Genomic DNA, 47,897 nt, shown 5'->3' with positions numbered 1-47,897 from the left:
TTGTCTGGCTAGAGCGACGGAGCTGACCAGGTAGGGTGCGCCGTGCGCACCACGGGTTGAGCGAGGCGCCGGGGCTGATCTTGCGATCGGTGCGCATGGCGCACCCTACGGTGGGGCAAGTGCGGGCAAAAAACTCCACCGTCACTCGTATGAGTTGATGATTTACAAGGCTTGAACGCGCACCGGCATCGGTGATTGCTTGGCGCTCGATGCAGAGCTGCATCCACCGCTGGGCGACTACATACGACTCAAGTTGTCTGGCTAGAGCGACGGAGCTGACCAGGTAGGGTGCGCCGCGCGCACCACGGGTTGAGCGAGGCGCAGGGGCTGATCTTGCGATCGGTGCGCATGGCGCACCCTACGGTGGGGCAAGTGCGGGCAAAAACTCCACCGTCACTCGTATGAGTTGATGATTTACAAGGCTTGAACGCTCAAAAGTATCGGTGATTGCTTGGCGCTCGATGCAGAGCTGCATCCACCGCTGGCCGACTACATACGACTCAAGTTGTCTGGCTAGAGCGACAGAGCTGACCAGGTAGGGTGCGCCGCGCGCACCACGGGATGAGCGAGGCGCAGCGGCTGATCCCGCGAGCGGTGCGCATGGCGCACCCTACGGTGGGGCAAGTGCGGGCAAAACTCCACCATCACTCGTATGAGCTGATGATTTACAAGGTGAACGAGCCCCTTGAAGCACAGGACACCGTTTCCCCCTTACCATAAGGGATAGGCAAACGACTGTGTTTATGACTACCAGCAAAGACAAAACCATCGAAGTGCTCGGCCAGGAGCGGCGCCGCCGCTGGAGCGTCGAGGAGAAACTGGCCATGGTGCGCGAGAGTCTCGAGCCCGGGCAAAGCGTCTCGGTGGTGGCCCGGCGCAACGGCATCAACCCCAACCAACTGTTCCACTGGCGCAAGCTCTATCAGGACGGCAGTCTCTCGGCGGTCAGTGCCGGTGAAGCGGTGGTGCCCGCCTCCGAGTTGGCCGATGCCCTCAAGCAGATCCGCGAACTGCAACGGATGCTGGGCAAGAAGACCATGGAGGCCGAGATCCTCAAGGAAGCGGTGGAGATCGCCCGCTCGCGAAAATGGATTGCGCACTCACCCTTGTTGCCGGGGGACGACCAGTGAAGGCGGTCAGTGAGAGTCTCGGTGTGGCGCGCTCGCAATTGACGGCTCGACTCAAACAACCCGCTCCAGGGCTGCGGCCTCGTCGGCGCCGGGCGTTCAACGATGTGGCCCTGGTCGAGCAGATCCAGCAGGCAGTCGGCGCGTTGCCCAGCTATGGCTATCGTCGGGTCTGGGGTCTGCTGCGTCGACAGCATGAGCAACAGGCCCTGCCACCGGTCAACGTGAAGCGGGTTTACCGTGTCATGCGTGACCACGATCTGTTGCTGGAGCGGCGGCGCAAGCGGCCGGGTGTGGCGCGGCGTCACGAAGGTCGTGTCGCCGTGGATACAAGCAACACCCGCTGGTGTTCGGATGGCTTCGAGTTCCGCTGCGAGGATGGCGACAAACTGCGCGTGACCTTCGCCCTGGACTGCTGCGACCGCGAGGCCATCAGCTGGGTGGCCAGCCCACACGGCTACAGTGGCGACGATGTCCGCGACGTGATGCTGGAGGCCGTCGAGCAACGCTTCGGTCACGAGCTGCCGGCGGCGCCGGTGCAGTGGCTGAGCGATAACGGCTCGGCCTATACCGCCGAACAGACCCGGGCCTTTGCCCGGCAGATCGGCCTGCTGCCGCTGACCACTCCGGTGTGCAGCCCACAGAGCAACGGCATGGCGGAGAGCTTCGTGAAGACCATGAAGCGCGACTATATCCGCCACATGCCCAAGCCGGATCGAGTGACGGCCCTGCGCAACCTGGCCATCGCCTTCGAACATTACAACGAGGAACATCCGCACAGCGCACTGAGCTACCGCTCACCTCGGGAGTTCAGGCGCCTGGCAACCACGTCAACTTAACGGGGTGCCGGTGTCCGGTCTGATAGGGGCAAGTCCACAAGGCTTGAACACGCAAAAGTATCGGTGATTGCTTGGCGCTCGATGCAGAGATGCATCCACCGCTGGGCGACTACATACGACTCAAGTTGTCTGGCTATAGCGACGGCGCTGACCAGGTAGGGTGCGCCGCGCGCACCACGGGTTGAGCGAGGCGCAGGGGCTGATCCCGCGAGCGGTGCCCATGGCGCACCCACGGTGGGGCAAGTGCGGGCAAAACTCCACCATCACTCGTATGAGCTGATGATTTACAAGGCTTGAACACGCAAAAGTATCGGTGATTGCTTGGCGCTCGATGCAGAGATGCATCCACCGCTGGGCGACTACAATTGCTCGTGCGCAGTGCGCTACGGCTTTCCTGAGTGGCGTCCAGCGCTCAACCTCGCTCAGGAGATCAGTTGATGTCTGCCCTCATTGCCCAGCTCGATACGCTTTGGTCCCCGCGCCTGCTCAGTGTGCTACGGATCATCACGGCCTTCCTGTTCCTCCAGCATGGCACCGCCAAGTTGTTCGGATTCCCGCATGTCGCGTTTTTCGATGAGTTGAGCCTGTTTTCCCTGATCGGCTTCGCCGGTCTGCTGGAAGTGGTCGGCGGACTGCTGTTGGTGCTCGGTCTGTTCACGCGCCCGGTGGCCTTTATCCTGTCCGGCGAAATGGCGTTTGCCTATTTCATCGGACATGCCCCCAAGGGGCTGATCCCGCTGCTGAATGGCGGTGAGCCGGCGATCCTGTTCTGCTTCATTTTTCTGTACCTGGCTGCCGCCGGTGGTGGCGCCTGGAGCCTTGACCGTCGGCAGTGACGAGGCCAACCAGGCAGCGATTGGGCTTAGGCAAGTCCTGCCAAACGTCGGAGAGCTGGGGGCTTTTCCTGCTGGAGCCCCCTCGAAGTGCTTTCCATCACAAGCCGGCCAGGAGTCTGCCGCGAGTGCCTGCCCCATCCACAAAAAAGGGGGACAGATTTGAATCTGTCCCCCTTTCCGTCGGAAAGGCCGCTGGTTTCAGCGGCCTCAGAAATCAGGCGTAGAAGGCTTTTCCAAGGCAAGGCGGGGTGGCACTCAGAACCGCCAGGCCTTTCTCCGTCAGGGTCACGCCGTCAAAGCAGGTGTAGTACTCCTGGTTGATCCGGATGTACCCCTCGGCAGCCAGCCAGCGCACGCTGGAGGCGAACAGGAACTCCTCGTTGCTCGGCTTGTGCTCCGCGTTTTCAGATAAGCCACTGCATTCGACGGGTTCGTTCGCGGCGACCTCGTAGCCCGCCACTGCGGCATCGAGACGCACAGGAACCGGGAAGCTCTCCAGCAGACGGCCAAAGACCGCGTGGACAATAACTTCGAACTCTTTGGATTGCTTGATGACCATGCCTGCGCCCTCCAAGTGGTGATTACCGGGTATCGGATGCATCCGATCATACCCCGCCATGAGTGACCACGTGCAACGCCCCTACAGCGCCCCCGTCGGCAAAGTCGGCGGAGCGATTCATCTTTGGCAAAAGGGCCGTCGAAGAGCTGGCCATCTGGATCGAGCAGCGCGGCTCGACGGAAACCAGCGAAGCGGTCCACCGCCACCTCGATACCCGCCAGGCCAACGCCGACTTCATCGGCGAGGGCATTGTGGCGCTCATGTCTGATACCTGGGCTATCCTGAGCTTGCTCATAAGTGCGTTTCCCCTAGCTGCTGCAGTTCGATGAAGGGCTGCAGCAGCGTTTTTAGGAGGATGCCGATGATGCCCCTGCTATCGGAAAATGACCGTCGATTCCTCGTTGCCGCTCAAGCGCTGATGGATGAATACCAAGTCAGCCGCACACAGCTGCTCCAGATTCTGGACCGGGATCTCCCGCACCGCGGCGTAACCGGCCCGACGCCCCAGCCACTGCGTACATACCGCAACCCGAATACCGGCCGCGCCATCCGGGTGCGGGCCGGCAGAAGCCCGACCTATCGGGCCTGGGTCGCACAATACGGGCAGGCGACCGTGGCCACGTGGAGGAGCGAGCCGGAATGAGGAGCTGAACTGTAGCCATCCCTAACTGCTTGCCTTTCTTCTCCGGCCGAGAAACCCGCCATAGAGCGGGCTTTTTTGTGGGCGCTCAGAACGGTGCTGGCTCTTCGGCCGGCTCTTATACTGCCAGCTCGGCCCCCTCCCCCACGCACCAGAGACCCTTGGTCAGCTTTATCGATAAATTCAAGCAATTGCGGACAGGAGGGTAGATAGTGAATATCTACCCACAAACACCTTCAGGCCGAGGCCACCATGAAACGAGACTTCCCCGAGCACGTTGCATGGAGTGAGGCTTGCATGAACGGTGATCACGCCCTGGCATTCGTTGCAGTCAAATCGCGCGCAGCTGACTCGGAACTGCTTTTCCATCTGGTCTACGACGGAATCAGTTTCGCTCGCCTCTCAGAGGCGATTGCGGCCGCTGAGCGGGCGCTCAGCAAAATACTGAGGTTCGACGCCCACGACACGCCGTTATTCAGCTCGACAGAATGTTGATTTACCGGCGCCCGCCGATGCATTACTCAGCGCAAGCATAGTCACGAGGTCACCATGACCAAAGACGTTCTTCCCGTCCTTATCCAGCGCATCTACATGAACCAGATCATGCTCGGTGCCGCCCTCGCGGAGCTGGCAATCTGGGTCGATCACTGCGGCTCTCCTGACGCGTCAGCGCTGATCTGCAAACGACTGGAATCCTTGGAAGCCAACGCCAGTTTCATCAACGAAGCCATTGTGGACCTTATGGCTGACTCTTAGCTGCCGAGGCCACGTTGCCACAGCCCGCCAATGAGCGGGCTTTTTTGCTTCTGGCCCTTCGTCAGTTCCTGAACCGACTTTGGTTGGCTGGGCCATATTGGATATTGTCCAACTGACACGCACCTGCCAGAGGCCGCCATGCACCGACGAGACTTCCCAGGGCATTCCGCCTGGACCGAAACCCGCATCAATGGAGACCACGTGCTGGCCTTCGTCGCCATCCAGCCGCGCGATAGCGAGGCCGAGCCGCACCTCCATCAGGTCTACGACCGTTCCTACTTCATACGCCGCTCGGACGCCATTGAGGCGGCCGAGGATGCGCTGAGCAAGCTGAGGCAGATCGACGAACGCGGCCGGCCGTGGTTCAGTTCGGCAGAGTGCTGAGCGCGGCATAAGGACTCAAGCTTCCAACCAAACTTAGGTCCGGGAGGAGTCCTAGATGAGCACCAACACTGAGAATCGCGATATCGAGCAGCTGTTCGAAGAGGGAATGCCCGGCTACCGATGCATCGTCACGCGGCAGCCTGAGGGGGCGATCAACCTGCAGTTCATAAACCTGTCCACTCAACAAGCTATTACGCTGCCAGCGCCTGCCCCTGAATTGTGGGACACCCCGGAAAAATTGAAGAGGATGTGCGAGCAGATCACGGAGGAGTTCCTGCTGCTCAGCGACGAGTCACCGGTCCCGCCCGAGAGCGCCGTGGCGCGGATAACCAGGGATATCGCCGAGAAGCTGTCTGCGACCCTCCAGGCCCTGGGCAACCGGAAAGAGAACCGCTAATCAGCACCTGCACACGGCCCTATTCCCGATCGGGCGGGGTCTTGTCCAGCTCAGGGGTAGCTACGGCCATGACTTCAAACATGAGTTGGTCGACCAGCGCATCGAGTGCGCCAGGGCCGAGTAGCGACCCCAGCTTCACACCAGTAATCCACATTGCTTCGTGGGTTGCGTGATTGTTTATGAAGATATCGATCACATGTGTAGAAGAAAACTCGCACCTGACGACAAACCCCGGAAGTGTCCTTGATACCTGGTGCTGGAGTCGCTGCTGAAGTCTTTTCCTCATACGTCCTCCAGGCCGCGGGTCAGAGGCTATCTCTTGTCGGTCGCGATCCTCACTCTGCTTGGTGAAAGCTCTAGGTTCTACGTTGCCGTTGTAAGTCGGACCTTGCTGGCGCCCCTTCGTCCGCTGTTCCCGACGAAGGGCATCGAACGATTCCGCCGTAGCAGTGATCGAAATAGGTGAGAGGCAGCGATCAGCGAAGTTCCACTGCTGGAATCATCAGACTAAGTCTGGGGCCCCTGCAACAGCTCACTGACCACTGTCTCTCCGGACCGCGGCGCATCTCAACGATCGTCGCGGTTCGTCGTTTTACCCCATCCGCGCCAGCTCTCGCATCGATCTGCTCGTGCGCCCCCAAGGAAGCAGAGAAACCTGGCGGCCGACGAAAGGTCCTGAACAATTTTGCAGCTGTGCCCCTCGGAATAGGTGTGAGGCGGCTTATCGCGAAGCCCGGTGCAGGTACCACGGTACGGGGTTCCCTGTAACAGCCCGCAGGCCGCCTCCACGAACCGCGGCGCGTCCCCGTACCCGCCGCGGTTCTCTTTCAGCCCATCCGCGCCAGCTCGCGCTTCACCAGGCTCTGGTACTCCGGAGGATGCAGCGCGTCGATTTGCTAGTACGCCCAGTCTTTCCACTTTGCCTTGCGCTTGTCCTTCCCGGCCCAGATGCGGCCTGTGTCGACCTTCGCATTCTCCAGGTGCTGCTCCCAGTACTCGAACAGCCCTGCCTTCTCGTCCTCCTGGACCTGGCGTTCATCCTGGGGCAGCTTGGCGAGAAGGATTCCGGTTCTATTCCAGCCTCGGCAAGGAGGCGCGCTGGCTGCATCCGAACATCTGGAAGCAGAAGCACCCCGACTGGATCGACGTGACCGACCTCTCCGATGACGAGATGGTGGAGTTCTTCACGCAGCCCTGGCCCCTCCCCCACGGCCAGGCCGAATCCGCCAAGGCCCAGCTCGACATCTTCAATGACTCCAAGGAATCAGCAGCAAGATCAAAGCGATCGACTGTTCACCGCCGACGAGTGCCTGGCTGCCATTTCCTTCCCAAGGGACACCCTGCGGCCGGACAACCACCGGCTCACGGTGCACATGGCCGGCAATGCCATGCCGCCGGTAGCTGGGCAGAAGATGATCGAGGCGTTGCTGGAAGCCGCTTAGTCGTCGGCGTCCAACCCGCCACCGCTGGCACCGGTCAACGAATGCTCGTAGTGCTCCTTGAATGTCTCGGCAGCCACGATCGCAGCGCTCTGGAGCTCCCAATAGTCGACCCTTACATCGTCATCGCTCAAGTCGGGGCCAGAACTGAGGAAATCCTCAACTGCGTTGAACGCTTTGGCTGCCTCGTGCGCGAGCCGCTCGGCTTTCTGCCAGTAAGTTTCCGCCATGCTCTGATCCTCCAGGAATAGGGACAAGAGAGTTAGGCACAGCATCCTGTAGTGCGCCACCCGCGGACAATCCTTAGTCCGCCAAGACGAAGCCTGGGGCACCTCCGACCTTCTAAGTTGGTGCTTTCAGCCAACGGACAAGGAGGCATGCATGAACAACAGCGCAACGGAGATCGCCAACCTGCTGTATCGGTACGCAGAGCTACTGGATGGCGGGGACCTGGAAGGTGTCGCCGAGCTCTTCCGGCATGCTCAGTTCAAATTGCAGGACGGCAATGCGGCGGTCGGGGGCATCGAGCTCCTGCGAATCTTTCGTGAACAGGTAAAGATCTATTCCTGCGGAACACCGCGCACAAAGCACCTTGTCACCAACCCGATCATCGAAGTCAATGAGAAATCAGGCCGCGCCACAGCAAGGTCGTACTACACAGTCCTGCAGGGCACTGACGGCCTCCAACTCCAGCCTATCGCTACAGGTCGGTATCACGACGCATTCGAGCGCATCGACGGCGTTTGGCGCTTCTCATTTCGGGACTACTCGATGCTGGATATGGTGGGCGACCTGAGCTGCCACTTGAATGGAGCCGCCTCTCGCTGATAAGCACCTTGCGCAAAAGCGCCACCCTCGCCCTGGTGATCACCGGAACGGAGATCATCGACGGGGTGGCCCATGCGCAGTCGTGGCATTGCAGGGTGGTGTGATTCACTCCCAGATGAAGGCCTTTCCGCCCTTCTCAATCTTCACACGCTTCGATACGTGGCGGCCTTCTTCCTTGATGAAACCACGAACCTTCCAGGCTCTATCGGTAGAAACCTCAATCTTCGCGCCAGCATTTGCGTGGGCGCAGGGGGCGACGAGGCGAATGACGACCTCGAAACCCTGGTCTCGGCCGAGCTGATGAGCAGCCGGCCGGCGCCGGAATTCTGCGACCCGTCCGACGTGGCGTACTACGTCACCGACAAGGGGCGCGGGTTCGCGCTCGCAAAGCTGCCGGAACCGCCGAAGAAGACCCGGTACGACGAGTTTCTGGCCTACGACCTGAAATTCTCCGAGTTACTGCTCGGCGCCAAGGTACCGATGTACGAACAGCGCGGCGGCTACTGCGATCGCGAATACCGGATGTACCGCTGCACCGATTTCTTCGGCGTCTATCGCGAGGTAGAGGGCGAATGGCGGCCTACCATGAAAGAGGCCAAGGCCGGGCGCACCCGGTGAGCAGCAGCATGACTACCCGGCCACCATCCTTGCGCAGTGGAATGGCCGGGAGGTTACGGGAGAGAAGGATCAGGCTGATACGGACCAAGTACCTTGTCGAGGTTCGGCCAAACCATATAGGCGGTCCAATTCTTATTGTCGTTGGAGCAGTGGACGAGAAACTCGCGGCTACTATTTCGGCTCGCGCGATACCGGTAAATGCCACACCCAGAGACGTCAGCAGCGGCCAGTGCTCGAGTGATCTGATTATTGAACTCGTACCTCCATGGTCCAGGGTACTGCCGGTCGACCAACTGACCAGCGCTCGATAAACCTGGCGCAACTGCCGCGAACAACAAAGCGAGCAGACGTTTCATTCCTTCTCCTTGACTCGGCTCAATGCCGAGCCGCCCACAAGTCCCCCACTTCATTCCAGTGCGCCATCAGGCAACTAGCCAACGCACTAGGCCGACGGCGCCCAAATCACGTTCTCGCTATTGATCACAGGGAGCCGCCCAGGATTGATATCGCGCCAGTTATGGAGAAATACCCTGGTTTTCTCGACGTCAAAAGGTCGGTCAAGCCTTTGCCTCAGAACGCTCGCCGAGACACCAAAATGACCGCAATGGGGGCAGTTGATCTCAACGCCATCGAGTTCGGAAGGAATCTGCTGCGCCTCGCACAAGCAGTTCACGCATTTCATATCGCCACTCCTCTGCACCCAATGCCTAACTGTAGCCACTTCATAGGGCAAAGGACTCCACATGCCCACAGAAAACCAGACCCTGAAGGCCTACCAGGTAGGCGAATGCGACATCGTGGCCGCTTACTCACCGGAAGGCGCTTTCAAGGTTTTCTGCGAGTACTGCAGCTATCAGGACGACGAATTTGACCTGGAAGACGTCGACCTCGTGAGCGACCAGATATTCGACAACCTGCAGGCCTACCGCGGGCCGGACAGGGAAGCCATTGCCGCGAACGTCGAGGCCGCCCGGCGCCTGGCGCTCTACGCCTGCACCCTGGGCTGGTTCCCGCTCTGCCCGCACATGAACTCCGCCCACATGGACGCCGACCTGCCCGACCTGGGCGATGCCTTCTGGCTGCGCGGAACCATGGAGCTGATGGAGCGCTGCAATGCCGTGGTGCTTAGGGCAGGGACCGCTCAGCCCGCACCCTGGCCGAGATAGCCCGGGCCGACGAGATGCGCCTCCCGGTCTTCCGCTCGAGCGACCTGCTGCCCAGCGCCGCCGAGTTCATCGACTACCTGTTCGCCAAGGAAGGAGAACCAGCATGGGCCGCGACGTATCCCCCCGCCCAGCAGCGCATCGAAGCCGAACTGGCCGCCAACCGCATCGCCACCCTCGAATCCCTTCTTCGTGACGCCCACAAGTACATGGGCCGCTGCGCCAGCCCTGGCGTCATGGTTTGCAGCGGAAAGATCGTCAGGTACTTCGCCGACTTCCGGCCATTGGAGCAACAGCCATGAGCGACCTGATTTGCAAGAAGACCATGATGCGGTGGATTGGAGTCATGGTCCCGAGTGGGCCACGCGGACCAGATACTGCTCTAGGTTGTGCTCACCATTAAAAAGAAGATCGAAATGCACGCCGCTCTCAATAAATAAGCTCAGGCTAAAGCCCTTCTCTACGGGCACGCGAATATGCAAGAAACCTCCACCGAGACATGGAGCCGGCGGTGGGGATTTCTGACGCTGGAAGTTTCTTAGGCATTCCTCCTGTGAGGCCACCGAGTACCTGAGGCCTTGCTTCTCCAGGAACGCCCTCACCTCCGTGATCGGAGTTCCAGGCACTAGCGCTGGCTGTAGCTGCGCTTCGGCCTCCGCTATGTACTCTTCATTTGATCCGGCCATGAGAGGACTGGCCACCAGAAGTAAGTGCACTGCCGCACTTCGGATTCTCATGGCTGCTGCTCCGCACAACCGGCCCTTGTTGCAATCGCTTGGACACTAGTAGCACGCCATCACCCTGTCCAATGATCACACGCTGGCTGATTGAGCCCTCAGACGCTCACACTCCTTCCCCACCTACCCCACCAGCTCGGAGTGAGGTTTCGCATGTCTGACGAAACCCAGCCTAACCACATCATCGGCGTGGCCGTTCGTCAGGGCGACCTGGTGATCTGCCTGCCCAAGCCTAACCGGCATCACGACTGCATCCAGTACGCGGTGGAAGTCCTCGGACTGAAGCCGCCCATCGGCGCGCCAGCCCGCGACCAGGGCATCTACCCGGCCGACGGGACCTGCGAATCCACGACCTGAAGCACACGTTTGGCAGACGGCTCAGGGCAGCGGATGTAACTGGAGAGGATCGGAAGGCCTTATTGGGCCACAAGAACGGCAGCATCACCAGCCACTACTCGGCGGCTGAGTTGGACTAACTGATTGATGCGGCCAACAGAGTTTCAGTAACTGACAGTCGCGCTCCGACGCTGACAATGCTGAAAAGGAGGCAGGGATAGTTGAAACAAGGGCGTAGTCACTTGAAAAGTCACTGACCCAGAAATAACAAAGCCACCCGAAGGTGGCTATGTCATTGAAGAATATGGTCGGGACGGAGTGATTCGAACACTCGACCCCTTGCACCCATGCCAGTGGTCGACCTCGTAACTCACTGATTTTACTAGCATCATCTAGGGCGCTCGCTGCAACCGATGTCCTACGCAACCTGACGGTTTTCAGCGATTTCCCGCAAAAGTCCCTGACTAGATTGACGCCGTCTGCCTACGAGGTCGCTTATAGCACTTATAAATCGTGGCCGATGAAGTCGCAGACTCACGGCTTACTTGCTGGGTAGACATCCCAATCAGGTCTGGTGTGTTGATATCACCTATGTCCGGGCGCAAGGTCACTGGCATTACCTAGCATCGGTGCTGGATCGTCATACGCGACGAACGATCGGCTGGGCGTGCTCGGCCAAGCCGGATGCCGAGCTGGTGATTGAAGCCCTCGACATGGCCTACGAAAAGCTCCGCCAACCAAAGCAGATGCTCCCGCCGAGGCCTCATCGGGGCTGTCAATGAAACGCTTATGCAGCTCGCCCAGCAGATCACTGGTCCAGCGCAGGCCGACAGCGAAGAGCGCCTGGCCGTCGAGCAGACAGCTCTGCTTCCACTGCTCAACGGCTGCAAAAATGGGGGCCGCATTGTGATGAGGGTTGAAATCGACAGAGCGCTCCTTGCGATTAAGGCCGGGCTAGAGATAAGAAATTCAACCTCTGAAAAACAAGTTATCGGCTATAGAACCCTGTTAGCACCGGCCTCCCAGGCACATCCCCCGCAGTGACGCGCGCCTTGCCATGCAGTGCGATCAGGCTCTTGCGAGCGCCGCCCAGGGACACAGCGATGCGTGGGAAGTCATCCTCCAGCTCCGGATATTCCTCCCTAAGCCATAGCGGGAAATCAGGAGCATGGATGCGGCGTACTGACTGACCACTGACCTCAATATGTCCGCTCGCCAGTGCCTTCACCATTGGCAGTTTTGCTCCACCACCAGTCAGCACCACTGCCAAACCGCCGCTCCTTTGGGCTACCTGAATCCAGCTAGCGTCAACATTGGCCAGCACTTCCCGGAGACATTGCTCTAGATCCTCTGCAAACTTTAGGACTGTCTTCAGCTCCATGAACTCCTGCAGCGTCACCTCAACAAGCTCACCGTCGAGCAAGCGGACAGTCAGGAAGCCATCATTAAACAGCGCTTCCTTGTAATCGCGCATACGCAGAGAAAGATCACGCTGGATATTCGCGTTCCTAGGGTGATCACTGCCAATACCCGCCTTATTCAGCAACAGGTGAATCAGTGCCTGATCGAGGTAGTTGCCCGCTCTGGTGATACCCCGAGCCGAGCCGTTTACCTCCACAGCCTGACGAACCGGCGTATTCGGATTGGACTGCAACCGGTACAAGCTCATGTCACTGGTTCCTGCCCCCACGTCCACTACCAAGGTCAGGCTGTTGGTGCTACCTGCACTACTCAACAGAGCATTGGCGACACCCAGTGGCTCAGTGAGGTTTTCCGTGACGAACGCATAGTTTCGCCGTTCGGCCTTCAGCAATTGCACTGCAGCAACGAACTCCTCCAGAGGCAAGCCGCGCTGCAGACGCTCGCCAAAGGTGTCAGCCAGCACCTGAGCCTCACCAAGCAGCACGCGAAGCCGAGCAGCCACCGCACGGCTCTTCTCCTGCTCGAAGCAGGGCATGGCAAAACGGCGTTTGAGATTGCGCGGCATATCGTGGCTGGCCAGGCACTCACTGACCACCCAGGTCATGAACGTGAGATATGCCAAAAGCAGATCGCCGAACGCAATGACAATGCCGGTGGGGTTGTAGGCCACAGGCACGGAGCTATGCAACGCATCCTCGGAAAGATAGCGCTTGACGTTGTCGACCCGCATGCGCTCGCCTTCGCCGCCTTCCTCTAGAGAAAAGTCCACGGCGCTCTTACCAAACCTCAATTTTCCATTGTTATCGATATAAACGGAGGAGATCAGCATGGTTTCACTGACCTCCGGCTGATCGCCCGGAATACCGAGATCGAGGACATGAATCTCCTCGTAATCACCTGCATCGATCACCAGCGTTGCCTTGGACATGGCCGTACCGAAGTCCAGGCACAGCCGAGCATCATCTGGAGCTTCGGGCAATGCGAACACGCTCAGATCGAGCTCGATGCTCCTACCGGCTGCCTCCTCCTCGGCGCCCACCGCCAAACCGCCCAGTTCGGCTTCGGCTTCGGCTTCGGCTTCGGCTTCGGCTTCGGCTTCGGCTTCGGCTTCGGCTTCGGGGATGATGACCGAGGTCGCGTGAGCATCACGCATATTGCCGGCTAGCACACCGGGCTGATCCAAAGCTACCTGCGAAGAGTCTTCAAGTAACGCATAGGCATACTTCAGCGCGTCAAGCTCGCCTTCCGTCAGAACCCCTGGCAACTCGAACTGCTGAGACTCCAACGGTTTGATACGCCGAAGCAGGTTTTTCAACAGAATTCGAGCTTCAATACGTTCCATCATGACCCTCCTTGTTCTATGTAATCAGTTGTGCGGCTCCACCCGCGGCTTAATCAGCGTCTTGATGCTGCCGCCAAAGTCCTTCTGAATACCATCGCGAACCACCTTGACCAAGCGAACACCCTGTCGAACGTCGCTCAGTAACTCATGCTGCAAAGGGTTGAACTCGACGACTTCGCCCTTGAGTGTGGTTTTGCTCAAACGACGCATACGCGCCAGCATCAGGGCATTGCGGGCGATATCGGCATAACCGGCAGCGGCCCCCGTTACCTTCTCCGCCGAAATCGGGTCACTGATCTCAAGCAATGGCGCCACCGCATCCCTCAAGGCTTCCATAAATGGCTGGGTGTTGAGCACCTCGATCAGCAGCTCCCCGATCATTTGGTCCTCGGAAATACCTACTTTGTGCACCACCGTACGTGAGCTGCCAGCGACCACACCGGCATTGACCCACCACTGGCGCACTTCCGGATCGAGCTCCTGTGCTTCAGCAAAGTGACGAGCCAGATCCTTCATCAGCTGCGCCTTCGACTGATACAGCGACTGCATCACATCCATCAGCGCCTTGTCGGTCTTGCTCTGGCGGGCCAGTACCAACGCGGCCTCACGTAGGCACAAATTGACCGCCTCGCGGCTACGCGAGTGACCGATAAATTCGATCCAGCGGGCACGGCCAAGCAGGCTGCGAGTCCGCGCTATTACCTGATAAGTGTCCGAAAGCATGGCATGAGAAAAGCGCAGCTCGATCAACCGCAGCAGGAGGTCGAAAGCATCGTCCACGATGCTGAACAACAGGCTCTCATCGACATCCTTATTGTCCCCCTGCAGCAGCGCCGCTACCCACTCGCTCAGCGCCATTCCAGATTGTCCGCCCGGCTCGAACGAACCACCTCGCAGCACATCCAACCAGGCCCTGCTGATGCGGCGCGCGCGGCGCAGACGCGACTCGGGATTGCTGATTCCCCCCAACAACTCCAGCACCTCGGCATGTGCAGACCAAGCCTCGGCAATGCTAGCAAAGCGCTTCAACAGTAATTCGATCAGCAACTTTCTGGGCTTCTCGGCGGTATCCAGCACCACAGACTCGCGTAGCGCATATTCATTCAACCAAGGCGTATCCAGCTGTAGCAGGCATTGCGCGGCATAGGCCTTGTCGTCACTGCCCAGAATTTCAAGGCTAGGCAAATCATCCTCAGGGGCCAGAGCCACAACAGTTTGGTTTACCGTACCCTCTCGCCCCCTAGCAACAGCGGCAAGCCGCCCCAGCACAGCCAACATCTGCAAGCTGGCTACATCATCGTCCTCAAGCTGCGCCAGCTCTTCGACTCGCGCGAGGACCTGGCCCAACCCATCCTCTTTAAGAAGAGCCTGAATCTGCAGTTGGGCCATGCTCTGGGTGAGGATCTTGTCCAGTTCGACCAGCGAAGTGGCTGCAGCGATGGCCCGCATCTGCGCCTTGACTGGATCCATCTCGTTTTTCCCTCGGGCGTTCATCTCAGCCTCACACTCCCTGCCAATACATTGCGACGTAGAACGACCGGAAAACTCAGCGACAAGCTGCTCATACTCCGCAATCACCCGCACCTGCTTGCGGTACTCGCCGAACTCGACCCGTTCCTTACGCTTCAAGTCTGGGAAGGTAACGAAGGGGTAGTCCTCGGGCATAACGCTTTGCGGGTTGAGGATGTTGATACCTCAATCTCACGCGCACTCAACAGGAATGCTTAAGAAACGCCCGATGGGTCACCCGACTTTCGCTTTGCCGTCCCTCCAGCTCTCTTCCGCACACTTGCCTCATCAAAAGCAACAAGCTCGAGCTCCTGAGCCGCGTTCGACAACATCTTTCGCCCAAGGTCTAAATCAAGGTCAAGTCCAAGCTCAAGAGTAAGCCCAACCTCGCCAGCAGACTCTCCTGTGCTGGCTATAACTGGGTACGTGACACCGCTCAGAATCTTCTCAAGTAACTGACGCTGCAGCGCTCCTTTTCCGGCTTGCCGAGTACGATAGGTCAACCTGACAACATCATCTGGAGGCACTCGAAATGCCGACGGCCCAACATGGACCCTTAGCTTTGATGCCTCTCCCGCTACATCGAAAGAAACATCGATGCGACCGTCGCCAGGGTTGATCTCGACTTCATACCCTCTCTCCTTGAGCCGGCCTAATACCTCCGCTAGAGATCGCGACGCCGGCTTGACAACGTCCGCGAGGGTTAAGCCAGAGACCACAAGCTGCTCATGCTCTTCTGCCAACGGCCCCCATTCACGTTGCACGCGAACAGGAACAGCTTCACCAACGGCAATATTCCATCCCACTGCTGTGGCACCAAGGAATGCCTGCCTGCTTATCGCCTTGGTGCTCGCAGGAATTCCTCCCAGACCGCAATAAAATCCGGATAGCGCAAACGCCAAGATCGAAACAGACTCGCCGACATCAGGCCTCGCACCAATCCATCGCATCATCTGCTCAGGAGCCGGCGCCAAGAGAAAGATCATTAGTGCCCGCTGGGCAATCCGTCCACTATCGTCTATCTTCGAGCTGCTCAACTCGATACGGTTATCCAAGACCTTTTGAACGGTTTCCGAAAATATTTTTATTTCTGGCGAGCCATCAACTTCGGTTGCTAGATGTCTTGAGATCTCACTAACGAAATGCTCCACATCAAACCCTTTGCGTGGATCCAGTTCGCCCAGCATCGATGCGGCAGCAATAAATATTCGGCAATCCTCGGAACTGATCTCGTGAGGTCTCAGTACGGAATACATTTGGCTGGCGAACCTCACCACCCCGCTTCCTTGCCCTGCAGGAATATCTAATAGTCTCCTCAGTTGCTCGAGCGGGCGCCCAGTTCGCATTATCTTCCAGGAAAGCAGCGAGACAGCACCAGCCAACTTCTCCAAAGTCGATGCTTCTACGCGTTGAATTTCCGCTTCGGCTTTGGCAGCAAGCTCTTCTCCAGCAATCTCGTTGGCAGCCCCTCTCCCCTCTGAGAATAAAGGAAGTGTCTTCTCTGTGTTAGCGACTCCTACCTTGTCATTTTCGGGGAATAGGGCAGGGTCCACCTTCAACTCCAAAGCATTCACCACCGTATCTTCAAAAGTCTCAAGCCTAGCCTCAAGCTCCACGGCAGCATCTCTTGAGCGCAACCAACATGCCACACAATCGCTAAGTAGAATTGGCTGAAGAAAATAGGCCCGCCCACCCTCATGAGCATGGCCTTTAATATCAACCTCAACCAGAACCACCTCTCCCCAGCTTAACCCCTGGCTTGCATCACTCAGCGCTTCATGACTGACTCTAGACTCCGCAACGAATACTTCATAGGAGTTATCAGTAGCCAAGAAGCCTCTTGCGAATGCTTGCATAAGGCGATCCTGGTGGACCGAAACGAACCACCGCAAGGTGATTTTATTCCGTGATTTGCTCATAAAGTTTTTTATCCGGAAGCCGTTCCGCTAAGTTAGGGGGTTGATTCATAACCAGCAATTCCAAGTAATCTCTTGCCCGAGATGCCATGACATAGAGCTGCATACTTGCATACTGATCGCCTGCGCCCCCCTGATCAGCGAATGGGTTTACGAGGAAAACCGCATCAAACTCCAACCCTTTTGCGCTCTGAAAATTGAGAACCGTGACACATCCACCTATATCAAATATCAAACTCTCAGCAAGATGCCCATCATCGCCACTTGAATAAGTCTGGACAACAATCCCCTTCCCACCAACACGGGATGATAAGCTATTGAAAATCCGCCGCCTTACTGCGTTACCCGAGCATAAAACCCCGACCTCCAACCCAGGATTGTTCGCAACATAGACAGCAATTCTGCTACGCACAACCTCCAATTCAGATGTAATAACAACGCGAGGTTTCGACCTACCAACCCTTTCAGGGAGATCGGGAACCCCGGACGGGAGCCCTACAAAATAATGCCTTGCAAACTCCGCGATCTGCCTAGAATTGCGATAGTTCTTACGCAAGCTATAGACTCGATCATCCTTAAGCGACAACGCATCCTTGATGTCATTAACGGCCGAGTTTTTGTCAGCCGAAAGACGCTGATTCTCATCTGCAAAAACAGTAACCGTGGGACGAGCTGCAGAAGCCCCTCCATTTAACAAACCTGACATCATACAGAGAGCCGAATACATTTCCTTAGGAAAATCTTGCCCCTCATCAATTATCAAGTGCCCCCAATGCCCGCCCCTCCCCTTCCAATTAGTCTCTTTCGCGACCTGAACCAACATCCCTGTCCAATCGTACCTCCAGCGATCCTCAGGCAAGAACGGTGGCTTACGCCGAAAAATCCCCCTCCACCATTCGTAAACCCACGCATGCATAGTAGATGTTTCAACACCACTAGCGACATCCTCCCTCGCACTTGTGTAATTTGAAAGCACCTTGCTATACATAATGACGCGAGGAACAAGACTCTTGTCTTTCTTTTTATTAGCAAGAACTTGAAGAAACGCCGCACGATGAAAAGCCATGACTGTCTTTCCCGTGCCAGGCGGGCCGACAACCAGAATAGAGTCTGTCGGCGGAGCACCATGATAGATCTCTTTTTGCTCTGCATCGAGATCAGTCAACTTTGGGAACCTCATGAGACTGCCCCCCCTAAAGCTCATGCATCAAAAAATCATCGAGTCTAAAGAATGGCTCAATCCCTCCCAGCTCGACCAATGTTCTCCTGTCTAGCAAGCAGTTATTAAACGCACAGCTTGTTTCCGAAACAAGCATACAGGCATGGCAAGATGCAGCGCTCATCCCACCCAGCCCTTGATGTTCGCTTTCCTTGCAAACAGGATCAGCCGAACACCAAGCAATATCCAGAAGCGCCGCCTGCAGGAGAACCCCTAGCCTCTCAGGCTCTCCCATTCGGACCAATCCGCCGAGTGATCCTTCAGAATCACCATCGGCGGTGTACAGCAGAATCCCACAAGTCGTCGAGCCAGATGGACCAGCATAGATTCGCTCTCGTATCGAAGACGCAGAGTATCCTGCATCAAACGACAGCCTTCGCAACACTGCATGGGCAAACGAATGCAATAGTAGGAAACGAGGACTAGCCATTGCTGGTTTCCACCCAAAGCCTGCAGCCTTATCTGCCAGAGCCTTAAGTCGCTGCGAATCGGCCTTGACAACTCGCTGCTCCCAAGACCTGACAGCATCAGCATCCAGTTGAATGAAAACTCCCTCCCCCCAAGCCTCTACTCCTGGATACCAACCGGAGGGGCGAACGCCAAGATCTACCGGAATTACAGGACTTTCTTCGTCCGGAGATATTCGCCTAAACCCCAATATTGCTCGCACTTCACGCAGTCGCTTGACCAACGATATAGACCCTATTGTTCTCAACAGCTCATCAGGCCATTCAGGTGGTCTTTTTGTACGCTTAATTATTAAAGAGTCCGTCTCCACATCATGAACTCCCGACAAAGTTCGCCATTCCTCGTCAAGAATTTCGGCCTGTACATCAGAAAAATCCTCATCTTCTGCTACCACTTCAATCTCATCAACCGCCAGAGCCGCCACCAAGGCTTCTCGAACCACCACCAGATCACAACCATATTTATCAGCAATCGAGACAACAGCCGACTCAGCACTTTGAAGTATCAAGGCAATTGGAACTCCGGCAGAGGACAACGCCTTGAGCCCAGACCAGCTCAAACTTGTTCTCCAGACCTCTTTCAGCCCAAGATCTCTTTCAGTGCTATTAGCATGCAGCAAGTCCAGCGCTGATATTGTGCGCGGGAAGTGCAGATTACTGGCGGCACGCCTATTTACCCACAATGGCTGATTACATTGCGGATGTTCGATTTGCCAGGGCTGCCCCCCTCTGCATCGCATACCATACGGCGCCTCCACCTGAACCAGACCAGTAAAATCTCTTCTCGCCCCACATCCACATCGCACAGAAACGGCAGACCAGTCGCCTCCGGCCTGCCCAGTTGTTTCGAACCACATCCTTGCACCTTGTCGGCTGCATTTCCCCTCATCTGCAGATCTAGATGAATGCGCCCACCAATGCCAGTCAACTTCCGACATGTGTCCATGCTTGCACGCCGCCACGAACCCCATCGGCGTTAATTCACCACCACACTTTCGGTCTGCGCAAGTAGGGATTTTATAATCATTGCTGACATCATCGACCCCCGTAACAAAACGCATCAACCGGCATCGAGGACAGAAATACCAACGAGGAAAACGATGAATAGCAACCGACCTCACACCGTCTTTTGCGATCGGCGCCTTTATTGGCCTCTTAAGCTTTACTTCTAGATTACTATCCGTGATCTGGCGCATTCCATCCGAAGACCAACGACTGATATCAGCCATCACAAAGGACTCCGAACCGATGTCGATGATGGCACCCACCCCAAATGGGCTAATAAGCTGCCCCTGACGAACGACTCGCCTACTTGACATGGTTACTGCCTCCCGACAGGGGTAAGTTCAACATCTGGATCCACGTTGCGAACAGACCTCATGGCCTCGTACATGCCGTACGCAGGTGCCTCACCAAAATCGCGTATAAGCGAAGCAGAGGTTAATACAAACTGCGGACCAGGACATGTATAATATACTGGCCTACCAGATTCACCTTGCTCCTTCCATTTCGCAATGATGTCATCAATTTCGCAATCTACCCTATTCGCCTCACTAGAGTCAGCCATCCGCACATGCGCACGAAAGTTATCTAGAAGCCCAACAACTTCAACCTCATCAAACCTAACACTTCCCGCCTGATTATTTGCAGCATAACCTGTTGCATGCCTAATCATTGCGATAACTGCAGCATGCAAGGTTCGCTTTCTCGCCGGAGGCGCATACGGCGTAACACTGGTTGGCTCGACGAACCGATAGAAAGACTCATGGTATGAAAGAAAGTCTTCGTAATGCGATCGATCGCGCGGTTTGGCCGGGGAATAAAGTGCAATCACGACTCCCGGCGCCGATCTAGACCGACCGACCCTACTTGAAGCCTGAATATACTCCGAGTTAAGTTTTGGCTGACCGTTTATTAGCATCAGACCAAGTCGATCCACATCGACTCCGACTGAGATAATGTTTGTGCATGGAACCAAGTCCACAGCAGGTGTGGACTTGTCGCCCCTGCGTTCTAGATTGCGAATCGCCTCCCCCATATCGGTGGACATTTGCGAGCTAAGTTCCATGACGTTTTCTACCGCACGCACACGATCTCCCACGCTAGCGATGGCTTTCATCCGATCCGGTATTTCTTGTGAAGCAGCGGTCATCGTCCTACCGAGCTCACGCCGACTATTGACATATGCCAATACTGTCCAGTACGAATCGCGGAGTGCATCTGGAAGTCGGAGCTCCGCACTCGCCTGTAATAGTGCAGCGGTTACCCATACCATTGATACGACTGGCGTGGTTGCCCCCTGCCCCATGGCCCCGACATAGAGACGGCCCGGCACTTGAGTTGGATCTTCCAAACGAAAAAAAAACGCATCATCCCAATTCCTGATCGGGGAAGGGAATACAGTTGACTCCCTGCCGTAAATGCCCCTGATTTGTTCTCGTGAGTTTCTTATAGTTGCTGTCGATGCAATAATCTTTGCACCTCTACCCTTACCTCGCGCCCGTATAATTGAATCAATTGCAAGTTCATAAGGTGCGCATATGGAACCCAACGGACCTGAGATTAGGTGCAACTCATCCTGAATAACAAGAGAGGGAGGAGGCGCATTATCATTCACACCACCAAAAAAAACTCTCGGCCGCTCATCCCAACTCAACCCCGCAAATTTATCTAGAGTACCTAGCAAAATGGAAGGAGGCTCCCTATACAATGCCTCATCTACAATCTGCATTGGAATACGTTCGTGAAAGTCACACTTCGGACTTAGACATCTGAACAGGAAGTGTGCCGGCCCACAATCCACACCAACTTCTTTTGTAGCCACATTCACAATAGGAGTGGCACATGCGGGGCAACGATCCAGAAGAAATGGGTTTTTCACGCCTTCTGGAGCTGGGCTCCATTCATCAAAAAGCTCCATTGCCTTCTGGAACTTGTTTGGCGTGAGACTTTTACCAACCCAGAGCCCGACAGAGAAGGGGCGGCTATATAGGACCTCGGGCATGACGCGACGCAATAGCTCCAAAGCACAGACAAGCATTCCGGCTCGCTGGAACTGCTGGGTAGTCAGCATCCTTAGCGTATAGCGACTTAACACAGCCGTAGCCTTATCCGACTCCTTGTATACAAGGCGACGTCGGATAAGCTCAAAGGCAGCTACAAGCAAGTACGCTTCTGTTTTCCCGCCACCCGTGGGGAACCAGATGACGTCCACGAGCTCACGGTCGTCATCTTCGCCGTCCAAAAGTGAAGGAATTACGCCTAGGAAGTAAGCAATCTGGAATGGACGCCATTTGTAACCCCTCCCTCGCTCCAGAGCAGGAACAGTTCCCTTTTCTATTACACAGGCACCAGCCCGCGCTTGCTCCGCCATCAACATCTGCCAATACATTGCACGGTTTGCGAGAGTAAATGCCGCGAAGGTTTCAGGGTTTGATAGTGATTCAATCCCAGCGTTAATTCGCCTTTGCCAGAGTCGACACTTTTCCGCCAAACGTCTTCCCGCATCCTCATTGGACTGACGGCAAAGCGCGTCCTCGGACTCCAACCACTCTCCAAAAGCCTCGCCTAACCCGGTCAGGACGCGCTGCACTTCTAGTACATCATTGCTGAATGCGAGGAACTCAATGTCCCGGAACCTCTCATCAAGTAAATCTCTCGCCCCAATTTCGAATGTTGCCGCACGAACCTCCGCCGTTGGCAAGAACTCTGCCCAAACGCGGGAACAATTGGCTTCCGACCGCGCATCCCACATTGCCGAAGCGCCATGTCCACGAGCGTAGATCGGGGAGTTTCTATAGAGGTAGCGGACTTCTGCTTCCTCTTGATCGCTTACCGCCGCTGAGCGTGGCCTAGGATATGGCAGGAATTCGCCACCAACTACATCGACGGACAAGGCAACCTGGAAAAGAATCTTCTCTGGGTCAAACCCATGCCCCCCCTTTTCCATTGAGTTGACTAGCGTCACAGTCAATAGCTTCGCGCCATCAAGCCAAGGTCTCGATTTAATGTGCAACTCGGCCCTTCCTCCCAGAATCGGAAGCGGACTTACATTTTTTTCCAGACTGACGTCCACGGTCTCCATCGCCGCTGAAGGAACGGCAATACGCCGCCACTTCATTTCACCACGTCGCCTGGAGCGTGATCCTCGCTCGCCTTCTAGTCGCTCATATATAGCAGCGGAAACATTGCACTTAAGGGCTCCGCCTTTCGCGACGAGAAAACTCAACCCGACAGATGAAGGCATTGCACGATGGCTTGCGCCAACAGTCTGGTCTGACTCGTCGTCTGTAGACACACCAACATCTTCAGTACCGTCATCCGCCAAATCTAACGCCCCCTCACGAGGGAACAACATTCCCATCATGTATCTCAAGAGTGGGGAACCATCGAACTCTTCGCAGTCTCCATCAGCCGGGCCAATAAGCCTAGACCGAATGTAGTTAACAAACCCTGCGCGGGAGTCCCTTATAGACTCAATACTCATGATCCGTCTCCTTAAAGTGCCGCTTTGCGTTGGCGGCCATTCGCAGGTGCACTCTATCCAGGATCATCGAATCAGCGATGATCGACAAACCGTAGTTTCCTCTTGTCATACTCAGGTATAACATTCGATCAAGCTCATCGTCGCTTAGAGTTGACTCGAAGATACAGATTATGATGAATCCAGACTCGAGGCCTCTGAAAGACTCGATAGAGGAAACCGCCAGCGCCCCACCAACATGGTCGCCAGATGACCACTCGACCGCAGCAATACCAGCACTGCCCGGAAGCGACTTTATTAATCCACTTTGATTAGGATCATTAGCAAGCAAAGCTATGCTGTGAGGTGGAATATCTTCCGCCATCCAAAGACGCACTTGCCTTCCAGCAGCAGCTATAACCCCCTCCCGACCAGATACTCCCAACATGGTGGGACTTAGACCGCGACCTTTTACCACTGCATGACCTAGTGGGATTCCCGCTGCAAGTTCCGTGGCCAGGATTATCTCCGGTGTATTCCGGCAGTTCTTCGTGAGCCGTGGACGAACGGATGCCGCCTCTTGGAAAAGCTGAAGCGCAGAAGCAAACTGAGTTCCACCAGTAGCCCGCTGGAAGCTCGAGTCACCAAACCAAGCCCACTGACCATATGCAATCCCGCCGACGACCAGCTTGTCCGTCAGCGCAACCCTTTCGGGGGATAGCATTAGCTGCCCTTCGTCTATGAGCAATACTTCTATCTGCTGCTTCATCGAAGTTCCATTTCTCTCAAGCTCTTCGATAGAACAGATATAGGAATCAAGCCCGGTCTTTGAGCGCAAGGCAGAAGCCAGCACATGGCTGCCCACAAGCAATAAGGAGTTTTTTCCAGCCGCCACTGCTCGGCGTAGCATTTCCACCGCAAGAAGCGTCTTGCCACAACCAGCCGGTGAAGAACAAAAGACTCTCTCAGCTCCGTCCCAAAGATCCAGCAAGCTGTACTGCTCTTCTGTAAGCGAAAGTAGTTGCTCTTCAATCTCCTGCCGAGCTAGCCGCAATGGGCGCACCAGTTCGAACTCTGGCCGGAATAGCCCAATCAGGCTTGATACTTCATCCGCACTAAGTCCGCGCCGAGATTTGTTCTTAAGCTGCCAGTAGTCTGCAACTCCTTCGAGAAACCTCTGTAATCTCGCCGGGTTGGCGAGATCATCCCTCGTCCCAATCAAGCCTATAGGAAACTCAGGCCCCCCCAGGATCGCCCCAAGATCCTTCCGGTCCATTCCTGCAAGGATCACGCAGAATCCAGCGGGTACCTCTTGCGCAAAACCGCTCCCCAGCCGAGGATCGACGTAATTCTTCACCAGAGAGAAATAGGCATCCTTAGCTTGAACCAGAGGAGATTTGCCCCGAGTCACCACGCGCCCAAGGCGATCCTCGTACTTCCACTTGCCTCTGGCGCAAGTGACGTTCCCGCCCTTTACCTCGATGGCAATTAGCCCACGCTTGCCAACAAGTAGGAAATCGATCTCACCCCAGCGCTGGTAGACATGCTCGGAGAGATTTAACGAGCTCAATGCTCTTGCCGAAGGGCCACCCCATTCGACACAACGTAGTAGTGAGAGGACCTTGCGCTCCGATCCCGTAGACTCTGGCAAAGGTGTGCTTGGAAGGACCTTCATTTTCAGAACCGCTCCCTCGGAATCTTAGCTTTCAGCTAGGAGTTGCGGCTGCTTTCTTGACGCCGCCCTCCCAACAATAGCAGCAGATATGCCATCAGTTCGCCATTATCACAATCCAACCGTTGGAATCCGCGCTTCCGCCAGGCAGTGAGCCATCGCGCCATGTCGCTGGAAAGGCCATGAAACTGACACCCGGACACTCAGGGGCGGACTACACAAATCCATCCAACCTAACCGAAACGATGAGGAAAGCTGGTAAAATCATGCGGTTATGCAGAAGGCCCAAACGCCTAAAGTGAAGCGCAAAGCGGCGACCATTCAAGTAATTGCCTTTGCGCTTGCCGCACTCCATGCTAGGTGCCACGAGTCATCTGCCCCTTACCATGCCCCTTTAATTGTTGACTTCGCCAAGATCGCTGGGAGTAGGTCTGTATGGAGACGGAAGTTCCCCACGAAGAGCGCTTCTTTGCAGGCAACCAGAATGCACCGTGCCAGGGGCCCCTTCCTCTGGACGCAGACGTCCCCGGGCAGGAGCCCATGAAGAAAATCGAGCATTTTCCACCTCTCCCCGATCTCTCCCAGCCCTTTCAATTTGCCGACCTGTTCGCAGGATGCGGTGGACTATCCCTGGGCCTGTCACTCGCAGGGCTGAATGGCGTTTTCGCCGTAGAACGCGACAAGATGGCGTTCTCGACATTGTCGACGAACCTGATTGAGCGAAAAGATGTTCCCATCACCCCATTCGCCTGGCCCTCCTGGCTAGAGAAGCAAGCCTGGGGAATTGATGACATTCTGGACAAGCACGGCGACGAGCTTGCGTCCCTGCGAGGGAAAGTCCATGTACTCGCGGGTGGGCCCCCCTGCCAAGGATTCAGCTTCGCAGGGAGACGACAGGAGGCCGACCCTCGCAACAAGCTGTTCGAGAAGTACGTGGAGATGGTTAGAGCCATCCAACCAGCAGCGCTTGTCCTGGAGAACGTACCGGGGATGAAAGTCGCACACGCCACAAAGGTATGGAAGCAACTTGGTATCCCGGTCAAGCCCCAGTCTTATTACGACAAGCTGGTCGAAAGCCTGGACAAGATCGACTATCACGTCCTTGGCAGGATTGTCGACTCTTCTACTTTTGGGGTTCCGCAAAAGCGACCACGCCTGATCGTGATCGGTCTCCGAAAGGACCTGGCTTATCATCTCGACAGAGGCACGACTAGTGCCTTTGACTTCTTGGAGAAAGCCCGGGTCGAGCAGCTGCACGAGCTCGGCCTAGACAACGAAATTCCCGCAGAGGATGCAATCTCAGACTTAGAGATAGGGCGTAATGGCACCAAGCCCTGCGAGGATCTCGACTCTCCAAAGGGGTTCCAGGAGATTGACTATGCTGGTCCTCTCACAGCGTTCCAAAGACTGATGCACCAAGGCTGCGATGGCACCCTCGATAGCCTGCGCCTTGCCAGGCACAAGCCAGAGATCAAGGCTAGGTTCCAGAAGATCCTCGATGATCCCAATTGCACCAAGGGCGTGCGCATGAGCGCCGAGCTGCGCGAAGCATATGGGCTCAAAAAACATCGCATCTACCCGATGCAGGCTAGCGCACCGGCCCCCACGATCACCACCTTGCCGGATGACGTCCTCCACTATAACGAACCTAGGATACTGACCGTCCGGGAGTCCGCGCGCCTGCAGTCGTTCCCTGATTGGTTCAGGTTCCGCGGCAAGTTCACTACCGGAGGCAGCCAGCGCACAAAGGAGTGCCCACGCTACACCCAGGTAGGCAACGCTGTGCCTCCCTACCTAGCCCGGGCCATTGGCATGGCTATTAGGGAAATGCTGGAAGAAGCCGTGAAGCGAGCTAAACAGCTTGCGGAGCTCGAGCAAGAAGAAGAAAACATCGCCATCGCATGAATGCATAGGAGTCTAAGGGAATGGAGAGCTCCCAACAGGAAGGCTCGCGCTACCCTGCCGCCCTGGTCGACTGGGCCGGTCATCACTCAGGGGGGGTGAAGCGGCTACTCGACAAGAACAGCGGCCAGCCGAACAAACAACTGCTACGTACAAACCTCCTCTCGCGACTCCAAGCCTGGACCAACGAGCTCCCCACCGGTAATGCCGGCACCCCAAGAATCATCCTACTGGTGGGGGGCCCCGGAAACGGAAAGACCGAGGCCATCGAGTCCACTATCCGCTGGCTAGATGAAAGCCTCCGTTGTGATGGCCGATTGATCGACGAGCTCACGCAGTCCTTCCATCCCCCTGCAGGAACAGCAGTACCGCGTCGAGCAAGAGCCGACGCCGGGAAATTAGCCCGTATTGCCAGCAACCTGGGCCTGGACATCGTTCAGGATGCCTCCGCAACGGCTGGGCACGATGGAAGCAGCGCCCCAGTCCTCCTAATAGAAGAACTCAGCAAGCTTCTGGACGGGGCGTCTTCCCAGGCCTACCTCTGCTGCGTCAATCGCGGCGTCCTTGATGACGCCCTGATCCATGCCATAGACAACGATCTGGACGAATCACGCACCCTGCTCGAAGCTATTACACGGGCCGTTAGCCTGGCACATGATGCCCCTTCATGCTGGCCTCTCGAAGGTTTTCCATCCGTTGCAGTCTGGCCAATGGATGCAGAATCACTTCTGGTCAAGCCTGACGATGACTCGAAGGCGCCCGCGGAGATACTTATCGGACAAGCCACTGCATCGGATATGTGGCCAGCAAAGGGAACATGCCCTGCGGGCGACAAGTGCCCGTTCTGCGCCAGCCAGGCAATACTCTCACGGGACGAACACAGGACAGCTCTTCTGCAGATATTGCGCTGGTATGAGCTAGCCAGTGGCAAGAGATGGAGCTTCCGGGACCTCTTTTCTCTGACGTCGTACTTGCTGGCTGGCCACCATCCCGCAGTCCACGCATCCACCGGAAATCCCCACCAGTCCACTCCGTGCCAATGGGCTGCAAACCTTGTCGAACTCGACCAAAAGGCCCGATCGGCCTCAAGGCATACCAAGCAGTCCCTCACCGCAATCTTCCATCTGGCCACGTCGAGCTACCAGCATGCACTCTTCCACCGATGGGACAGGAGCACGGCTGGCTCGCTCCGCACCGACCTCAAGGAGCTAGGTCTCGAGAAGGAGCTAGGTACGGAGGAGGTACGGACCCTAATGGGTCTTGCCCATTTCCTGGCGGAACGCAAGGGCCACTATCTCCCTGCGACCATCGCCCCCTTGCTGGAGGGATTGGTAGACACGCTGGATCCCGCTTTCGCGAGTCCGGACAGCGAGGTCGCTGTGAGCGGCCGTAGCATGATCATGCTTGGTGACCTAGATATGCGTTTCAGCCGCTCCCTTGCCGGCGGCATCGAGTTTATCCGCAAGTATCAGGTGCTCTCACCAAACGAACTGGAGATACTCAAGCGACTTTCCGCTGCAGACTCCATGCTTTCCCTGCCGATCGTCCGGCGTAAAAAGCCCGCGGCTGCTAGCCGGGTCCAACATATCCTTCGCGACTTTGCCTGCCGTTTGGTTCGCAGAAGCATATGCCCCCGGACAGCTGCTGTGGCGGACTCTTCGATCCTTCATGCTTTCCAGCAGGTCGTCGAGGACAACGACAAGCACCAGCACCTCTATGAGGTGGTCAGGCAGGTAAAGGAGCTGCTGAACACAGGCAAGGAATTCGAGGTGTCGCTAACCACCACCTTTGGCCAGCCGCTTCCTCCTCGACAGCGCCAGGCAACATTGGTCGTGCCGCAGAGTCCGGTAAAGATGTTCGCTCAGGACACTGCCGGGCGCCCTCGCCCACCGATCTGCTACCTCAAGGTAGGTCAAGGCCGTTCAGCCCAACCCGTTCCGCTGACCTATGACCTGTTCAAGGCCGTAAAGGAGCTCGAGAGGGGGCTCTCCCCTGCTTCCCTCCCACGTGCAGTCGTGGCACTGCTCGATACGACTAAGGCTCGTCTATCAGGCCCTATTGTTCGTGACAGGGAGCTACTCGACGACGCCAGGATCCGCGTTGGAGCAGACGGCACGGTCGTAGGACACTCGTGGAGCGGCTTCGTCGCGGACAAGGAGAGGGAAGTATGAGCCTCGCGGAGTTCAGGCAGGCCCCCTGGCGTTTTTCACATGGCAGCTATCAGGACTCAGTCTTCGCAATTAGCCCGGCACCGGAATACGCAAGTTCGGAGGTCCTGCTGGCCTCGCTCTACCGGACCATAGGTTATGCCTCGGCGAGCGAGGGAAGCGTGCCACAGGCCGGACGCGATCTGGACAAGAATATCCAGAAGCTCCGCGAACGGCGCCAGTCGCCACCTAACGGGGCTGTAGTCAACGTGGAGGCCTGGAACACCGTCCTCCATGGAATCCTGGAGAGCCCCAAGCTTCCGAACCAGTCTTCCAAGCGGTTCCTGCAGGTCACACCCATCGTGCCGGGAACGGCACTCTTCTCCGGGTCTGCCCGACTCAGCAGCAATTCTTGGCCTGCGGGTAGCCTGATCCGCCGCATGGTCTGCCTGGGCTCCAAGGACAGAGATTCTGCGCAGCAACTTTGGAAAAGCCTTTTCGCTGCGTTGAGTGTCAACTACGACGACGATGTCTTTGCCCGTTGGCTCGACCAAGAAACATCGGCGTGGAACACAGGGGCAGGCAACTGGGACTGGTCCCCGATCCCAGAGAGTGAATTCGCAACACTGGAGAAACCAGACTTCCAGGAAGTCCCATTCCTGCCTGCTCGGCGATTCACCAGGGACTTGCATGCAATCATGCAGGCGAAGGGATCCATGACCCGCCGGCAATGGACCAGTTTGCTGGAGGCAGTACTTCGCCTGGCGGCGGCGTCCCATGTAACCTGGCTGTGCGATGTCCACGCGAGGATCTGGGCCTGCCTGTCGGCCGCACTTACAGATGGGCCACTCCCTTCCAGCGAGCAGGAAGCAAGGCAAGCTATCTTCCCTGAGGCCCCCCAGTACATGGCATACGGGGGAAAGGCCCTCCAAGGAATCAAGGACAAGGTTTCCAGTTACCTCAATGCCCGGCTCGGGACCAATGCCCTTCTTTGGTCGCTAGAGCAAATAGGTGTCCCCTACAGCGGAAATCTTTCCTCGAGTGCCGGTATTGCCGGGCTTTGCCAGCATGTACGCATGCACAAGGCCGCGCTTGCCAATCTGGGAACCCTAGAAACAATTGCAGACGTACGCGAGCAAGAGGGCCGTGCGCTTCGTTGCAAGAAGGGGATCGGCTCCAATCTATTGGAGTTCGCACGGCACGTCCTTGGACAGCGCCAGGCGGCGGTCCCGCTGCTGAGGGGGTACGACCAGGGGTACATCCTGAAGAAGAAAGGCAGCAGCCCGTCCAGCCCGTGGATCGTCTCCCTTGGCCCCGTCGCCGTGCTTGCCTTGGTCCACTGTTCTCTTGCTGGAATGGGCGGTCCTCGCTCAGTCCACCGACTAGGACAGCACCTCGAAGCCTATGGCATAGCCGTGGACAAGCATGACATCGCCAGGAACGACCTAGGTCACCAGTTGAGAATGCTCGGCCTCGTGCTCGACAGCCCCGATGCCGAGAGCGGCATGTTGCTGTTGCCTCCTTTCCCCGTAAGCCAAGCCATCCAGAGCCCCGAACATGAATAAACTTGCACACTGGCTCGCGACAATTGTCCATGAGAAGGTCCTGGGGGCGACGCAAGGGTACAGCGGTGCCAACCTCGAGTACCGGCTGATCTTCCGTGGCCCGCCTCTCGAGATCCTCGAGCTGGCCTACGACGAATTGGCACAGGATGGAGGAATCCACGTCCAGGGCAGCTTGGACGGTAGCATGGCAACGCTGCCGGTACTGCTCCAGTACCCGGCTAACCAGTTGCAGGGACCCAAGCCCCGGATCGGGCAGTCTGGCAAGTGTGACAACGACCACCTGCTGGATGTCCGCAACGACCCCGTTAATCCCAGCTTCGTCGCTTTGGTCCCACCGGGGCTGCACAACAACTTGTCGATCGAGTCCACGACCGACGAGTTCGGACTGGGGACCGCTACGAGTACGGGGCATGCATCCTCTGAGCAATGGTGGGAGGACGGTTTTGTCCAGCAAGCCGTTAACGAGGCGCTGCTTGTAGCAGGTCTAGATCCATCGCAGCGGGAAGATGCCAAGGCATTGATTCGTGCCGCCGCCGGTTCGGTCGACGAGGTGGACCCAGACAAAGGTGGTCATCGCGCCGCCTGGCGCTTGCTGTCGCGTATCTATTCGATAGCGAACATGGCTCACGGACTTTCCGCAGGACAAGCACTCTCCCTGGCATGTGGCCTTCCCCCAACGGAGGACGGCAGGATCTCGTCAAAGACGCAGACCTACATACTAGGGAGGATATCCGACGAGCTCGCAGATGGTTTCAAGACTGGCATCGAGCGCATGGCACAAAGCGCCCCGCAAGAAGTAACACAGGCCCTGCGCGACTTCCTTGTCCATCTCCAATCGAATTGCGACATACCCACTGCCTTCGAACGCGCAACCGAGGCCTTCTACCTGCCCAGCGCTGATGCAGAATTGACGCCCCCACCCTCCTGGTGGACAACCCTCACAGCCGAATGCTGGACTGAACTGCTTGCCGACGAAGCCGACGAGGCCGTTGGGGAAATAACTATCCAGTGCACCAATGGCATTGTTCCCATGGGAAAGGGAATGCCGGCAGTGGTACGAGACAAGGTCGAGCTGGCTATCTCGACTAGCGAAGGCTACGAACCGCAAGAGTACCAATTGACGGGCGGTTCTTATGGCAAGGCGGCTACGCCATTGCTAGCAAACGGTAGCGACACCACTCTCCAATCCGACCTGTTTCCACCCTCCCACAGGGCCCCGATGGCATACAAAGTCATCGCCGATGGATGCAAGCCAGCAAGTGTCCGGGTGATCTCCCTCATGAGCTGGCGGCCTGGAATACTCGTTACCTGCAGGCTCGCGACGAAGCTTTCACCGCCGAAAAAACCTCGCAAGAAGTCCACGGACCTGGACTGGGAGACCGCCCTGTCGCTACCAGGATCCGGTCGCTATGAACTGCGCATTCACCTGTCGCCAGGAGCATGCATCGGGAAGGTAGAAGGGCTGCCAGACGACGCCACCGAGCTCGAGGCACAGAGGCAGGAGATCGAGGCGAGGCCAGTTGGAGAAGACGAGTATCTGCTGGAAGTCGAGGCCGACGGAAAGTACCAGTTGGACATCGCCTTCACGCTAGCTGGCGAGCAAGGTCCCACGGCCTGCAGGGTCTACTTGGCTTGCGAGGAGGCAAAGGAAGAAGGCTGCCGTAGCGAGTTCGAGCGGCTTATCAAACTAAATCGCCGGCATCTCGAGAAATTCGACACCAAGACCGTGGTCCATCTCGACCGGAACTCCCGCGCATCCAGTTTGCAGTCATGGATGCTGGAGGAACAGAATGCGGCGAACTCTTTCAGGCCGTTGGTGATCGCGGACGACTACGCGTCCCGGTGGGCCCCCCCCGAGTGGGACGCCCCCCATGGTCCCATACTCTCGCAAGGCCGCTTCCTGCATGATCCCCGCCCCCAGGCCACGCGCTTCCAGCCTCCAAGAGGCTTTATCGAGGCACGCCAGGAGATCGCACGGTACATACGGGGCAGTGACGACCAGTCGGGACTCCTCGAATCCGCGTCGCTAGGCGCCTGGCTGTCCGGCGACACTGGGTTCCGCTCTCTTGTCGAAGACTACCTAGATTCATACATGGCATGGGTGAACGCCGATCCATCCATCGCCTGCTGGGTGGATACCATCGTCGTGTGCTCGCTGGAAGCTGATGGCCGCACGCTGGACAGGATCCCGGACGCCATCATTCTTTCCCCCCTGCATCCGTTGCGCCTTGCATGGCACTGCCTTGCCCAGAAAGTATTGCGGGACGAGGTTGAAGGTGACTCCGCCTGTCCGTGCCCTGCAGCCAGTATCCTTGACCCCGATTGTGTCCCCGATCTGCTGACCATGTTCCTGCAGGCACCCGATGGGGAAGACAGCCTGGACTTCCTCTCGGTCGAGTGCAGCTCCGACTACTGGTCCGTGCTTTGGAACGGATCTCGTCTAGGCCAGATTCCCGACCGTGCCCGCCGGGCGCCCTTCGACAACAGTTTTGGCCTTACGGTCGGCGGGATATCGAGTGGATTCAGTCCGGCCCAGGTCTCGCGCGCACTCGATGATGTCACGGACTTGCTGGCGGCCAAGCCCATTGTCAGCCTGGTGGTGTCCAGCGCGGGCGGAACCACCGATGCGTGCAACGAGGGCCTAGCCAACTGGTGTACCAAGCGATTCGGCAACGGGGAGCAGGACATCCCGCGACACAGTGTCGGTGCGAGGATACTGGAGGTATTCGATACCAGGCAGGCAGGAAGGCCCGACCAGGCGACGATCGCCAACCTGTCCGAAGACACCGATAACCATGTCCGCTGGTACGACAAGCAACCAGCCGGGGCCAAGCCTGACCTGGGCATCATTGCGCAGCTGGACTCAGCACAACCCGAGTCCAAGGAAGTCGGCATGCTCTCTCCGATGGGGACTGGCGGCCTGATCAGACACCGAGTCAGGCGCCAACTACAGGCCTCGTTCCTGAGCGAGTCCAGGCAAGGCCTGCAAATGCCACTGTCTGGCGAACGATTCGCCGACAAGGTATCCGCATGCATGCTCATGCTGGAAAAGCTGAGGGACGGCAAGGTCGGCTTGCAGTTTTCCCCAAATGTCCATGCGGTCTCCAGCATGCTTGAGGAAAACAGCGCCGGGTTCGTCGCAGTCTCCTCCTCGGCAATCGACCCCGCCTGCTTCCTGGGAGGCTGGATCCAGGGGACCTACCTATGGGACTACGACCTGCCCTCCTACTCCCACCGCGCAGGCGATACCAGTGGCTACTACCTCTTGTCGCAGGTCAAGCAGGCTGATCGCGATGCGCTCCGGCGGGTCCTGAAGCTCCTGCCAGGCTGCGAAGGTCTAGACGATGATCAGGTCGAGCAAATCCTCCTCGAGGTTGCAAGAAGGGGGATCCCCACCGTGCGCGGCCTTTCCGGGGACGACACCGGGGCCACAGGCGACCTTGGCCTGTTCCTCGCAGTCCGGCTCCTCCAAGACCAGTTCCGCGTGGCAGGCAACCTGGAAAGTCTGCTCCCTGTCCTTGCAGGCACGCCTGACGACTCGACGATAGCCATCATCATTCCCGTCGACCCTTTCCGAGGCTACCTTTCCGACCTTGCCCGCTCCCTCGGCAAGGAACGCAAGGACACGTCCCTATCGCGTCCAGACCTACTTGTCGTCGGGGTACGAGCATGCAACGACAAGGTCCAACTGCACCTTACCCCCATTGAGGTCAAGTGCCGGCAAGGGATTGTCTTCAGTGCAAGCGACTCCGCCGAGGCACTCTCCCAAGCCAAGGCCCTATCGGCACTGCTTCGCGCCATCGAGGAGCGTGCAGGCAGCTCCCTGGCATGGCGACTTGCCTTCCAGCACTTGCTACTTTCCATGATCGGCTTTGGACTGCGTGTCTACAGCCAGCACCAAGCAGTAGAAGGACAAGCCGGGCGGTGGGCTAGCTACCACGAGCGTATCGCTGCAGCCATCCTCAGCCCCGCCCCATCGATCAGCATCGATGCGAGGGGACGACTGATCGTGGTGGATGCATCGACCCAGAGCGGCCCGCACGACCGTGATGGCGACAAGTACGCAGAGACCATCGTCATCTCCAGCCAGGATGCAGGCCGCATCATCGCCGGAAATGACGCACAGTCGTTCTACGATTCTGCGCGCGCGAAGGTCGGCGACTGGGGACTGCTGCCCTCCCGGGCAGATGCAGTTGGCACCCCACTCGCGCAAGTCGAAAGCCCCCCTCCGGACGACAGTCAAACGGGCGAGCCAACGATAGCTCCAGTGGAGGATATCTCCGAGTCCGCCGCCGCGATTGTCGAGGAGCCCTCCGCCGGTGTTGAGGAGCCGGGGCCAATCCCTGCCAGTCAGACCGATGCTCCAGGCAATGGGATCGTCTTGTCCGTTGGCAAGACCGTCGATGGCTTCGAGCCCCGACCATTCTCCCTGAACATATCCGACACTCGGCTCAACCAACTGAATATCGGTGTCGTTGGCGACCTCGGGACAGGCAAGACCCAGTTCCTCAAATCGTTGATCCTGCAGATCTCCAGGGCGCGCGAGGCAAACCGAGGTATCACGCCTCGGTTCCTGATCTTCGACTACAAGCGAGACTACAGCAGCCAGGACTTTGTCGATGCCACAGGCGCCAAGGTGGTAAAGCCCTATCGCCTGCCCCTGAACCTCTTCGACACGACGGGGATGGGAGAGTCCTCCGCTCCATGGCTGGACAGGTTCCGCTTCTTCGCCGATGTCTTGGACAAGGTGTACTCCGGCATCGGTCCCGTACAGCGGGACAAGCTCAAGGGTGCCGTCCGCAACGCCTACGAGACAGCCGGTGCGCAAGGTCGCCAGCCAACGATCTACGACATCCACGTGGAGTATCGCGAGCTACTCGCCGGGAAGTCAGACTCGCCGATGGCTATCATCGACGACCTCGTTGACATGGAAGTCTTCGCGCGCACAGGGGAAACGAAGCCATTCGACGAATTCCTTGATGGCGTCGTGGTGGTCTCCTTGGACTCCATGGGGCAGGACGATCGGAGCAAGAACATGCTCGTCGCCATCATGCTGAACATGTTCTACGAGAATATGCTCCGAACTCCGAAGCGCCCCTTCATTGGCTCTTCCCCACAGCTCCGGGCCATCGACTCGTACTTGTTGGTAGACGAGGCGGACAACATCATGCGTTATGAATTCGACGTGCTCCGCAAGTTGCTACTGCAGGGCCGCGAGTTCGGGACGGGTGTTATCCTAGCCTCGCAGTACCTACGGCACTTCAAGGCCGGGGCAACCGACTACCGGGAACCACTTCTGACCTGGTTCATCCACAAGGTACCCAATGCCACTCCTGCTGAGCTTGGGGTACTTGGATTTACGTCGGATCTGGCAGAGCTATCGGAGCGAGTGAAGACACTTCCCAACCACCATTGCCTCTACAAGTCGTTCGACGTGGCTGGCGAGGTCATACGGGGACTACCTTTCTTCGAACTCACCAACCAAGCCTGACCAAGGCCCGGCCCTGCCACCGCGGGCCGGGCAAAGAGGCCACCAATGACTGACTTCCTTTCCCCCGCAGAACGCTCGGACAGGATGTCACGCATAAGGGGCAAGGACACCCAACCAGAACTTGCGCTACGCAAGGTCCTCCATGGACTTGGACTTCGATACCGGCTACACGGCGCGGGACTACCCGGCAAGCCAGACCTCGTGTTCCCACGCTACAAGGCCGTAGTCTTCGTACATGGTTGCTTCTGGCACCGCCACTCTGGTTGTAAGATTGCTACTACACCCAAGAGCAACACGCCGTTCTGGCTGGAGAAGTTCGAGAAAAATGTTACTCGTGATGCACAAGCAGCAGCAGACCTGCAGGTTCTGGGGTGGACGGTACTTGTCGTGTGGGAGTGCGAACTGGCATCTGCTAAGAAAGCGCAGGCAACTGGCAAACGATTACATGAGGTGATCCGCCAACTCGACCAGAGAAAGGCATTGAATATTAACTGAAATTAGATCAGCACGGTGCCAGATGGGATTCATTGCCATGCGCAGTGTGGCTGCAGCCCCCAAACAGTCACTCGAAATCTATATAGAAAGCTCATTCAACCACGTTACCTCAAGCGATTTCGAACCAATGGCTTACCCCTACAAGCATAGGTAGCAGAACAGGACGAACAGCAAATGACCGAGGGTGTATTCCGAATCAGCTCGTACCTAAAGGATATAATTGGTCGAGATTTAGTAACAAATCAGTTCGTTGCCATTTTCGAGCTTGTAAAAAATTCTTTTGATGCTGGCGCAACAAAAGTAGATATCGAATTTGACCCTGAAGAACAACAAATAGCTATAGTAGACAACGGCCATGGAATGTCGCGGGATGACATCACAAATAAATGGCTTTTTGTTGCCTACTCTGAGAAGGCCATAGCAGAATCAGGGACATACCGAGATAAGATCAAGCCAGCTGGTCAATTTGCAGGAAGCAAAGGTATCGGCCGCTTCGCGTGCGACACCTTAGGGGAACAACTAGAACTATATAGCTTAGCAGAGAGTGAAAAATTCATCTCCAAACTAAAAATAGACTGGACAGAATTTGAGAAAGACAGCACCGAAGAATTTCAAAAAATCCCTGTTCGCTTAGAAAAGGCAAAGTCCTTCCCTGACATCTACAATGCCAATGCGCCATCCCCACATGGCACAGTACTTTTAATCAAGAACACACGACACCACTGGGACGAAGAAAGCATTAGCAGGCTCCGGAGAGACCTCGCCAAGCTAATTGACCCATTCGGCACTACCACTCATGTTTCTGTATCCACCTGGCTGATAGATGGCTCCGACAAGGCCATTGAAAACGTCGACGGCCCTATCGGAAACGAGATTGCAGAGCTCCTGCAAGAAAAGACTAGTCGCATCGTAGTCTCGATCGAGAACTCAATCATTGAGAGTACCCTGATTGACCGCGGAAGAAAAATATACTCGATAAAGGAACCCTCTCCGTATAGCGAGCTCGACGAAAGCCGAGTCACAGGCGAAATTTATTATCTTAATAGATCGGCAAAGCAAACCTTCACCCTCCGAATGGGTGTTAGACCTATCGAATTCGGTAGCGTATTTCTTTTTCTGAACAGATTCCGCATTTATCCCATCGGAGAAGAATATGATGACACGCTGGGACTGAATCGCAGAAAACAACAGGGACAATCGCGCTATCTAGGCACGCGGGATATCATAGGGCGCGTCGACGTAATAGCACGCCCCAAAACATTCCGAGAAGTTTCAAGCAGGGATGCCGGGCTAGTAGAGGACGCACGCAGCCGCGCGCTATTCGAAGCAATACGCCGACACATGATTTTCCGACTAGAACGTTATGTTGTCGGCGTCAACTGGCAAGACAAGATCGATCAGGACAAAGACACCCCTGAGCGCTTGGAAACGGACAGATCACGAGAAAGAATTCTAAATATCATTGGAGCACTCGCGAGATCAAAGGACATCGAAATCCTTTACTACGACAAAGATATTCTTCAAGTCTCGGAAGACCCCGACCAGATCACGGACGAAGTGCTCAAAACGATGTCAGAAGTTGCGGAGAATCAGGGTGACACCTCTCTCCGCGCTCAAATTGACGAAGCTAAAAAGCGAATCGTCGAGCTAAGAGCTTCTAGAGAAGAAGCACGAGAAATTGCGCAGCGCGCAATAGAGGACCGAAATCGCGCAGACGCTCATATCGCAAGGCTAGAGCAACAGGCAGCCTTTCTGGGCAGCAGTCAGGATGTTGATGTAGAGCGCGTTCAACTGCTAATGCACCAGGCAATTATCCATCTTGGGCATATACGCTCTGCAATCGCCAACTCTGCCCATGAGCTTCGAAACATCCTCTCGACAGCAAAAATGCCGGATGAGGGACTAGATAACCCTGACGATATAGAAGATCTACTAGCGTCTATACGCCAATCAACGAAGCGTGCATCCGCATCTATTGCTAGCGCAACTCTTTCGGGTGACAGATTGAGCACAGTTCTATCTTTCGCCCCCAACATTCGGGTAGACCTTCAGACCGATAAAGTCCACGGAGATCTGGTGCAGTTTTTGGATGAGTACTTTGATGTTCGGCTAGCGGGGATGCCGGGAATACCTCGCGCCATTTTCGATGGTTCAGGAGAGTCGTTGTTTAGAGATTTCTCCCCTGTTGATATCGCAGTACTTGTTGACAACCTATTAGATAATGCACGAAAAGCCAAAGCCAGAAAACTAGAATTAAAAGTAGTCAAGAAAACAAAGAGCTCCATAAAAATCCTTGTAAGCGATGATGGGCTAGGTATTGATGAGAGGAAAGTCGATTCCTCCAAGATTTTTGAGCGAGGATATACCGGTTCAGCCAACGGTACAGGTATAGGACTCTATAGTGTAAGCCAGATCATCAAAAACATGGGCGGATCTATCGAGCTCGTGGGTGATGGAAGCCGAGCAGACTTTGAGATTACGATTCCCGGGGAGAAAGAATGAATCTCGATATTGGTGTACTTTGGATTGAAGACTCTTTCAGCAAGGAAGAGGAGGACAGTCTTCGTCGACGCATCCTTGACGCAGGTTTTGTGGCACGCATAGAAACAATCCCCAATAGTGCGGGGATAAAAGAGCTAGCCCAAAACCACGAGCTCTATCATTGTTTCGACATTATTTTACTTGACTACAAATTGCAGGACGAAGATGGTGATGAAATAGCACCAACGGTCCGAAGACTATTTCCCTCCACCACGATACTTTTCTACTCAGGAAGCCTTGAGGAAAACGAGCTTCGCCAGAAAATGGCAGCCAAGGAAATAGAAGGTGTCTACTGCAGCGCTCGCCGGCGGTTCATTGAGCGAGCCGGATCCCTAATAGATCAAACAGCGCGATCTCTTAACCGGCTTTCGGGAATGAGGGGTTTAGCAATGAGGGTGGTAGCAGAATGCGACGAGATAATGAAACAAGCTATCCTTTCAATGTCAGCTCGTAGTCAAAAGTGCGCCGAAAAGAAAACCGATCTCGACAACGACGTAATTGAATTTATAGAACAATCAAGAGAAAGATATACAGCCGCAATCGATGGAAACATCGAGAATCGCTTTGCAACCTTCGCAGTAGATAGCACGAAACTATTCAAGCACTTTCGCCGGCTAACCCAAATAGCCGCCAATAGCGCAGAGGTTTTCGGACTGGATGAGGACCAAACTGATCGACTTAGGGAATTGAGACGATCTAGCGCCGATTACGACAGGGAGGTCCTGAAAAGACGGAACATACTCGGTCATGTCTTTGAAACTCAGGACACATCCGGCTGGACCCTAAGAGGAAGCGACGAAATCAAGGTCGGAGATTTCCCTGATATAAGAAGAGGTTTCGCTAGGCACATCGAAATCCTACGAGAGATGAGTGAACTAGTTACCTTTCTAGATGGAAAACTACCCTAATTTCCCTAATACCAACCCCGCCCGCGTCGCTCCGCAAGCATCACGAATATTACGAGCCATTTGAGTTGTCGAGAGCCAAATGGCCCGCCCCTGAGCCGATCTCAGTCATCTCGCGTTCAGTTGCTTATTCCAGATTGACGAAATCCTTGCCCTACAACGATTCGCTGCTCTAGGAGGGTAACTCGCTCTTGAAGGATACGACCGAACTCCTTCCGGTCAGAGGAGTAATGGGCACGACGATGACAATTCGGGCAGAGGGCCGCGACGTTGGCGGGCATGTCGGGACCATCATCGGCAAGTCGGGTCATGTGGTGCACTTCCAGAAAGGCCCGACCATCAGGGCGAGAGAAAGGAGCAGGCAGGTTACAGCCCTCACACTGGCCATTGGCCCGTAGAGTCGCGTAGAGGTGCACCGCAGCACTACGCTGCCGGTACTCCTGCAAGCTACTGCCGAGCTCAGTTCCAATGGGACCCGTGCTTAGACGTCGCTGCATTTCCTGCAGGTCGATATCGCCATCCTTGTGCATATCGTCCTGTCCAGCCCAGTAGTCGCCGTCACCTCCAACAGGAGCCAGGCGGAACCGCCATAGCCTGTCCCCCTTTCGACTGCCATCACTGGGTACGAACGGCTCGAAACCGACGACGTTGAATTCCCCCCGAAATGAGAAAAGCTTTCCGTATCCGCCTCGGGCCGCAACCTCTCGTGCCGTAGGCTCCCGTGTCGTGAAGAACAGCACAGACAGTTTCCCAGATGAAATCTTTGCATTGGCTGCATTTGTCAGTGACTGGTCTCCTACCAGCCCTTGCCCGAAATACCACCAGCTCCCATCGGCTAGCAGTTCATCCGAGTATCCCGCCCTTTTGCCTCCCTTCCCGCCGGATGTACAAACCAGGCATCCTGGCTCTTTGCTTCCCCATAGGACACCTGATTGCATTTGGCGACTGCCAATGAATTCAAGTAGACGAGACCTTTCATACTCCTGCCCAAAAACAAACAGATGCATCTCTTTTCCTTATTCGCGAGCCTTCCACAGGCCCTTCCATGGATGATTGGCACGAAGCCGCCTATCCCGAGATTGCCATATGAGCAAAAACCATAGGCACCTGACCGACGCAGAACAAGCCATTGCCCAGCAGTTATGCTCCTTCCAAGAAAAAGCTGCCAGGATGTGGCATGGCCACGAAAGAGAAGCGGTCATTGCCCTGATTCGAGCGCTCGATACCTCTGTAGAGATTCACTTGCAGGGTATCGGTAAAAATCGTTACATATCGCTGGGTACGGCCGCTGCATTGCGTCCATTTCTTTCAAGGCTCGGAAATCAACCAGGCGCTCTCGCATGGAAACCGATGCCCGCTGAAGTCGCCCGGTTTGCCTACTCGTACCTCGAATCCTGCGGGCAACTTACCCACCTATCCCGAATGGCAGCGCTGGAGCGCCAGGCGTTGGCAATGACGTCGCGTCCCAGTGCCAGCCACGTAGTCATCAAAGTCCCATACAGCGTCCCCGAACTTTCCCTGCAATACGCGATGAAGGCCCGGAAAAGACGTGCATTGGCCGAAAGTCCAGAGGACAGCCTGGAAGAGCTTAGGTGGCGGCGACTACGCGAGCGCATGAAGTCCTACGTCGATGCTCCCGGTGGGTGGTTCATTCACTACGAGAGTGACATGGAGATCGTGTCAGCCTACCAGGAAAGAGCCCGGCTCTATGGCAAAGGTTTTCTCGAAGCGGAGGCCTTCCCGGATGACGTCATGCTTGGCGACAGGACTTTCGGCGAATGGAAGCAAGCCTGCGATCAGGAACTGGGACGCATCTTGTGCCACATCGATTTTGTCGGACTACTGCAGAGGAAGAGACCAGGAATCAATGCGAGTAATGTGTTGACCCGTTATGGCAGGAGGGACAGCGTAGAAAACGCCTGGCAAGAGGCCGGCCTGCCGCCAAGCCGGCTTTCATCGACTATGCAGGCGCTAACGCTCGATAGTGGAAACCTGGAGGACTGGGAAAAGGCACACGAAGTCCCCTGCGCCTTCTACGTCGACCTCGGGAGAGAGCACTTACTGCTTCCGTGCTTCGGGGCCCTGACCAACCCCTACTTCGCCCTCTTCCGCCATCTACGCAATGCGTACAAGCCTGACTGGGATCGGGGTGTCGATCGAAGAGAGGCGATTTTCCGGTCCGACCTAGCCAAAGCATTTCCAGAGCCCGGTTTCCTGGTCCCTCCCCATGGCTTTCAGCTGCGGCGTCCTGATGGCTCGAAGCTGACGGACGTGGACGCCATCATCGTCGACAGATGGCATGGCTCGTTAGCGCTGGTCCAGCTGAAGTGGCACGACATCTTTGGGTTCTCTCTATCGGAGCGAGAGAGCCGCAGGCGGAACATTGCCAAGGCAAACGAATGGATTGAGCGTGTCATTTCCTGGGTCGGCGGGCGCAGCTCCGCCGAGTTGGCCAGGACGCTGGGACTTAACGTCAGGGCCTCCGATGCGCCGCCTATCCTCTATGTCGTTGCACGGTATGCAGCACGCTTTACCGGAGAGCAAGGCCAGGATCCTCGCGCCTCGTGGCTCGGCTGGCCAGAGATTTTGAATGTCCTCGACGAGCAGCCCAAGGGAGACGTTCTGTCAATAATCCCCCGGCGGGTGTTGGAGCAAGAGGCTCGGTTCACCGCCTTGGAGGAGCAGCGATTGGAATTCCGCTTTCCGAACCTAGCTATCGATCTCCATGTTACGCAGGACTCCTGAGCTCCAAGAAAGCCAACAGAGTCCAGCGCCCCACGCCGCACACCTGAGCACCTCGCCCAGCAACGCATGCACTGGAGACTTCTCTATAGGGATGACCGTTTGAAGCCAAAAAGTTCTTCAGCTCGTAGACCAAAAATGACGAGGTAGGTACTCCCTCAACCTACCTCGCAGTCGCGTTGGCTTTTCGATCAGCTGGCATTAACCACAATACGCCGCAGTAGGTTGCCATCCTGAAACCTGCAGGCTAGAGTGCGCCCGTCGTGGTAAATCCCACGGCCGGGTGTGGTAGCCCGAATACACGAAGGCGCGGTTGCGTCATACACGAGTGCAGTCTCAATCGAGACCTGCGGCATTCTCGTGCTCCTATGGCGGCCGTGCGAGGCGGGCTTCGGCCTGTCCGGCTGCCCTTCGTGAGCCGGTCTACCACCCTTGCACGGTCCGCCTCCATTCGTGTGGTAGCGAATGGCGCGCGGCTCCTTAATGTCACGAAGGAGCATAAGGAAAATGCGCTACCCACCTTTTACCCAAGAGCTCCGCCTTGGGGTTTTGGTCTTGTCCACCTCTGTTCTGGAGGTGCGCCATGGCTGAGTTCGAAACCTGCGTTATCCCCTTTCCACGGCGGCCGAGTCCGCTGCACGAATCCGAACGCTCTCCCCTACCCGTCGAGGCTGCGGCCGAACTGCGCGCCACCATGCTCGGCAACTTGCTGGATCAATTGGCCGAGCCGGATGGATTCCAGCCGGAAAACCTGCGCCTACGGCTTGTGGTCTACTCGGCCCAGGATCTGCTCGACGAGATGGTCGTGCTGTTCCGTCGTGCGCTTTCTGAAGCACGAGGAGGTGCCCGATGAGCGAGGGCGTCATGACTTGCCTCCCGCCACACGATGGCCATCCAGGCATGGAGATCATCTGGGCCGCGGACTGCCGACAGGCATTCAATCAAGGTGTGAGGCTTGCCCAGTCTTGGCTCGACAACGCTCGCAGCGGCTGGCTCTGGGCGATCATGATCGCGGAGCGTGATCTTCTGCCCTGCGCAATGGAAAGGCGCGCTTTCGAGGTCGGTTTCCTGAGCCGTATTCACCAGCGGCTGAGTTCGCTGCAGCGCAATGAGCAGCGGATCAGGGATCTGCCTTTGACGCTGTAGGCAAGTAGCTCGAGCCGGTTCAGCCGACTCGAGCTTCCAGCCTAGCGATAGGCTTTCTTGAGAGACGCGCATGTCCTCTCCGGCCCCTTGGGCCTGCGCGCTTCGCTTGCCGTCAAGGGCTGCGCGTGCGGGGCACGCTTGCGGCCAGGCCGGCTTTCGCCCCCTGACTGCTGCGCTGCGTCGTGCTGGTCCGGGATCGGGCAATTCCGCCCGAGTAACCGGAGAACGACCATGTCGCAACCTATCCCAGCTATCGCCGCTACCCTGCTCGTGCGCGACGACCAAGGGTGCTATCTGCCGGCATCAGCCGATCAGATCCTTGAAGCCGCACGCCAGGCCATTGATTACAAGCTGCAGCGTGGTGCCAGCTTCACTTCCCCCGGATGTGGTCAAGGACTATCTTCGCGCCAAACTGGCCGGCTACGAGCGCGAGGTGTTCGCGGTATTGTTCCTGGACGCCAAGCATCGACTGATCCAGTACGTCGAGCTTTTCCAGGGCACCATCGACAGCACAGCGGTCTATCCACGTGAGGTCGTCAAAGAAGCTCTGCACCTGAATGCAGCCGCGGCGATCATCGCTCACAACCATCCCAGCGGTAATCCAGAGCCCAGCGAAGCGGACAAGTCGATCACCCGGCGAATCAAGGAAGCACTAGCGCTGGTGGACGTGCGTACGCTGGATCACATCATCATCGCAGGAACCCGGTCAGTCTCCTTCGCGGAGCACGGGCTCATTTGAGCCAAGGGGGCCTAGCCCCCTTTTTTGCAAGATGCGGATCAATTGATCACTTCGGGCGCGGCTTCTTCGCGGGCGGCCAGGCTCACGCTCCAGTGCCCACCGCTTTCTTGGACAAGCTGCAGCAGGTCATAGGTTTTGATCATGTCGAGCAGGCCCGAGTGGCCGAATGCGCTGGGCGAAAAAGCAGGATCAGTTCGTTTAAGGTATTGCCCCAGGGCGCTCAAGGTGACCTTGCCCTCGCTGGTTCTGGCAGCGAGCAAGGACACTGCATCCAAGACGAACCTCGGTCTGCGTTTGACGGCAGGCTTTGCGGGGTCGGGCTTGGCGGGGTCGGTCTTCAGGTTGGCGTCAGGCTTGGCGGCAGTCTTCTCGGTCTGCTCCGCGGGTTCTTCGGCGTGCTCGTCACGACTCCATTCGAAGAACTGATCGCTGGCGTTGCGAAGTGCGGCAGGTGTCTTGGACTCACCGACAATGCAGACCGTGGCGCCCCGCTCACGAAGCTTGCGGCAGAGGTAGGCAAAGTCCGAGTCGCTGGTGACCAGGCAGAAAGTGTCGACTCGATGGTCGAAGAGCGCTTCGAGGGCATCGAGCGCCAACGCAATATCCGAAGTGTTCTTACCCGCTGCGTACTGGTACTGAAGGCATGGCGTGAAGGCCAAGCGCACTAGTGCCTCCTGCCATTTGTTGGCCAGTGTTCCGTGGTTGCCATATCCCCGGCGGAGCACCACACGTCCAAACTGGGCAACGACACGCAGCGCGTGTTCCAGAATCTCGGGAGATACGTTGTCGCAGTCGACCAGGACCGCGACACGTGTTTCTCCGGCGGGAGTGAATACGCCCATCCCTGCTCCTTCTGCTGCCCATCCCTTTTCAGGATTTGTGATTGTTGTAGAGGACACGGGCCATTCTTGGCGATCCTCAGGCCAATCGAGTATGCCCAATAGCGTGAGTGTCGGTACATCAGCTGTTGCTTGAGCTACGAGCTTGCCATTTAACCGAGTGGCTAGCCGCATCGATCGCTGTGGCCGGCCACCACTAGATGTCGGCACTTTTCTTCGTCCGGAGCAGAGGGTCTTGACCCCTCAAAGCCAACAAAGACGGTTTCCATTTGGCCGCCGCGCTGGGTGGAGGCCCCGCGAGCCTTCCTGTAAAAAAGCCCCGCCCATTGTCAGACGAGGCCCTGCACCAGACCAACCCGCCCGAAGGTAGGACAATGAGCTGGCCGCCTACTGCAGCGTCTTGGGGAAGTCCTTAAACATCCGCTCATCATAGGCGAAGTTGTAGACCTCTCTGATTCGGACCATGCCCATCGCGGGATGAGCTGGGTTCAACACGAGATTCCTTTCCAGTGGCATCACGACCGAAGGAACGATCAGGCCGAGATGACTCGTTGACCTCAGCCAGCGGGTACCGAAATCCATACTTGGCCGATCGGCCGGCACCGCATTCCAGCCCATTGGCAAGTCTTTAAACCCGGGCTCCCAATACAAACCAGGGTCATCTGGCAGCTCGATCAGGGCAATCTTGAGCGGTGGCTGGACCCTGCTCGTGGTATGGACAAACGTCTCGAGGCTGCAAATGCCAGGCGAGAGGCCCAGGTAGACCGCTGGTACGTCGACGTCGTTCCAACGACCACCAGCAATAGCCGCACCCGCGCCTGTAAGGTCATTGATGCGCTTTTCCTTTGCGACCCTCCATCCCTGCATTACGCGGCTCCGCCCCACTCAATGGCATGAAGGACCCGGCGCACTTGATTGGCGCCAATCTCCGTGTCGCACAAGCTCAGCGGTTGCCGTCCTCCCAGGGACTGGTTGGGCTCGGACATCCAGTCTGCGGCCGCCTGCTTGTCCTCAAAGACCTCTTCGGCCAGTAGCGCTACAGAGGCCAGACGATCCAGCCGCTCTGAAGCCACCTGATCCAGCGGCAGGTTGCCCTTCTTCCGACGCTCCAGCGTCGAGGCAGATGCATTGGCAAAAGTCAGCAGTAGCTGGGTCGAAACATGAAAGGCTTCCTTCATGCTGACGACCCATTCCGTGCCCAGCCCAGCCTTGATTTCGGCCAACCGCTGGTTCTCGGTGAGCTTCGCGCGAGCATGAACCAGGGTCCAGAAGGCGGCGGGCTTTGCCATCCCCTTCCTCTCCTCGTGATTTCTGATTGCACTCATGACATGCTCCAAATGAAGAAAAAAAACCTTCAAATGAAGGATATCGCGTTTCGGATAACGGAGAAAGCGAGCATTCGATTGGATACTTCGGCGCTAGCACTCAACCTCTCGGGGCCTGGATCGTTGATGGCGAATAGCCACTAGCCATCATCCCTTGCAACAGTAATGCCGTTACCATGGGACGAGCAGCGCACGAAGCTAGCGGCATACTCCAAGCTGCACTCGAACGAGCACGAATGTGAATCTTCAGGACGCCACCCTTGCCCATTTCCTTGCTGCCCGTATCCACGGTACCGACAGCGCCATCAAGGCAACGGCTAAACGCTGCGCCAATCGCCTTCCCGTAGTAAGCGCAATCTGCTGGAGCGAGTCGCCTTGCTTCCAGCGATCCCACATCAATGCCTTCTGGCTCTCGGTGTAATGGATGCGGAGTCTTTGCTGCATCTGTAACACTCCTCCTGGCTACCCAGAATCTAGTGTGTTGCATCCACCGGTTGAATCCACAGCCGAAAGCGGACACCTTGAATCGGTGTCCGCCACTTAGGCCCTAGCTATACCTCACCAGATTGAGAGCCGGCAGCGGCCCACCGGGGAACTGCGCAAGGCGTCCCTCGGCAAGACCGCCCAGGTCGATGCCAGCAAAGCCCAGACGCTCGATCAGCGCCGCGACCTCGGCCTTTGCCGCTGCATCCTCGCCGGAATAGAACAGCACGCGGCGTCCGCCCTCGGCTTGCGGGTCGCCAGCCAGCAGCGCCGGTGCCAGGTGGTTGAAGGCCTTAACCAGGCGAGCTCCCGGTAGCAGCTGCGCTACCACTTCGCTGGAACTCTGGGCGCCCAGGTCGAACGGCCGGAAGGTCGGCGCTTCGATAGGGTTGTTGGCATCCACCACGATGCGCCCGTTCCAGGGGCCGAGCCCGTCCAGCGCGGCGGGGATCTTCGACCAGTTCACCGCGAGGAAGACGATATCCGCCCGGGCGGCCTCCTCGCGGCTGACCGGCCTGACCTTCGGCCCCAGTTCATTGGCCAGCGCCTGCAGGCTCTCGGGCCCACGGCTATTGGCGATGACGACTTCGAGGCCCGCGTTGCTCAGGGCGCGGGCGATGGCGCTGCCGATGGCTCCGGCGCCGATGATGCCTATCTGCATGTCCCGTTCCTCCCTCAGGCGGTGAAGCCGCCATCGACCAGCAGTTCGGCACCGCTGACGAAGGCCGCCTCGGGGCTGGCCAGCCAGGCCACGGCGGCGGCAATGTCGCGAGCCTCGCCATAGCGGCCGACAGCGATGTTGGGGCGGACGAAGTCAGCCACCGGGCCGTCCGCCGGGTTCATGTCGCTGTCGGTCGGGCCGGGATGCACGGTGTTGACCGTGATGCCACGCGGGCCGAGGTCGCGCAC

Annotated in this window: 40 protein-coding genes and 4 pseudogenes; 26 read left to right on the top strand and 18 right to left on the bottom strand. The window is 57.0% G+C overall.

The features are described from left to right. Window positions 1-743: 743 nt before the first annotated feature. Window positions 744-1,966, top strand: a protein-coding gene (locus E8F12_RS14565) for an IS3 family transposase (RefSeq protein ID WP_280325962.1) whose coding sequence is annotated in 2 segments (ribosomal slippage) — window positions 744-1,089 and window positions 1,089-1,966 — 1,224 coding nt in all. Because the reading frame shifts where the segments join, the coding sequence is not laid out codon by codon here. 437 nt (window positions 1,967-2,403) lie between these two features. Beyond that, window positions 2,404-2,802: a DoxX family protein gene (locus tag E8F12_RS14560; protein WP_280288955.1), complete on the top strand. Its 399-nt coding sequence runs from the start codon at window positions 2,404-2,406 to the stop codon at window positions 2,800-2,802. 214 nt (window positions 2,803-3,016) lie between these two features. Here E8F12_RS14560 and E8F12_RS14555 read toward each other — a convergent pair whose 3' ends face one another. Further along, window positions 3,017-3,361 carry a hypothetical protein gene (locus E8F12_RS14555; RefSeq protein WP_280325961.1) on the bottom strand — a complete coding sequence of 115 codons (345 nt, stop codon included), beginning with the start codon at window positions 3,359-3,361 and terminating at the stop codon, window positions 3,017-3,019. 361 nt (window positions 3,362-3,722) lie between these two features. Between E8F12_RS14555 and E8F12_RS14550 the strand changes: the two genes are divergently transcribed. The 6 genes and pseudogenes from E8F12_RS14550 to E8F12_RS14525 all read left to right on the top strand — a co-directional run. After that, window positions 3,723-4,004: a hypothetical protein gene (locus tag E8F12_RS14550; RefSeq protein WP_280325960.1), complete on the top strand. Its 282-nt coding sequence runs from the start codon at window positions 3,723-3,725 to the stop codon at window positions 4,002-4,004. Between the two features lie 249 nt (window positions 4,005-4,253). Continuing rightward, complete coding sequence (locus tag E8F12_RS14545; RefSeq protein WP_280325959.1) at window positions 4,254-4,496, top strand: hypothetical protein; 243 nt, start codon at window positions 4,254-4,256, stop codon at window positions 4,494-4,496. A 54-nt stretch (window positions 4,497-4,550) separates the two neighbouring features. Further along, entirely contained in the window at window positions 4,551-4,757 is a 207-nt protein-coding gene (locus E8F12_RS14540) for a hypothetical protein (protein ID WP_280288951.1), read from the top strand. A 138-nt stretch (window positions 4,758-4,895) separates the two neighbouring features. Further along, window positions 4,896-5,141 carry a hypothetical protein gene (locus E8F12_RS14535; protein WP_280325958.1) on the top strand — a complete coding sequence of 82 codons (246 nt, stop codon included), beginning with the start codon at window positions 4,896-4,898 and terminating at the stop codon, window positions 5,139-5,141. Between the two features lie 55 nt (window positions 5,142-5,196). Then, the gene (locus E8F12_RS14530; RefSeq protein ID WP_280325957.1) at window positions 5,197-5,538 is read left to right on the top strand and encodes a hypothetical protein; all 342 of its coding nucleotides are present in this window, start codon (window positions 5,197-5,199) and stop codon (window positions 5,536-5,538) included. A 1,286-nt stretch (window positions 5,539-6,824) separates the two neighbouring features. Beyond that, window positions 6,825-6,980, top strand: a pseudogene (locus E8F12_RS14525) (DNA cytosine methyltransferase); the annotation flags it as partial. Here the strand turns inward: E8F12_RS14525 and E8F12_RS14520 are convergent. After that, window positions 6,977-7,207: a hypothetical protein gene (locus E8F12_RS14520; protein WP_280325956.1), complete on the bottom strand. Its 231-nt coding sequence runs from the start codon at window positions 7,205-7,207 to the stop codon at window positions 6,977-6,979. The pseudogene E8F12_RS14525 and the gene E8F12_RS14520 sit on opposite strands and share 4 nt — an antisense overlap. 151 nt (window positions 7,208-7,358) lie before the next feature. Here E8F12_RS14520 and E8F12_RS14515 point away from each other — a divergent pair, with 151 nt between their 5' ends. Beyond that, a complete protein-coding gene (locus E8F12_RS14515; RefSeq protein WP_280325955.1) occupies window positions 7,359-7,805 on the top strand; it encodes a nuclear transport factor 2 family protein in 447 nt (148 codons plus the stop codon). A 72-nt stretch (window positions 7,806-7,877) separates the two neighbouring features. Continuing rightward, on the top strand, window positions 7,878-8,423 hold the full coding sequence (locus E8F12_RS14510) for a hypothetical protein (RefSeq protein WP_280325954.1): 546 nt from the start codon (window positions 7,878-7,880) through the stop codon (window positions 8,421-8,423). Window positions 8,424-8,476: 53 nt separating this feature from the next. On the opposite strand, the gene E8F12_RS14505 is transcribed toward E8F12_RS14510, so the two are convergent. Then, window positions 8,477-8,779, bottom strand: coding sequence for a hypothetical protein (locus E8F12_RS14505; RefSeq protein WP_280325953.1), 303 nt, complete (start codon window positions 8,777-8,779; stop codon window positions 8,477-8,479). Window positions 8,780-8,865: 86 nt separating this feature from the next. Then, window positions 8,866-9,105 carry a hypothetical protein gene (locus E8F12_RS14500; RefSeq protein WP_280325952.1) on the bottom strand — a complete coding sequence of 80 codons (240 nt, stop codon included), beginning with the start codon at window positions 9,103-9,105 and terminating at the stop codon, window positions 8,866-8,868. Window positions 9,106-9,166: 61 nt separating this feature from the next. Between E8F12_RS14500 and E8F12_RS14495 the strand changes: the two genes are divergently transcribed. The 5 genes and pseudogenes from E8F12_RS14495 to E8F12_RS14475 form a co-directional block, all read left to right on the top strand. Beyond that, complete coding sequence (locus E8F12_RS14495) at window positions 9,167-9,589, top strand: hypothetical protein (RefSeq protein WP_280325951.1); 423 nt, start codon at window positions 9,167-9,169, stop codon at window positions 9,587-9,589. Between the two features lie 14 nt (window positions 9,590-9,603). Beyond that, complete coding sequence (locus tag E8F12_RS14490; RefSeq protein ID WP_280325950.1) at window positions 9,604-9,888, top strand: hypothetical protein; 285 nt, start codon at window positions 9,604-9,606, stop codon at window positions 9,886-9,888. A gap of 588 nt (window positions 9,889-10,476) precedes the next feature. Further along, window positions 10,477-10,680 carry a hypothetical protein gene (locus E8F12_RS14485; protein ID WP_280325949.1) on the top strand — a complete coding sequence of 68 codons (204 nt, stop codon included), beginning with the start codon at window positions 10,477-10,479 and terminating at the stop codon, window positions 10,678-10,680. Next, window positions 10,662-10,880: pseudogene (locus E8F12_RS14480) on the top strand (site-specific integrase); the annotation flags it as partial. The gene E8F12_RS14485 and the pseudogene E8F12_RS14480, both read left to right, overlap by 19 nt. A gap of 339 nt (window positions 10,881-11,219) precedes the next feature. Beyond that, window positions 11,220-11,411, top strand: a pseudogene (locus E8F12_RS14475) (DDE-type integrase/transposase/recombinase); the annotation flags it as partial. Between the two features lie 236 nt (window positions 11,412-11,647). On the opposite strand, the gene E8F12_RS14470 reads toward E8F12_RS14475, so the two are convergent. The 7 genes from E8F12_RS14470 to E8F12_RS14440 all read right to left on the bottom strand — a co-directional run bounded on the left by E8F12_RS14470 (window position 11,648) and on the right by E8F12_RS14440 (window position 24,671). Continuing rightward, window positions 11,648-13,423 carry a hypothetical protein gene (locus E8F12_RS14470; RefSeq protein ID WP_280325948.1) on the bottom strand — a complete coding sequence of 592 codons (1,776 nt, stop codon included), beginning with the start codon at window positions 13,421-13,423 and terminating at the stop codon, window positions 11,648-11,650. 24 nt (window positions 13,424-13,447) lie between these two features. Then, window positions 13,448-15,088: a hypothetical protein gene (locus E8F12_RS14465; protein WP_280325947.1), complete on the bottom strand. Its 1,641-nt coding sequence runs from the start codon at window positions 15,086-15,088 to the stop codon at window positions 13,448-13,450. Window positions 15,089-15,147: 59 nt separating this feature from the next. After that, window positions 15,148-16,788, bottom strand: coding sequence for a hypothetical protein (locus tag E8F12_RS14460; RefSeq protein WP_280325946.1), 1,641 nt, complete (start codon window positions 16,786-16,788; stop codon window positions 15,148-15,150). Between the two features lie 43 nt (window positions 16,789-16,831). Further along, complete coding sequence (locus E8F12_RS14455; protein WP_280325945.1) at window positions 16,832-18,013, bottom strand: ATP-binding domain-containing protein; 1,182 nt, start codon at window positions 18,011-18,013, stop codon at window positions 16,832-16,834. Between the two features lie 28 nt (window positions 18,014-18,041). Next, a complete protein-coding gene (locus E8F12_RS14450) occupies window positions 18,042-19,853 on the bottom strand; it encodes a DUF1998 domain-containing protein (RefSeq protein WP_280325944.1) in 1,812 nt (603 codons plus the stop codon). A gap of 2 nt (window positions 19,854-19,855) precedes the next feature. Further along, window positions 19,856-22,609 carry a hypothetical protein gene (locus tag E8F12_RS14445; RefSeq protein WP_280325943.1) on the bottom strand — a complete coding sequence of 918 codons (2,754 nt, stop codon included), beginning with the start codon at window positions 22,607-22,609 and terminating at the stop codon, window positions 19,856-19,858. A gap of 400 nt (window positions 22,610-23,009) precedes the next feature. After that, the gene (locus E8F12_RS14440) at window positions 23,010-24,671 is read right to left on the bottom strand and encodes an NERD domain-containing protein (protein ID WP_280325942.1); all 1,662 of its coding nucleotides are present in this window, start codon (window positions 24,669-24,671) and stop codon (window positions 23,010-23,012) included. Between the two features lie 537 nt (window positions 24,672-25,208). On the opposite strand from E8F12_RS14440, the gene E8F12_RS14435 reads away from it, so the two are divergent. The 7 genes from E8F12_RS14435 (at window position 25,209) to E8F12_RS14405 (ending at window position 39,717) form a co-directional block, all read left to right on the top strand. Next, complete coding sequence (locus E8F12_RS14435; RefSeq protein ID WP_280325941.1) at window positions 25,209-26,573, top strand: DNA cytosine methyltransferase; 1,365 nt, start codon at window positions 25,209-25,211, stop codon at window positions 26,571-26,573. A 20-nt stretch (window positions 26,574-26,593) separates the two neighbouring features. Further along, entirely contained in the window at window positions 26,594-28,741 is a 2,148-nt protein-coding gene (locus E8F12_RS14430) for a hypothetical protein (RefSeq protein ID WP_280325940.1), read from the top strand. Next, complete coding sequence (locus E8F12_RS14425) at window positions 28,738-30,282, top strand: hypothetical protein (RefSeq protein ID WP_280325939.1); 1,545 nt, start codon at window positions 28,738-28,740, stop codon at window positions 30,280-30,282. The genes E8F12_RS14430 and E8F12_RS14425 overlap by 4 nt, the downstream gene beginning before the upstream one ends. Next, the gene (locus E8F12_RS14420) at window positions 30,275-35,773 is read left to right on the top strand and encodes an ATP-binding protein (RefSeq protein WP_280325938.1); all 5,499 of its coding nucleotides are present in this window, start codon (window positions 30,275-30,277) and stop codon (window positions 35,771-35,773) included. Before E8F12_RS14425 ends, E8F12_RS14420 begins: the two co-directional genes overlap by 8 nt. A gap of 45 nt (window positions 35,774-35,818) precedes the next feature. Further along, window positions 35,819-36,268 carry a DNA mismatch endonuclease Vsr gene (vsr, locus tag E8F12_RS14415; RefSeq protein ID WP_280325937.1) on the top strand — a complete coding sequence of 150 codons (450 nt, stop codon included), beginning with the start codon at window positions 35,819-35,821 and terminating at the stop codon, window positions 36,266-36,268. Between the two features lie 174 nt (window positions 36,269-36,442). Next, window positions 36,443-38,770 (top strand): ATP-binding protein, encoded by a 2,328-nt coding sequence (locus E8F12_RS14410; protein ID WP_280325936.1) that lies wholly within the window; start codon window positions 36,443-36,445, stop codon window positions 38,768-38,770. Beyond that, complete coding sequence (locus tag E8F12_RS14405) at window positions 38,767-39,717, top strand: hypothetical protein (protein WP_280325935.1); 951 nt, start codon at window positions 38,767-38,769, stop codon at window positions 39,715-39,717. Before E8F12_RS14410 ends, E8F12_RS14405 begins: the two co-directional genes overlap by 4 nt. A 116-nt stretch (window positions 39,718-39,833) precedes the next feature. Here E8F12_RS14405 and E8F12_RS14400 read toward each other — a convergent pair whose 3' ends face one another. After that, window positions 39,834-40,211 (bottom strand): HNH endonuclease signature motif containing protein, encoded by a 378-nt coding sequence (locus E8F12_RS14400; protein ID WP_280325963.1) that lies wholly within the window; start codon window positions 40,209-40,211, stop codon window positions 39,834-39,836. A gap of 589 nt (window positions 40,212-40,800) precedes the next feature. On the opposite strand from E8F12_RS14400, the gene E8F12_RS14395 reads away from it, so the two are divergent. From E8F12_RS14395 to radC, 4 genes and pseudogenes are all read left to right on the top strand, one after another. Next, window positions 40,801-42,459 carry a hypothetical protein gene (locus E8F12_RS14395; protein ID WP_280325934.1) on the top strand — a complete coding sequence of 553 codons (1,659 nt, stop codon included), beginning with the start codon at window positions 40,801-40,803 and terminating at the stop codon, window positions 42,457-42,459. Between the two features lie 580 nt (window positions 42,460-43,039). Then, window positions 43,040-43,309 carry a hypothetical protein gene (locus E8F12_RS14390; RefSeq protein WP_280325933.1) on the top strand — a complete coding sequence of 90 codons (270 nt, stop codon included), beginning with the start codon at window positions 43,040-43,042 and terminating at the stop codon, window positions 43,307-43,309. Continuing rightward, window positions 43,306-43,602 carry a LasR-specific antiactivator QslA gene (locus E8F12_RS14385; protein ID WP_280325932.1) on the top strand — a complete coding sequence of 99 codons (297 nt, stop codon included), beginning with the start codon at window positions 43,306-43,308 and terminating at the stop codon, window positions 43,600-43,602. The genes E8F12_RS14390 and E8F12_RS14385 overlap by 4 nt, the downstream gene beginning before the upstream one ends. 231 nt (window positions 43,603-43,833) lie before the next feature. Next, a pseudogene (gene radC, locus E8F12_RS14380) lies at window positions 43,834-44,341 on the top strand (DNA repair protein RadC). Window positions 44,342-44,379: 38 nt separating this feature from the next. Here the strand turns inward: radC and E8F12_RS14375 are convergent. The 6 genes from E8F12_RS14375 to E8F12_RS14350 all read right to left on the bottom strand — a co-directional run. Beyond that, window positions 44,380-45,183, bottom strand: coding sequence for an NYN domain-containing protein (locus E8F12_RS14375; protein ID WP_280325931.1), 804 nt, complete (start codon window positions 45,181-45,183; stop codon window positions 44,380-44,382). Window positions 45,184-45,567: 384 nt separating this feature from the next. Further along, window positions 45,568-46,047, bottom strand: a complete 480-nt coding sequence (locus tag E8F12_RS14370) for an RES family NAD+ phosphorylase (RefSeq protein WP_280325930.1) — start codon at window positions 46,045-46,047, stop codon at window positions 45,568-45,570. Then, the gene (locus tag E8F12_RS14365) at window positions 46,047-46,505 is read right to left on the bottom strand and encodes an MbcA/ParS/Xre antitoxin family protein (RefSeq protein WP_280325929.1); all 459 of its coding nucleotides are present in this window, start codon (window positions 46,503-46,505) and stop codon (window positions 46,047-46,049) included. Before E8F12_RS14365 ends, E8F12_RS14370 begins: the two co-directional genes overlap by 1 nt. Before the next feature lie 246 nt (window positions 46,506-46,751). Continuing rightward, a complete protein-coding gene (locus E8F12_RS14360) occupies window positions 46,752-46,949 on the bottom strand; it encodes a hypothetical protein (RefSeq protein ID WP_280325964.1) in 198 nt (65 codons plus the stop codon). Between the two features lie 103 nt (window positions 46,950-47,052). Beyond that, window positions 47,053-47,649: an NAD(P)-binding domain-containing protein gene (locus tag E8F12_RS14355; protein WP_280325928.1), complete on the bottom strand. Its 597-nt coding sequence runs from the start codon at window positions 47,647-47,649 to the stop codon at window positions 47,053-47,055. A 14-nt stretch (window positions 47,650-47,663) separates the two neighbouring features. After that, window positions 47,664-47,897 (bottom strand): SDR family oxidoreductase (locus E8F12_RS14350; RefSeq protein ID WP_280325927.1); only part of this gene is annotated, 234 nt, incomplete at its 5' end.

Origin of the sequence: Pseudomonas sp. BN102, assembly GCF_029871245.1 — a bacterium.
Lineage (GTDB): Bacteria > Pseudomonadota > Gammaproteobacteria > Pseudomonadales > Pseudomonadaceae > Metapseudomonas.
The sequence above is the reverse complement of the archived record's forward strand: the minus strand, read 5'-3'. Positions and strand labels throughout refer to the sequence as shown.

What these genes read in the sequence shown, in the direction of transcription:
- E8F12_RS14360 (WP_280325964.1), bottom strand. Translation starts at nt 46,949, where the DNA reads ATGCAGCAAAGACTCCGCATCCATTACACCGAGAGCCAGAAGGCATTG.
- E8F12_RS14400 (WP_280325963.1), bottom strand. Translation starts at nt 40,211, where the DNA reads ATGCAGCGACGTCTAAGCACGGGTCCCATTGGAACTGAGCTCGGCAGT.
- E8F12_RS14390 (WP_280325933.1), top strand. Translation starts at nt 43,040, where the DNA reads ATGGCTGAGTTCGAAACCTGCGTTATCCCCTTTCCACGGCGGCCGAGT.
- E8F12_RS14465 (WP_280325947.1), bottom strand. Translation starts at nt 15,088, where the DNA reads ATGCCCGAGGACTACCCCTTCGTTACCTTCCCAGACTTGAAGCGTAAG.
- E8F12_RS14510 (WP_280325954.1), top strand. Translation starts at nt 7,878, where the DNA reads ATGCGCAGTCGTGGCATTGCAGGGTGGTGTGATTCACTCCCAGATGAA.
- E8F12_RS14355 (WP_280325928.1), bottom strand. Translation starts at nt 47,649, where the DNA reads ATGCAGATAGGCATCATCGGCGCCGGAGCCATCGGCAGCGCCATCGCC.
- E8F12_RS14470 (WP_280325948.1), bottom strand. Translation starts at nt 13,423, where the DNA reads ATGGAACGTATTGAAGCTCGAATTCTGTTGAAAAACCTGCTTCGGCGT.
- E8F12_RS14420 (WP_280325938.1), top strand. Translation starts at nt 30,275, where the DNA reads ATGAATAAACTTGCACACTGGCTCGCGACAATTGTCCATGAGAAGGTC.
- E8F12_RS14560 (WP_280288955.1), top strand. Translation starts at nt 2,404, where the DNA reads ATGTCTGCCCTCATTGCCCAGCTCGATACGCTTTGGTCCCCGCGCCTG.
- E8F12_RS14410 (WP_280325936.1), top strand. Translation starts at nt 36,443, where the DNA reads ATGACCGAGGGTGTATTCCGAATCAGCTCGTACCTAAAGGATATAATT.
- E8F12_RS14450 (WP_280325944.1), bottom strand. Translation starts at nt 19,853, where the DNA reads ATGTCAAGTAGGCGAGTCGTTCGTCAGGGGCAGCTTATTAGCCCATTT.
- E8F12_RS14385 (WP_280325932.1), top strand. Translation starts at nt 43,306, where the DNA reads ATGAGCGAGGGCGTCATGACTTGCCTCCCGCCACACGATGGCCATCCA.
- E8F12_RS14460 (WP_280325946.1), bottom strand. Translation starts at nt 16,788, where the DNA reads ATGCAAGCATTCGCAAGAGGCTTCTTGGCTACTGATAACTCCTATGAA.
- E8F12_RS14435 (WP_280325941.1), top strand. Translation starts at nt 25,209, where the DNA reads ATGAAGAAAATCGAGCATTTTCCACCTCTCCCCGATCTCTCCCAGCCC.
- E8F12_RS14440 (WP_280325942.1), bottom strand. Translation starts at nt 24,671, where the DNA reads ATGAAGGTCCTTCCAAGCACACCTTTGCCAGAGTCTACGGGATCGGAG.
- E8F12_RS14550 (WP_280325960.1), top strand. Translation starts at nt 3,723, where the DNA reads ATGATGCCCCTGCTATCGGAAAATGACCGTCGATTCCTCGTTGCCGCT.
- E8F12_RS14430 (WP_280325940.1), top strand. Translation starts at nt 26,594, where the DNA reads ATGGAGAGCTCCCAACAGGAAGGCTCGCGCTACCCTGCCGCCCTGGTC.
- E8F12_RS14540 (WP_280288951.1), top strand. Translation starts at nt 4,551, where the DNA reads ATGACCAAAGACGTTCTTCCCGTCCTTATCCAGCGCATCTACATGAAC.
- E8F12_RS14520 (WP_280325956.1), bottom strand. Translation starts at nt 7,207, where the DNA reads ATGGCGGAAACTTACTGGCAGAAAGCCGAGCGGCTCGCGCACGAGGCA.
- E8F12_RS14490 (WP_280325950.1), top strand. Translation starts at nt 9,604, where the DNA reads ATGCGCCTCCCGGTCTTCCGCTCGAGCGACCTGCTGCCCAGCGCCGCC.
- E8F12_RS14500 (WP_280325952.1), bottom strand. Translation starts at nt 9,105, where the DNA reads ATGAAATGCGTGAACTGCTTGTGCGAGGCGCAGCAGATTCCTTCCGAA.
- E8F12_RS14515 (WP_280325955.1), top strand. Translation starts at nt 7,359, where the DNA reads ATGAACAACAGCGCAACGGAGATCGCCAACCTGCTGTATCGGTACGCA.
- E8F12_RS14535 (WP_280325958.1), top strand. Translation starts at nt 4,896, where the DNA reads ATGCACCGACGAGACTTCCCAGGGCATTCCGCCTGGACCGAAACCCGC.
- E8F12_RS14395 (WP_280325934.1), top strand. Translation starts at nt 40,801, where the DNA reads ATGAGCAAAAACCATAGGCACCTGACCGACGCAGAACAAGCCATTGCC.
- E8F12_RS14545 (WP_280325959.1), top strand. Translation starts at nt 4,254, where the DNA reads ATGAAACGAGACTTCCCCGAGCACGTTGCATGGAGTGAGGCTTGCATG.
- E8F12_RS14425 (WP_280325939.1), top strand. Translation starts at nt 28,738, where the DNA reads ATGAGCCTCGCGGAGTTCAGGCAGGCCCCCTGGCGTTTTTCACATGGC.
- E8F12_RS14375 (WP_280325931.1), bottom strand. Translation starts at nt 45,183, where the DNA reads ATGGGCGTATTCACTCCCGCCGGAGAAACACGTGTCGCGGTCCTGGTC.
- E8F12_RS14365 (WP_280325929.1), bottom strand. Translation starts at nt 46,505, where the DNA reads ATGAGTGCAATCAGAAATCACGAGGAGAGGAAGGGGATGGCAAAGCCC.
- vsr (WP_280325937.1), top strand. Translation starts at nt 35,819, where the DNA reads ATGACTGACTTCCTTTCCCCCGCAGAACGCTCGGACAGGATGTCACGC.
- E8F12_RS14530 (WP_280325957.1), top strand. Translation starts at nt 5,197, where the DNA reads ATGAGCACCAACACTGAGAATCGCGATATCGAGCAGCTGTTCGAAGAG.
- E8F12_RS14495 (WP_280325951.1), top strand. Translation starts at nt 9,167, where the DNA reads ATGCCCACAGAAAACCAGACCCTGAAGGCCTACCAGGTAGGCGAATGC.
- E8F12_RS14555 (WP_280325961.1), bottom strand. Translation starts at nt 3,361, where the DNA reads ATGGTCATCAAGCAATCCAAAGAGTTCGAAGTTATTGTCCACGCGGTC.
- E8F12_RS14405 (WP_280325935.1), top strand. Translation starts at nt 38,767, where the DNA reads ATGAATCTCGATATTGGTGTACTTTGGATTGAAGACTCTTTCAGCAAG.
- E8F12_RS14370 (WP_280325930.1), bottom strand. Translation starts at nt 46,047, where the DNA reads ATGCAGGGATGGAGGGTCGCAAAGGAAAAGCGCATCAATGACCTTACA.
- E8F12_RS14505 (WP_280325953.1), bottom strand. Translation starts at nt 8,779, where the DNA reads ATGAAACGTCTGCTCGCTTTGTTGTTCGCGGCAGTTGCGCCAGGTTTA.
- E8F12_RS14485 (WP_280325949.1), top strand. Translation starts at nt 10,477, where the DNA reads ATGTCTGACGAAACCCAGCCTAACCACATCATCGGCGTGGCCGTTCGT.